A 56,114-nucleotide genomic window follows, 5' to 3' on the forward strand; every position below is an offset into this window, starting at 1 on the left:
ACCCCCGGTATCGACCACGCCGTTCACGATCCGGTGATAGCGCGGCAGCGCGACCTGCGGCAGGCCGAGGAACGTCATGAGACCCGATACCGAGCAGTCGCAGCAGTTCTTGTTCCGGCCGGGGACCGTGCTGCCACCGGCGTTGATCCGCGACCCGTAGGGATCGTCCCGGGATGGGAAGGTCCGCGGATCGGCGTACTTCACGAAGTTGCCGTCGGCGTCGCGCATGGCGTCCTCGAACTGCTGCTGCAGCGCCGGATCCTCCAGCGGCGCGAGCCATCCCGGCCCGTACATCCGGGTGTCGTTTCCGTTGGCCAGTCGCGGGCCCGGCCAGGGCCGGTCGTACACCGGCTTGGGCATGACCGCCTGTTGCGAGTCCGGGATCTGCGGAGCCGCCGGCTCCCCGGGCTGCGCGACCGGACCGGCCGTGGGCGGGGCGGGTTGTGCCGACCCGTCCAGTTGCGGCCGCTTCGCGGACCCCGCGGCGGGCTGCGGTTCCGGCAGCGGGCGTTTCGTTCCGGTGGCTTCGGTCGTCCCGGGTTCCGGGTCGCTCACCGTCGAAGCGGCGGGATCGGTCATCCGGACATCGGGGTCCGAATCGTCGGGCGGGGCTCCGACGGCGATCTCCGATTCGGGAGGCTGCGCTTGGGTGTGCACCGAGAGGTCCGGTTGCGGGGTGAGTTCCACCGGCTCCGTGGCAGGCGCGGGTGCTCGGCCCCCTGCGCGGTCCAGCAGGCGGCGCAGCCGTTCTCGGAGGCGCACCGGGGTGCCGGCGGGGTCGGACAGTGGCTCGAACCGAGTGTTTCCGGAGTTCCCTCGATCGCCGGACGCGGGTCCCGGAGCGGAGCCACCCGTCTCCGGAGCGGCCGGTGCCGGGACCGGGGCGGGTGTGGATGTATCGACGGTCCGGCCGGGCGGAATCGGGATGAAACCGAATCCGGCCGTGCTCCGGACCAGGTTCTCCGGTGGGGCGTCCCAGGTTTCACCGGTCACCGCGTTCCACCACACCGGCCCCGCCGCACTCGGGGGATAGACGATCACGGTGGGTTGCATGATGGTCACCGGCCGGTTCTGCGGGTCCCGTAGCACGTTGCCGGTGGCCGGATCCCGCTGCGGGACGACGCTGAACACCAGCGCCGCGGATCCCGGACCCAGATGGTGGATCCAGTTGTGCAGATGGGCGTACTGCTGCGCGACCGGTTGCGTGCGATCGAAATAGTTCGGCCGGCTCCGCAGCCACTGTGCCGCGCGCTCGTGCCCCGCCCGCTCGTCCTTGCCGTCGAATCCGTTGGGACCCAGGTCGGGATGCCGGGGTGCGGCGACCTGGGGGTTCCCGAGAAAGGTCGCGAGCGCCGACAGGGCGGCGTCGATCTTGTTCGAGGCCCGGCCGGGTAGCGCCGGACCGCCCGCGTTGATCATCCGCGCATACGGATTGCCCGGTGTGGGGTAGGTCCGCGGATCGGCGCCGGCCACGAATCCGCCGGAACCGTCGCGCAGGGCGTCCTCCAGCACCTTCTGCAGTCCCGGATGTTCGACGGGATCGAGATGGCCGGGACCGAAGGTGCGGCCCCGGGCGGGATCGGTGAGCCGCGCCGGGAGATCGGGATGAGTATGAACCGGCTGGACGACCGGCCCCGGCGGCGGCGCGGGGTGCGGAACGGGAACCGGCGGTGCGGGGGCGGCGGTCTCGTCGGCGATCTCGCGGCCCGGCGGGATCGGGATGAAATCGACCTTGCTCGTCACCGCCACCAGTTCCGGCGGCGGCCCGTCGGTCATCCTGCCGGATTGCGGATCCCACCACACCGGACCGGCCGCGCCGCGCGGGAAGACGATCACCGTGGCGTGGGCGTAGGTCTTCGGCTTGCCGTCCTCGAGCACCGGCGCACCGGTCGCCGGATCGATCACCGGCCATTCGTTGTTGACGAACGCCGCCGACCCCTCGCCCAGATGGGCGATCCATTCGTGCATGGCCGTGAACTGCTCCGGGATCGACCGGCGGCCGTCCCGGTAGCTGTCCGGATAGGTCCGCAGCATATGGAAAACCCGGTTGAGAGCCTTCTTCTCGTTACCGACGGTATCGACGACACCGTTCACGATGTCCGGATAGCGCGGCGCGGCGATCTCGGGGCGGCCGAGGAAGGTCGCCAGCCCCGATATCGCGCAATCGAGGCAATTGTTGCCGCGCCCCAGCGCCCCGGGGCCTCGGATATTGACCAGCCGACCGTACGGAGTGCCACCCGCCGGATGGGTTCGCGGATCGGCGTACCGGAGAAAGGTTCCGTCCTCGCCCCGCAGCGCGTCCTCGAGGGCCCGCTGCGATTCCGGATTGTCGACGGGGGCGAGCAGTTCCGGACCGAAGACCCGGGTCTTGGACGGGTTGGTCAGGAGCATGGGTGGCTCCGGGCGCCGCCGCACCGGTGGATCGGGGCTGGTGGTCTGTGGCGCGGCGGGGTCGGCGGGCTGTATCGGCTGCCCGGTCTCGGGCTGCGCCCGCGGGCCGGGTTGCCGGATCGGCGGCGGACCCTGCGGACCGGCGGTCAGCGGCACCGGTACCGGCAGCACGGGTTGCCGCGCCGACGCCCGGTGCGGGTCCGCGGTGGGTTCCCCCGAGCGCGGCTTCTTCGGCGGTGGCTCCGGATCCGTATCCGGCTCGGTCCCCGGATACGGCCGTTTCGGCCGGCTCGCGCCCTCGTCGACCTCGGTGGCCGGTTGCTGCCCGCCCTGATGCGCGGGCGGGGTCCGCGGCGCCGGCGAGCTCTGGCTCTGGGCCGGTGAACTCTGCTGGTGCGCGGGGGAACTCTGCGCCTGCGCGGGCGCGCCCTGATGCTGGGCGGGCTGATTGGCGGGGGCCGGCGACTGCGGCGCGGGTACCGGCGACGCGGGATTCACGGGTCCCGGCGGCGGCGAAGGCATCCCCGGATCGACCAGCGGAAGCGGTCCGGGGACGAAGTTCGCCGAGATCTGGGTATCGGCGAGCCAACTCGGTGTCCCGTCCCACGAATCCCATTCCCCGGCGTATTCGGGCCCGGCCAGGCCCGCCCAGTCGAAATCGTCTCGCCATTCGAACGATTCGGTGGCTCCCGGTTCCACCGCTGTCCCCGGTTCGGGAGTCGCCCGCAGTGCCGCCGAACTCGATTGCGCGGCCGGTGTGTCCGACCTCCCGGGCTGCGGCTGACCGGTCTGCTGAGCCGGCGTCGTGGACTGTCCGGGCGGTGGCGGCGGTCCGGTCTGCGTGGATCCGGCGACCGGCGTGGATACCGGCGGCGGGGGCGTCCCGATCGGTTGCGGGGCGACCGGTCCGTCGCCGAACCGGTTCTCCGCCACTCTGTTCTCGGTATCCGACCGGCCGGTGAGTGGATCCTGCGTATGGGAGGTGAGCAGATCGGACCGCTGCCCGTTCTCCTCCGTCTCCGAGCGCGCCGGGTCGCCGCGCCGCTCTCCGTGGTCGTCGGAGGTCGATGTCTCGGTGTGCTCGGACGACCGCTCCCCAGGGTGGCCTTCCCGCCCGCCTTCGGAGACCCGTCGATCGTCGGTTACGTCGTTGTCGTGGTTCGACTCGGTGTCACCGCGATCGCCGTCCGGCCGTCCGGCCTTCTCGCCGTCCTCCGACGGAGTTCCGGATCTGCTGTCGTTCTCGGAGGGCTCCCCGACCTTGCCACCGTCTTCGGCGGAATCGCCGACCTTGCCGCCGCCCTCGGACGAATGCCCGATTTTCCCGCCGTTCTCCGAGACCTCACCGATCTTCCCGCCGTTGTCCGACGATCCTCCGAGGTTCCCGCCCTGCTTCGACTCCGTGTTCCCGAAGTCGCCGGTGTTCCCGGTGAACGCACCGGCGGGCTGCTGCTGCCCGCCGGGAATACTCTGCGGTCCGGTGGGCGATCCGAAGGCCTGCTTCGGAGTGAACTCGCCGCTCGGGATCGTGCGCGGACCGCCCGGGTGTGCCCGCCCGGATTCGTCGCCGCGCCCGCCGGTCTCCGGGCCGGATCGGAATCCGTCGCCGCCCCCGGGGGATTTCTCGTCCTGCCCGGACGTGCCCGGGATCTGCTCGCCCGAGACGGAACCGTCGCCGCCCCGGGATTCGCCGAAGGCCGGATCGCTGCGCCCGAACACATCACCGGCGCCGCCGGCCCACCCACTGCCGTTGCCCATCGGACCGAATCCGAACGTCGACGGATCGGCCGCGCCGACGATCCCGCCCTGGATGAATCCGCCCGCGACCCCGATCCCGGTGAGCGTGTCCTCCAGACTCTGCCCGGAGATCGCCGAGACGAACAAGCTGCCGAATATCCCCGCGACCCCGTCCGAGGTGGCGCCGACGAACGTGTTCTGCCCGGCCCGTCCCCAGATACTGCCGAGCTGCCCGCCGAAGACGTTGGCGAAGCCGTTGTTCAGTCCCTTGGCGAGCCCGCTGCCGATCGGCTCCGCGAAACCACCGGCCCCGACCCCGTAACCCCATTCCTCCCAGTTGAATTCGTCGCGTTTGCCGTCCGCGATCTGGCCGGCCTGGATGGCCCCGTTGATCAGGCCCTCCTCGGCCGCGCCCTGCAGCACCTCCTGGCCGAACTGTCCCCAGCCCTTGGCCGTGGGCGCCACCGGCTTACCGGCCAGCAGACTCTTCCAGAAACTGCGTTTCACCACGGGCGCGCCCAGTTTCGAGGCCGCCGCGGAGATCGCGCGCTGTACGGCGGTGGTCACCGCCGCCAGTGTCGCCCGGGTGGTGCCGACGGCCGCGGCCTCCACGGCCGGGGCGGTCGGCGGGAACAGCCAGGCGAGCGCGATCTCGATGGCCAGCCAGCACAGGGTGATGATGATGGTGAGCTTCTGGGCCTGGAGTTCGGTGCCGATATCGAAGGTCGCGTCCGCGGTGCCCAGCATGGAATTGCCGAGTGCCTCCAGCGACGATTCGCCGCCGCGCAGGGCGTCGTACTGGGCGCCGATCTCCGCGCGCGCGGCTCCGGCCGGATAGGCGGCCATGGTCGCCGCCTTGGCCTCGTCGATGGCGGCCAGCAGAGCGAGCAGTTCGCCGGCAGACTCTTTCCAGACCGTGGAAACTTCCCACGCCTTGTCCTCGTCACCGTCGGGCCACTCCGCACCGGCGATCCAGCCCAGCCAGCGCAGGTCCTCCGGGAGGTAGAGGCTCATGGATCAACCGACATAGAACGTGTACACCCGTGCGGCCACCTCCACTTCGCACCGAATCGCACCGGATGCGGAACTCACCACGTGCCACACCGGACTGCGTCTCGCAGGATTACATCGCACGCGATTGAACTCGCCATGGCCCGCAAGCGAATTCGCGGGAACCCGGAGGCGCCGCAACGACGCGACGCCGGAACCCGGGCTACCGGGTTCCGGCGTCGGATGGCCGTGCGCGGGTCAGTCGGAGGTCGCCGCCCCGCCGCTGCGTTCGCGCACCTCGGTGATGATGGCCGAGAAATCCCGGCCCCCCGAGGTCTCGTTGAATTCCCGGTAGATCTCGGCCGCCAGCTCACCGATCCGGCCCTGGACCCCGTTGGCACGCAGCGCCTCCACGGCCAGGCCGAGATCCTTGTTCATCAACGCGGTGGCGAACCCCGGTTTGTAGTCGTTGTTCGCCGGACTGGTCGGCACCGGCCCCGGGACCGGGCAGTAGGTGGTGAGCGCCCAGCTCTGCCCGGACGCCGTGGACACGACGTCGAAGAAGGACTGATGGCTCAGCCCCAGCTTCTCCCCCAGCACCAGCGCTTCCGAGAGCCCGATCATGGAGATGCCCAGCAGCATGTTGTTACAGATCTTGGCGGCCTGCCCGACGCCCGCGGCGCCGCAGTGCACGACCTTGGCGCCCATCACCTCGAGCACCGGCCGCGCCTCGGCGAAATCGGCGTCCGCGCCGCCGACCATGAAGGTCAGCGTGCCCGCCGCGGCTCCGGCCACACCGCCGGAGACCGGGGCGTCCAGCGCCCGGTGCCCGGCCGCGTGGGCCGCCTCGGCCGCGGCCTGCGCATCGGCCACATCGATGGTCGAGCAGTCCACGAACAGGGTGCCCGGCCCGGCGGCGGGCAGCAGTTCGGCATAGACGTCGCGCACCAGTTTGCCGTTGGTGAGCATGGTGATCACGATGTCGCGGCCGGTGGCGGCCGCGACCCCGGTGTCCACCAGCGCGACGCCGTCGGCGCGGGCCTGCTCCCGAGCGGCCTCGGAGGGGTCGAAGGCGTGGACGTCGTATCCGGCCTTCACCAGATTCGCCGCCATCGGCCCGCCCATATGGCCGAGCCCGAGGAACCCGATCGTCTTCGTCACTTGCTCTCCTCCGGGGTGATCAGATTCAGTTCACGGTCCCCCAATTCGGCGAAGTACGCGTCGACCTGCGCCGCGCTCACCTCCGTCAGGGCCGCCGGATTCCACTGCGGGTTCCGGTCCTTGTCCACGACCTGGGCGCGGATACCCTCGACCAGATCATGCGAGGCCAGCGAGGCGATCGAGACCCGGTACTCCTCGTTCAGCACCGCCTCGAGGCTCCCGGCCCCGCGCGCGGACCGCAGCGACCGCAGCGTGACCTGCAGCGCCACCGGCGATTTGCCCAGCACATCGGTGGCGGCCGCGGCGGCCTCCGGAGCGCTGTGGGCCTGCAGGCGGGTGACGATCTCCTCGACCGTATCGGCGCCGTAGCAGGCGTCGATCCAGTCCCGCCGGCCGAGCAGCGCCGATTCCGGCGCCTCGGCGGCGTATTTGGCGATGGCGATATCGGCGGCTTCGCTCTGCAGCGTGGTCAGCAGCGCCGGGATCTGGTCGGCGGGCACGAAATAATCCGCGAACCCGGTGGCGATCGCGTCTCCGGCCTTCATCCGCGCCGTGGTGAGCGCGATATGGGTACCCAGCTCGCCGGGTGCCCGCGACAGCAGGTAGGTGCCGCCGACATCGGGGATGAACCCGATCCCGACCTCCGGCATCCCGATGGTCGACCGTTCGGTGACGATGCGATGGCTGCCGTGCGCCGACAGCCCGACCCCGCCGCCCATCACGATCCCGTCCATCACCGCGACATACGGTTTCGGATAGCGGCCGATGAGCGCGTTGAGAATGTACTCGTCGCGCCAGAACTTCCCGGTCGCCGAATCCGCGGCCGCGCCGATATGCCCCGCGGCCCGCTGTTCCTTGGCGTCGTGGTGGATGGCGACGATATCGCCGCCCGCGCACAACCCGCGCTCCCCCGCACCGGTGATGGCGACGGTGCGCACCGACTCGTCGGTGGCCCAGGCCCGCAGCTGCTCGGTGATGGCCAGCGCCATCGAGTGGTTGAGCGCGTTGATGGCCTTGGGCCGGTTCAGGGTGATGAGTCCGAGTCCGTCACGCTGTTCGATCAGGACTTCGGGTTCGTCGCTCATAGATTTCCTTTCGCGCGCGGGTCCGGGCGCTGTCCGCTCATGAGGCGCCCGCCACCGAGGCCGTCATCGACCGGGCCACGACCATCCGCATGATCTCGTTGGTGCCCTCCAGGATCTGGTGCACCCGCAGATCCCGGACGATCTTCTCCAGACCGTATTCGGCCAGGTAACCGTAACCGCCGTGCAGTTGCAGCGCGGCGTTGGCGACCTCGAACCCGGCATCGGTGGCGAAGCGTTTCGCCATCGCGCACAGTTCGACCTTGTCCGGCGCGTCCGCGTCCAGGGCGGCCGCGGCCCGCCACAGCAGCGTCCGGGAAGCCTCCAGCTTGGTCCGCATATCGGCCAGTTCGAACTGCAGCGCCTGGTTGTTCAGCAGCGGCGCGCCGAACGCGCTGCGCTGGGCCAGATAGGGCACGGTCTTCTCCAGCGCCGCCTGCGCCCCGCCCACCGAACAGGCCGCGATATTCAGGCGGCCGCCGTTGAGCCCGTTCATGGCGATCCGGAAACCGTCGCCCTCGGCGCCGAGCCGGTTGGCGACCGGGACGCGGGCGTCGGTGAGGATCACCTGCCGGGTGGGCTGGGCGTTCCAGCCCATCTTCTTCTCGTTCGGGCCCACCTCGAGACCGGGCGTATCCGCCGGGATGACCAGCGTCGAGATACCCCGGGCCCCGGTGTCCTGGGTGCGGACCATCATCACGTACAGGTCGTTGCTGCCCGCACCCGAGATGAACTGCTTGGACCCGTTCACGAGGTAGTCGTCACCGTCGCGCACCGCCCGGGTGGTGATGGCGGCGGCATCGGAGCCCACACCGGGTTCGGTGAGGGCATAGCTTGCCAGCAGATCCATCGCGGTGAGCCCGGGCAGCCACTTCCGCCGCTGGTCGTCGTCGCCGTAGGCGTCGATCATCCAGGTCGCCATATTGTGGATGGAGATATAGGCCGCCACGGCGGGGCATCCGGTGGCGAGCTGCTCGAAGATCCGCACCGCGTCCAACCGGCGCAGCCCGGATCCACCGAACTCCTCGTCCACGTAGATACCGCCGAGCCCGACCGCACCCGACTTCCGCAGCACGTCGACCGGGAAATGTTTCTCCTGGTCCCATTCCACGGCGTGCGGCGCGAGATATTCGTCGGCGAACTCCCGGGCGGTATCGCGGATGGCCCGCTCATCGTCGTCGAGAGTGAACATCGTCATTCCATCGTGGGGATGACGAAGCTGTTGCTCTCCTTCAGCCCCGCCGGCCAGCGCTGGGTGACCGTTTTGGTCTTGGTGTAGAAGCGGATCGAATCCGGGCCGTGCTGGTTCAGATCGCCGAACCCGGACCGCTTCCAGCCACCGAAGGTGTAGTAGGCGATCGGCACCGGAATCGGGACATTGATGCCGACCATGCCGACCTGCACCCGGGCCGCGAAATCGCGGGCGGTATCGCCGTCGCGGGTGAAGATGGCGACACCGTTGCCGTATTCGTGGTCGTTGGCCAGCGCGAGCGCTTCCTCGTAATCGCCCGCGCGGACCACGCTGAGCACCGGCCCGAAGATCTCGTCGGTGTAGATCGACATCTCCTTGCCGACCCGGTCGAACAGGGTCGCGCCGACGAAGTAACCGTTCTCGGCGCCGTCCACGGTGACGCCGCGACCGTCGACGACCAGTTCGGCGCCCTCGTCGATGCCCTGCTGGATGTACTTCTTCACCCGGTCCACACCGTCGAGACCGACCAGCGGCCCGTAGTCGGCGCCGGGATCGTCGGATTTGCCGACATTGAGCTTGTGCACCCGTTCGGTGAGCTTTTCCACCAGCCGGTTCGCGGTGTCCTCACCCACCGGCACCGCGACCGAGATCGCCATGCAGCGCTCGCCCGCCGAGCCGTAGCCGGCGCCGATCAACTGGTCGGCGACATCGTCGAGGTCGGCATCGGGCAGGACGATGGCGTGGTTCTTGGCGCCGCCGAAGCACTGGGCGCGCTTACCGTTGGCGGTGGCGGTCTCGTAGATGTACTGCGCGATCGGGGTGGAGCCGACGAACCCGACGGCCTTGATCCGCGGATCGTGCAGGATCGTGTCGACGGCTTCCTTGTCGCCGTTGACCACGTTGAACACGCCCTCGGGCAGTCCGGCCTCGAGGAACAGCTCGGCCAGCCGCAGCGGCACCGACGGATCGCGTTCGGAGGGCTTGAGCACGAAGGCGTTACCGGTGGCCAGCGCCGGGCCGGCCTTCCACAGCGGGATCATGGCCGGGAAGTTGAACGGCGTGATCCCGGCGACCACGCCCAGGGGCTGGCGCATCGAGTACACGTCGATCCCGGTGCCCGCGCTCTCGGTGTACTCGCCCTTCATCAGGTGCGGGACGCCGACCGCGAATTCGATGACCTCGAGACCGCGCTGGATATCGCCCTTGGCGTCGGCGATGGTCTTACCGTGTTCGCTGGACAGCAGCGCGGCAAGCGAATCCATCTCGTCGTTGACCAGGGTCAGGAACTTCATCAGGATCCGGGCGCGCCGCTGCGGATTGGTCGCGGCCCAGCCCGGCTGCGCGGCTTCGGCATTCGCGATGACGGCCTCGACCTCGGATTTGCTCGCCAGCGGCACCTTCGCCTGCACCTCGCCGCGGTTCGGGTCGAAGACATCTCCGAACCGGCCCGAAGTGCCGGGGACGTGCTTTCCGCCGATGAAATGTGTGAGTTCTCGAGCCATGCGATTCCTGCCTCGTGTCGGGGGTGGCGGGCGCGGCGCTGCGGCCGTCCGTCACACGAAGATCATTCTTGCGGGCTTCCAATAGTTGGACGTCCAAGCAAAACGATACACCCGGCCCCATCCACAGACCAGAGTTACCCGAAACAGGGGCACGAACTGCGAAAATACCCCGCCGGGCGGCGACTATCCGGCATTCTTCGCCGAGCGCGTCAGCAGATAGCTGCCGATCCCCAGGATCACCGCGCCGATCACCAGGATCGCCCCGGACGCCCCCTCCGATTCCCCGGTCCAATCCCCGACCGCCTCCACCGCGGCCAGAGTCAGAGCCCCGGCGCCGCCCAGTACGAGCACCCAGGACCGATCGCTCGCGTACACGGCGAAACACACCGCCGCCACCACCGCGGTCAGCACGTACGCCGCGCGCGTCGAATCGATCGCCTGCACGGTCTGCGCGCCCGCGACCGCCAGCACGACACCCGCCAGGTACCCGGCCCATACCTCCAGCACCAGACGCGCCCGGGTGAGCCCGAGCCAGACCAGTCCCAGCGCCAGGACGCCCAGGCCCACCCAGTCGTCGTCGATCTCCAGCACCTCGTCGAGCACGCCGACGACCAGGGAGACACCGAAACCGGCACACAGCAGCAGACCCAGCAGCGAGGGCAGCGCCGCGTATCCGGCGACCGCCGCGACCAGCCCCGCCCCGGCGGCGAATACCCAGGCGGTATCTCCCCCGCCGTCGTCGTAGGCCGACCCCGCCGCCGCGGCGACAGCGGCCACGGCGAGCGCGAACAGCACCATCGCCAGCCGCAACCGGGCGGTATGACCCGTCCCCGGCCCCCGCCGCCACGCCGCGCGGAAGAGCATCGACCGGCCACCGGCCGTCGCGACACCGGCCACCGTCAGGCCGAACGCGACCAGCAGGAACAAGATCACCCGGCCGAGCCGGGCCATATCGTCCCAGGACTCCACCAGGATCAGCACCAGCCCGCTGAGCAGCAGACCCGCTCCGGCATAGGCGGCGATCTCGGCCAGCAGCCGGGCCGGGGTCGGGCGCGGGGGCGGCTTCGCCAAGGCGGTCACCACCGCGGTCAGCTGGGTCTCGTCCAGGACGCCCCGGTCCACCAGATCGCGTAGCGCGGGCGGTGTGCGGTCCGGATCCGGGACCGTCGCGTCGCCGGTCTCCGGTGTTTCCGGTCCGGGCCGCGTGGTCACGTCCTCCGGCGCCGGCCGCACCGGTTCGACCCGTCCGGGATCCGAATCGGTCCCCGGTTCCCTGTGCGACGCTCCGGGCGCCGAATCCTCCTCGGCCACAGCACCCAGTATGCAGCCCCGGGCCCGGACTCACCGGCGCCATGATCGAACCCGCTCCCCCGGGTGCGCCCACGCGCTAGGCTCGGCCCAGCAACCGACGGCGATCGCGGGAGGTGCCTGCAGCGGATGGATATCGGCGAAATCCGGATCATCGACGCACACATCCACCAATGGGATCCGTTCACCAACCCGCGCGACTTCAGCCGCACCGCGAAACTGATGCGCGCGCTGCCGATCCCGCTCGGCCTGGCCGTCCGGCTGGCCCCGCGCCGGGACCGGGAGTTCGTGGGCGAACCCTCGGCCTATCTCGCGCCCTATCTCCCCGCCGACTATCGCGCCGACGCGGCCGGCCTGCCCGTCGAATCGGTCGTGCACATCGAGGTGGAATGGACCGGGCCCAAGGTCGAGGAGACCCGCTGGGTCACCGCCCTGCCCTTCGGGGTGGATACGCCCGCGCTGGCCGCGGTGAGCGCGAGCGGTTTCCCGGCCACCCCGGGATTCCCGGAACTGCTGGACGCCCACCGCAGCGCGTCGCCACTGGTGCGCGGTATCCGCAGTATGGTCGCCCACCACCCGGACACCGGTATCCGCAGTTTCACCGCCACGCCCGGGGTGTTGCGGACCGCGGCGTTCCTGGACGGTTTCGCCGCACTGGTGGAACGCGATCTGCTCTTCGAGGCCTGGGTGTACTCGCATCAGCTCCCCGACCTCGTCGCGCTGGCCCGGCGCTATCCGGAGGCCACGATCGTGCTGAACCATCTGGGCACCCCGGCCGGGATCTTCGGGAAGGTCGGCAAACACACCGGCCTCGACGCCGGCGAACGCCGCACGATCCTCGAGCGCTGGCGTGACGATATCGCCGATCTGGCCGAGCTCCCGAAGGTGGTGGCCAAGGTCAGCGGGCTGATGATGCCGATCCTGGGGCATCCGGTGCCCCCGCCGGGAAACCCCACGCCGGTACCCGAACTCACCGAGCGGGTCGCGCCGCTGCTGTCGCACGCGCTGGACTTCTTCGGCGCCGACCGGCTCATCTGGGGATCGAACTTCCCGGTCGACCGGCCCATCACCTCGATCACGGGCAGCGCCCGGACCGTCGCCGCGGTCCTGTCCGAGCGCCTCGGCGATACCGGTTTCCTGCTGCCGGTCTTCCGCGACAATGCCCGGCGGGTCTACGGCCTGGAATGATCGCGGGACTACCGTCCCGTCATCTCCGAGTACATGACCACCAGCGCGCGCCCGCCGGCCGCCGCCTCCGTCTCGTCCGCGCACAGCATCCGCAGGGCGCGGCGCAAGAGCGCGGGATCCAGATCGTCGGGCGCGGGCTGTGTTTCCGGTGTCGGCAGTGCCGGGAGTTCGAGCGCTTCGCCGTAGGGATCCGAGGGTTCGCCGGGATCCGGTGCGGAGGCCTCGATACCGCGGATCAGCGCGTCGATACCCAGACCCCGCAGCGTCAGCAGATCACGGGGATGCTCGTCGAGCCGTTCGGCGAGCAGGCAGGCGACGGCCACCGCGTGCTTACACGGCCACCCCGGATCGGGGCAGGTGCACCCGAAATCGATATCGGCGGCGGTTTCCGGGATCAGGTGCGGCGCGAGTTCGCGGGGCAGGTCACCGGAGACGACGCGGGCCAGCATGCCCGGGGCCGAGCGGATCAGTTCGATCAGCAGTTCCACCTCGTCGGGCCGTAACCGGCGGATATCGCAGGTGGTGGTGAACGGGCGCGGCTGGCTGCCCTGCACCTCGGCGCGCACCGCACCGGGTTCGATCGTGTAACTCACCACCTGCCCGGCCCGGGCGTAGGTGCGGCCCCGCGATATCCGGCCGGGCTCGGCGAGCTTCTCCACCGCGTCGAGCAGACTCCGGCCCCAGAAGGTCCGGGCGAATCCGCCGCGGCGGCTCCGCGCGGACACCCCACCGGAAACCGGCCGGCGCTTGCCGAATTCACTGAAATCCGTCATTCGCCCACCGCCTCGGATCCCAGCGTGAACAGTTGCGCGAGTTCGGCGTCACCGAGTTCGGTGATCCAGTTCTCACCCACACCCACCGCGAGATCGGCGAGTTCCCGCTTCCCGGTGATCATCTCGTCGATACGTTCCTCGATGGTGTCGACGCAGACGAGTTTGCGCACCTGGACCGCGCGGCGCTGCCCGATCCGGAAGGCGCGATCGGTGGCCTGGTTCTCCACCGCCGGATTCCACCAGCGGTCCAGATGCACCACATGATTCGCGGCGGTGAGATTCAGCCCGGTGCCACCGGCCTTCAGCGACAGCAGCATGATCGGCGGTCCGTGCTCGTCCTGGAACCGGGCCACCATCGCGTCCCGGCGGGCCTTGGCGACCCCGCCGTGCAGGAACGGGATCTCGCCCCCGAAGCGTTCGGCCAGATACGGCGCGACCAGATCACCGAATTCGCGGAACTGCGTGAACAGCAGCGCCTTCTCCCCCTCGGCGAGCACCGCGTCGAGCACATCCTCGACCAGCGCGAGTTTGCCCGACCGGTGCGCGCCGCGGCGCAGCACCGACGACGAATCGCCGAGGAAATGCGCCGGATGGTTGCAGACCTGCTTCAACCGGGTGAGCGCACCCAGGACCGCGCCCTTGCGGGCCATACCCTTGGCATCCCGCAGTTTCTCCAGCATGTCCTCCACCACGGCCTGGTAGAGGGCGGCCTGTTCCACGGTGAGATTGGCCCGCACCGTCATCTCGAGCTTCTCCGGCAGATCACTGATGACCGCCGGATCGGTTTTCACCCGGCGCAGCAGGAACGGCGAGGTCACCGTGCGCAGCCGGGTCACCGCGTTCTGGTCGTTCTCGCGTTCGATCGGGACGGCGAACCGGGCGCGGAAGGTCTGCGGACTGCCCAGCAGTTTCGGCACGGCGAAGTCGAGGATCGAGCGCAACTCCTCGAGCCTGTTCTCCACCGGAGTGCCGGTGAGGGCCAGCCGGTGCCGCGCCGGCAACGCCCGCGCGGCCCGCGCCTGCCGGGTGGCGGCGTTCTTGATGTGCTGCGCCTCGTCCAGCACCACCCGCTCCCAGCGCTGCCGCGACAGATCGCCGATATCACGGACGAGCAGCGCATACGTGGTGACCACCAGATCCGATACGGCGACCGCGGCGTCCAGGTCACGGCCCTGCGCCCGCCCGGTGCCGTGATGCACCAGCACCCGCAGATCGGGGGCGAACCGTTCCGCCTCACGCTGCCAGTTGCCCACCACCGACATCGGGCAGACCAGCAGGGTGGGTCCGGGGGTGGTGTCGCGCTCCCGCTCGTGCAGGAGCAGGGCCAGTACCTGCACCGTTTTACCCAGACCCATATCGTCGGCGAGCACCGCGCCGCAGCCGAGCCGGCTCATGGTCGCCAGCCAGCTCACACCGCGTTCCTGGTAGGGACGCAACTGCGCTTTCAGCCGGCTCGGCGGTGCCACCGGTTCCGGTTCGATCTCGGGATCGAACAGCGCGGCGGGCCAGCCGGTGGCGGTGACCTCGGTCAGCGGAACCCGCCCGACCGGGTTGGCGGCGATCTCGCCGATCAGATCGGCCAGCGTGATCCGGGCGTCCTCGGTGTGCATGGCGACGAATTTCGCGGCCGCGGCGAGCACGGTGTGATCGGCCTGGACCCATTCACCGCGTAACCGCACCAGATCGGACTGGGCGGTGATCAGCCGCTGCATCTCCGGCTGCGTCAGCACCGTATCGCCGAGGGCCAGCTCCCAGCGGTAGGACACCAGACCGTCCAATCCGACGGTGCTCTCGCCGGCGGCCACCGCGGCGTCCCCGACCCGCAGCCGCAGGCTCGGCTCGGTGATGTTCCAGGCCCGGGGCAGCAGCAGCGCGATCCCCTCGGCCGACAATGCCTGCGCGCCGTGCGCCACCAGATCGGCCACCACCTCGGTCGGCAGGAGCAGATCGAGACTGTGCGGGTCGCCGGGCACATCCCGCAGCCGCGGATAGGCCCGCTGCGCCCGGCCCAGCCATTCCAGCCCCAACCGCATCTCCTCGGCGGTGCCGGGCACCGGTACCGGGCGCGGCGCCGTCCCGTCGGCGCGCAGGCAGACCTCCAGCCGCCACAGCACCGATCCGCCGTCGGGGTCGGCCGCTTCCGCGTCCGGTTCCCGCAGCCGCAGCACCATCTCGGTGTCCTCCCCCGACCGGGTGTCGTGCCACTGTCGCAGCACCTCGGCGACCTGGTGACTACCCGATTCGACCGGCACATCGGTGGCCAGCGCGTGGATCAGCGGATGCGGATGCGATCGCGAGGCGAGCAGTTCGCGCACCATCGGATCGGTGAGTTCGCGTACCAGGTCGTCGACGACGGCCCCCGGTTCGCCCGCCACGCGCAACGCCGGCGGCAGCAGCGCGACGAGTTCGGCGAGCCAGGCCCGCTGTCCGGCGCCCCCGGCCGGTTCCCAGCGCGCCCACCATTCGCCGTCGTCGCGGCGCAGCGACGGCACCACCAGGCCCGCCCGCACCCAGCGTTCCAGACCCTGCGCGATATGCCCCAGAAACCGCAGGTCGCCGGCGACGGCCTCGGCGGGCAGCCGCTGCCGCAACGCCGCGGCCGCGGCGGCCGGCGCGAGCGCGTGCGCCCGCACGGTCTCCCGCCGTGACCCCGCCTCGTCCACGATCAGCACCTCGGCCCGGTGCCGGAACCGGGATTCGGACAGTACGGATCCGAGCAGACCGGGGACGGCGCCGCCGTCCCCGGTGCCCGGCGCACGCCACAGCAGCAGCCCGGAACCGGGCGACCACAGTCCGTGCAACATATCCCCATCAAATCAGCCCACCCCGACACCTCGCGACGGCCCCGGCCGGTGCGCTCTCCGGCGGGCACGCGGCGCACCCGGGCGGTACCTGGATTTATCCACAGGGACGGCACATACTGGGGATATCCGCTGGTCACTGCAGATATACGCGCCCGTCGAGGCCGTAGCGCCTCGCCGGCGGAGGATGCTGCGCCCGGCGGTCGATCCGCGACGCCCGGCGCATCCCGGCCCGGGCACACAGATCCACTCACCCAGCGGCGCCATCGAACAGCGGAGGACAGCAGCATGACGATTCTGCTCCAGGTACTCGAGCAGAGCTACACCCCGACCACACCGTGGGAGCGGCGCAAGTTCACCTTCGTGGACGCCGGCAAGATCGTCGGCATGCGGCTGGACGGCCAGTGCGGGGTGTGGCTCGATCTCTCCCGCCCCGGTGAATCCCAGCGGCTGGCCCGCACCGCGCATCCCGAGGAAGCGATCAATTTCCTGCTCACCACGTTCGCCAAGATCGCCGAATGCACCGACAGCGGCGGCTCGTGGGTGATCGGCCACGACGGGCTGCACGTCGACTCGCTGGCCGCCACCCGCTTCCCGCCGCGCAGCAGCGGGGTCGCCAACGACGAACTGCTGGCCAGAGCCTGGCTGTGAATCGCGGCCGGGGTCCCGGGACCTCCACGGCCGCCCGGGATCTCGCCGGTTGTCGGAGGGTTCCGGTATACCGGCAGAGGTGATGACACGGGGGATCATTCACGCGGTTACCGCGATTCTGTCCACACTGGCCCTGCTCGCCGCTCTCGGTGCCTGCGCCGCGCTTCCCGGGCCCGCACCGGCGCCGGGCAGTCCGGGGCGCGACCGGCTCGAACAGTTGCTCGCCACCGTCCGGGTCGTACCCGAACGCCCGCATCCCGGCGGCTACGACCGCGACTGCGGGGCCGGGCAGGGCTGCGTTTTCGGGCCCGCCTGGTCCGACGATCACGACGGCCCCGGCGGCCGGGACGGCTGCGATACCCGCAACAATGTGCTGGCCCGCCAGCTCACCGGAGTCGGCTACCGGCCCGGTTCCGGGCGCTGCGTCGTACAGTCCGGCACACTGGCCGACCCCTATACCGGCACGCGGGTCGTCTTCACCCGGGAACAGGCCCGGCAGCTTCCGGTCGACCACATCTATCCGCTGGCCGCCGCCTGGGACCTCGGCGCGTCGGCCTGGCCGGCGGCGCGGCGCATCCGCTTCGCCAACGATATCGACTACAACCTGCAGGTCACCGACCGTGCGACCAATACCGCCAAAAGCGACAGCACGCCCGCGCAGTGGCTGCCACCGTCCCGGCCCGGGCACTGCTACTACGCCGGCCGGTACCTGATGGTGGCGCTGCGGTACGCGCTACCGGTGACCGCCGCCGATCACGCGGTTCTGCGTGAGATCGCCACCGGTTGCGGATAGGGGCGCGGTCAGGCGCCGGTGGCCACCGGCCGTTTCGGATCGTGCGCCCACTGCGACCACGAACCCGGATACAGCGCCGCCTGTACCCCGGCCACGGCGAGCGCGGCGATGGCGTGCGCGGCGGTCACCCCCGAGCCGCAATACACCGCGACCGGTTCCGCGCCCAGGCCGCCGAACCGCTCACGCAGCAGTTCGGCGGGCAGGAAGCAACCGTCCTCGCCGAGGTTCTCGCTGGTCGGCGCACTGATCGCGCCGGGGATATGCCCCGCGCGCGGGTCGACCGGCTCCTGATCGCCGCGGTACCGCTCGGCGGCGCGGGCATCCAGCAGCACCCCGTGCCAGCGGGCGGCCGCGTCGGCGTCGATCACGGGCAGCCGGCCCGGTTCGAGTTCGATATCGCCGGGCTCCGGATCGGGCTCCACCCCGGTGGCCAGTTCGCCGCCGCCGCGCAGCCAGGCGGGCAGTCCGCCGTCGAGAATCCGCACATCGGCGATCCCGGCCCAGCGCAGCAGCCACCAGGCCCGCGCCGCCGACATACCGCCGAGTTCGTCGTAGACGACCACCGGATCGCCCGCGCACAACCCCCAGCTGCGCGCGCATTTCTGTAATTGCGACGGGTCGGGCAGCGGATGCCGGCCGTGCGCCGGCGAGGGCAGGGCCGCCAGTTCGGTGTCGAGGTCGACGAACACCGCGCCGGGGATATGCCCGTTCTGATAGTGCTGGGGCCCCTCGGGGTCGCCCAGCTGCCAGCGCACATCCAGCAGGCGCAGGTTCTCGTCCGTCGATTCCCGGAGTTCGTCCGCCGAGATCAGTACCGCGTTCAACGCAGCTCCTCGTCCAAACGTCTGGATCAGATTTTCGTCACCGTACGCGGAGGCGGGCTGTGAAGTCCACGCGGACACGGGTATCGGCGCCGACGACGGTCCTGATCAGATGCGGGCGAGCAGGGTCAGCGGATCCTCGAGCAGACCGGCCACGGCCGCCAGGAAACGCGCCGCGAGTTCCCCGTCGATCATCCGGTGGTCGAAACTCAGGGTGAGCGTGATGACCGAACGGATGGCCGTCTCGTCGCGGAAAACCCACGGTCGCCGGGTCACCGCGCCGAGGCACAGGATCGCCGCCTCACCCGGATTGACCAGCGGAGTTCCGGAATCCACACCGAAGACCCCGACATTGGACAGGGTGAACGTCCCGCCACGCAGATCCGTCAGACCGGCGCGCCCGTCCCGGGCGGTCTGCGCCAGCCAGCCGATCTCCCGGCACAGCTCCCGCAGGCTCAGGGTCTGCGCGTCCTTGATATTGGGCACCAGCAGGCCGCGGCCGGTGGCGACCGCGATACCCAGGTTGACGTAGTACTTGGTGACGATCTCGGAATTCGCCTCGTCCCAGAACGCGTTGATACCCGGGAATTCACCGAGCGCCGCCAGCACCGATTTCGCGACCAGGGCCAGCGGTGTGAGGGTGAGCCCGTCGAACGCCTTGGTGGCACGCAGATGTTCCAGCAGTTCCAGCGAGGCGGTGATATCGACGGTGACCGAGGTCGAGGCCTGCGGGATCATCCGGGCACTGGCCACCATCGCCTCGGCCGTACGCTTGCGGATCCCGCTGATCGGTACCCGCTCCTCGCGCGCCGGCCGGGCGGCGGCGCCCGTCTCGGCCGTGCGGGGTTCGCCGCCGTCCTCGGCGCGGGGGCGCCGATCCGGTTCGGAAACCGGCACCGCCCCCCGCACGTCCGCGACCGTCACGGCGCCCTGCGGTCCCGAACCCGCCACGTACCAGAGGTCGATGCCCAGCTCCCGGGCCAGTTTCCGGGCCCCGGGCGTGGCCGCGACCCGCTCACCCCCGTTCTCGGTGGTCCGCGGTGCGCCACCGAGATCCCCCCGGCCGGAACCGGCCGCATCCGCCGCGGGCGCTCGCCGCGGTTCCTCCGAGCGTTCCGGCGCCGCACCGATCACCCCGGCCTCGTAGGACGCCGCCGGCTCCCCCACCACCGCGCCCCCGGCACTTCCCTCGGTCACGTTCTCCCCCAGTGGTTTCCGGCCTCGCCGCCGGCTCGTCTGCTGCTCCTCGGACGGCCCGTACCCCACCAGTACCGAGGTTTTGCCGTTGCCCTGCGCCGCGGCGGTCCGGATTCGCAGCAGCGGCGCTCCGACCTCGACGGTGGCGCCCGGTTCGGCGAGCAGTTCCACCACGGTGCCCGCGAACGGCGACGGCAGCGCGACCACCGCCTTGGCGGTCTCCACCTCCGCGATCGTCTGGTTCAGCGCGACCTCGTCGCCCACCGCGACCGTCCAGCTCTGCAATTCGGCATCGGTGAGTCCTTCGCCGAGGTCGGGGAGCCGGAACTCCAGGACCTCGCCGGACCCTGCGGTACGGGCGTCGTCGTCCACGGTGGGCACCTCCGGCTGGCTCACGGGTGGCGGGCCACCCCAGGCTGACGGGTGGCGGGGTCACCTCAGGCCGCGAGCGAGAGGTCGACCGCCGCCAGAATTCGGTCCGGGTCGGGCAGATGATGCTTCTCGAGCTTAGCCGGAGGGTAGGGAATATCGAACCCGCCGACCCGCCGTACCGGGGCCTCGAGGCGGTAGAAGCAGCGCTCGGTGATCCGGGCCGCGATCTCCGCGCCGATGCCCCCGGTCACCGGCGCTTCGTGGACCACCACCAGGCGCCCGGTGCGGTCCACCGATTCGGCGATCGTGTCGATATCGAGGGGCGCCAGGCTGCGCAGGTCGATGACCTCCAGCGAAAGCCCCTCTTCGGCACCGATTTTCGCGGCGGTCAGCGCGGTCGCGACGGTTCCGCCGTAGGCGACCAGCGTGGCGTCGGTTCCGGTGACGCACACCCGGGCCCGGTCCAGCGGGAGTTCGGCCCCGGCGGTGGGGTCGAATTCGGCCTTGTCCCAGTACCGGCGTTTGGGCTCGAAGAAGATCACCGGATCGTCGAGGGCGACGGCCTGGCGGATCATCGTGTAGGCGTCGGCGGGGTTGCTCGGCGAGACCACCCGCAGCCCGGCGGTATGCGCGAAATACGCCTCGGGCGATTCGGAATGGTGTTCCACCGAACCGATCCCACCGCCGTAGGGGATGCGGATGGTCAGCGGCGCCCGCACCCGCCCGCGGGTCCGGTAGTGGATCTTCGCGACCTGGGCGACGATCTGGTCGAACGCCGGATAGACGAACCCGTCGAACTGGATCTCACACACCGGCCGGTAGCCGCGCAGCGCCATCCCGAACGCCGTGCCGATGATGCCGGATTCGGCCAGCGGCGTATCGATGACCCGGCGGTCGCCGAAGTCCTTCTGCAGCGCGTCGGTCACCCGGAAGACGCCGCCGAGGCGGCCGATGTCCTCGCCCATCAGCACCACCTTGGGATCGTCCTCCAGGGCGGTACGCAACCCGGCGTTGAGCGCCGCGGCGAATGTGGTGATCATGAGCGGACTCCTTCCCCGTGCGACAGGGACGCGGCCGGATCGTCGGCCAGATAGGCGGCGTACTCGTCGCGTTGCGCGTCGAGCAGCGGATGCGGCGCCGAGTAGACGTGTTCGAACAGCGCCGACGGATCGGGGTCGGGCATGGTGAGGATCTCGGTGCGCATCCGCGCGGCCTCGGTATCGGCGCGTTCGTCGAGCCGCCGCTGCGCCGCGTCGTCGAACAGGTCCTCGCGTTCCAGCAACCGGCGTATACGCAGGATGGGATCGCGCCGGGCCCATTCCTCGGTTTCGGCGGCCGTCCGGTACCGGGTCGGGTCGTCGGCGGTGGTGTGCGGCCCCATCCGGTAGGTGATGGCCTCGACGAAGAAGGGCCCGCCCCCGGTGCGGGCGCGCTCGGCCGCCTGCCGGGTGACGGCGAGGACCGCCAGGACATCGTTACCGTCCACCCGGACCGCGGGAATACCGTGACCGATCGCCCGGTGCGCTATCGGGGTCGCGCTCTGCAGGCCGACGGGTTCGCTGATCGCCCAGTGGTTGTTCTGGCAGAAGAACACCACCGGCGCGCTCCACGACGCCGCGAAGGTCAGCGCTTCGGCGATATCGCCCTGACTGGTGGCACCGTCGCCGAAGTACACGACGGTCGCGATCTCCGCGCCGTCGAGCTGGGCCGCGTAGGCGTAGCCGGTGGCATGCAGCCCCTGGGCGCCCACCACGATCGCCGGATTCGTCATATTGACCGCCGCCGGATCCCAGGACGAATGCGCGACGCCGCGCCACATCGCCGCCGCGTCGCTGGGCAGCACCCCGCGGCAGTAGGCGACCGCGGTTTCGCGGTAGCTGCAGAACACGTAGTCGTCGGGCCGCAACGCGCGCGCGGACCCGACCTGGGCGGCCTCCTGCCCCTGGAACGGCGCCCACAACCCCAGCTGCCCCTGCCGGGCCAGGGCTACGGCCTCGAGATCGATCCGCCGGGTGACCACCAGGTCGGCGTAGAGCTCCCACAGTTCGTCCGGCCCGATATCGGCGACGAGCGCCCGATATTCGGGGTTGTGCACCCGAGCGCCGTCGGGCTGGATCAACTGCACCGGATACTCGGTTGTGCCGGGCATCGGCCTCGCCTCCTCACGCGGGTCACGCGCTGATGTGGCCTGTAACACAAGCATCCACCTTCATGCGATCTGCGCAAGTCTCGATCCGGAAACTGAGCAGAATGCCCGGTTTCGGGCCCTCACTGACTGCCATACTGCGTCATATGACCAATCGTGAGCCCGTCGAGCCGACACTGGACGCGACCGACGCCAGATTGCTGCTGGAACTCACCGCCAACCCCCGCGCCACCGGCGTGGAACTCGCCGCGCGCCTCGGCCTCTCGCGCAACACCGTCCAGGCGCGGCTGGCCCGCTGGGAGACCTCCGGGATACTGGCCGGGTTCGAGCGACGGGTACCCCCACGCGCCCTCGGCTACCGGCTGTCGGCCTTCGTCGCGGTGGTGGTCGATCAGCATCGGCTCGACGCGGTGGTCGCGGAACTGGCCGAGATCGCCGAGGTCACCGAGGTGTGCGGGATGACCGGACCCACCGATCTGACCGTCCGGGTGGTAGCCCGCGACGCCGACGATCTCTACCGCATCACCGGCCAGATCCTGAAGATCCCCGGAGTGGTCCGGACGAATATGGCGCTGGTGATGCAGGAGCTCGTCGGCCCCCGGACCGCACCCCTGCTGGAGCGGCTGGCCGACCCGGAACGCCTCCGACCGGGCACCGATTAGCGACACAATGACAATGATGTCCCATTGAAGGCTATGGTTCCCGCATGCAGAACTCAGGGACAGCCTCGGACACCTTCTCCGGCCGCACGGCGATCGTCACCGGCGGCGGCTCCGGTATCGGCGCCGCCCTCGCCCGCCGGCTCGCCGACCACGGCGCGAAGGTCGTCGTCGCCGACCTCCACCCCGCCACCGCCGAACAGGTGGCCGCGGAGATCGGCGCGTCCGCGGTCGCCGCCGCCGGCGATGCCGCCGACCCGGAGGTGATCCGGCATCTGATCGATACCGCGGAGTCGTCGTTCGGGCCCGTCGACTTCTACTTCGCCAATGCCGGTATCGGCGGCGGGGCGGGACTCGACAGCACCGACGCCCAGTGGACGGCCGCCCTGGAGATCAACACCCTCGCCCATATCCGCGCCGCCCGGCTCCTGGTCCCCCGCTGGCTGGAACGCGGCAGCGGCTATTTCGTGAGCACCGCCTCGGCCGCCGGTCTGCTCACCCAACTCGGCTCCGCCCCGTACTCCGTCTCCAAGCACGCGGCCGTCGGCTTCGCCGAATGGCTGTCGATCACCTACGGCGACCAGGGAATCGGTGTCAGCTGTATCTGCCCCATGGGCGTGGATACGGCCCTGCTGCGCGACGGAATGATCCCGGAGAACAACGCCGAGGCGGGCCGCCTCGCCATCAAGGCGGTCAAGTCCGCCGGCACCGTACTCTCCCCCGAAGAGGTTGCCGACACCGTCCTGAGAGGGGTCGCCGCCCGCGAATTCCTCATCCTCCCCCACCCCGAAGTCCTCACGATGTACCGCAACAAAGGCTCGGACTACGATCGCTGGATCCGCGGCATGCGCCGATTCCAAGCAGCTCTCGAAAACCCCGGCAGCTGATACCGGAGAAGCGAACTCGCGAACCCGAGCAGACCTGGTGACCCACTCATACGGCAGAGCCGCCTACGCTGTCGCGGGCTGTGTGTGCTCCTGGATCACCGAACCCAGCCAGGAAGTGATCGTGGGCATCAGGGCTGTGAGGGCTTTGGCGAGGGGCTCACGATGCGCGATCGCCACGGGTTGTGTCATCATCGGCCGATGAGTTTGGGGGATGCCTTCGGGCTGTCGAATACGCCGGATTTCCTGCCGAGTTACCATGGCACAGAAGGGGATACCCGGTATCCATCGCCGCGAGATCTGCGCGGCCTGTTCGCCGCCTTGATCGACTTCGTCCTGCAGTTCGGCTCGTTCTTCGGGGGGCTCGCCGTAGTGCTCATTCTGGCCGTGAAGTTCCAGGTCCCGCCGGGTCTCAGTTCGCTGGCGATACTGATACCCTTCGTCGTCATCGTGGGGAACCGGATTCTGCTGCCGAAACTGGTGCATGCGAGCATCGGCCAGTTGATCTTCGGACTGGTGGAGATTCGCGGTCGCGACGGCGGGTGGCCCGGTTGGCGCGATCTGCTGTCAGGTCGCGGGAACAGCCGGGACGGTACGCCCAATCTCGTCACCGTGCGTCGCTGCGATATCCGCCGGGCTTGAGCCTGCGAACCGGTGCTGTACGCGCGCTAGGTTCCCGAGTCCTCGGGGACCAGGGTTCGGGCGGCGCTACGGATGACCTCGGGGATCTCGACCGGCTTGCGGGTCTGCTCGTCCACGTAGACGTGCACGAAATTGCCGGTCGCGGCGAGTTCCAGATCCACACCCGCCTCCCGGAAGATCGCCAGGTCGTAGGTGATGCTGGACCGGCCGAGCCGGGCGATCCGCAAACCCACCTGCAACTTGTCGGGGAAACTCAGCGAGGCGTGGAAGCGGCATGAGGTCTCCGCGACGATCCCGATCGCGGGAAGGTCGCGGATATCGGTGCCGGTCGCGTCGATGAGCCAGGCGTTGACCGCGGTATCGAAATACGCGTAATAGGTCACGTTGTTCACGTGCCCGTAGTGGTCGTTGTCGGCCCACCGGGTGGGCACCGGCCAGAGCACCGGATACTGCTGCGTCACCCGGCCGACGATACCGGGGTCAACCGGCCGAGGGCACCGCGGCGGGCACGGCGCCGAGCCGGTGGTCGCGCGGGCTCACCCCGAATTGCCGTTTGAACGCCGTGCTCAGCGCGAACGCGCTGCCGTAACCGACCCGGCGGGCGATGGCCTCCACGGTGTCGTCGGTGCCCTGCAGCAGATCGGCGGCCAGATCCAGCCGCCACTCGGTGAGAAAGGCCATCGGCGATTCCCCGACCAATTCGGTGAACCGCCGCGCCAGCGCGGCCCGCGAGGCACCCGCCTCACGGGCCAGATCGGCCACGGTCCAGGCGTGGGCCGGGTTGTGCTGCAATAGCCGCAGCGCCTTACCGACCAGCGGATCGCCGTAGGCGTGGTACCAGGGCGGGGCCTCGTCACCGGAGAACCACGTCCGCAGGGTCGCGATGAGCAGCAGGTCCAGCAGCCGGTCCAAGACCACGCTCTGAGCGGGCAGATCCTTGGCGGTCTCGTCGGCCAGCAGGCCCAGCAGTCGTTCGTCGGACCGGCCGCGCGGCACCACCAGCAGTTCCGGCAGCGCCCGCAGCAGCCGCCGGCTCACCGCGCCGACCTGCTCGTAGGCGCCGGTGATCATCACCGTTTCGCCGTCGGGATCGTTTCCCCATTCCCGCACTCCGAGACTCATGGTCTCGCACAGGACTTCGCCGGTGACCGTCGTGGTGACCTGACCCGGGTTGATGAGGATCTGCGGTTCGGATCCGGGATCGTCGGCGACGGTGTAGGGGCGCGGGCCCCGGAACACTCCGACGTCACCGGCCTCGATCCGGCGCCGCTCACCGGCTTCGGTGCACACCCACGCCCAGCCGCGGATCATGGCCACCAGGGTGAGCGGTGATTCGTCCTGGATCCGCAGCGACCAGGGCGGGCTGAGCAGCGAGCGCAGCAGGAACGCACCCCGCGCCCGTGGGCCCTCGAGCAGGGCCGCCAATGCATCCACCCCGCCAACGATAGCCGCGCCCGGCCCGCCGGGAACAGTCGTGACCAGGGTCTACAGATACATTCCGCCATCGGCGTCCGGCGCCCGCACAGCGATCGCCGCGGCGCCGTCTCGCAGCGCGACCAGTTCGGCGAGGGTGACGCACCCGCCCGGGACCACCCCGGGTGTATCGCCCAGCCAGGCCCGCGCCTCGGCCCCGGTCAGCTTCCCGACCTCCACCTGCGCCAGGCAGCGGCCCGGCCGTGTGACCGCCGGATGCAACCGGGCGAGATCCTCGTTGGTGCTGATCGCGACCAGTACATCGCGTCCCTGCCCGAGCATGCCGTCGGTGAGATTGAGCAGCCGCGAAAGCCCCTGCCCGGACGTGGATTTCGCCTCACCGTGGATCAGTTCGTCGCAGTCCTCCAGGATGAGCATCCGCCAGCGATCGGACTCCTCGTCCTCCCCTTCGGCGCCCATGGCCGCGCGCATCAGATAGCCGGGCTTACCGAACAGCACCTCGGGGTCGAGCACACAGTCGGCCTGGCACCACGCCGACCACGACCGCGCCAGCGACCGCAGTGCGGTGGTCTTACCGGTGCCGGGCGGGCCGTGCAGCAGCAGCAACCGGCCGCGAATATCGTCCGGGCGCAGGGCCATCAGCCGATCGAACGCACCGGCCACGGACCGGCTGTAGTTGCCGCGGATCTCGGGCCACTCCGGCGTGGACACCGGCATGACGCGCCGGTTCGGCCCGTGCTCGCCGTAATGCCAGAAACCCATCTTCACCGTGGTCCGCTCGTCGCCCGGTGGTTCCTCGGCCTCGTGGACCGCTTCGGTGAGCACCCGCTGCGCGAGTTCGTCGCTGGTCGCGACGACCTCGACCGTCGCCGTCTTATCGGTCCAGCGATCGGCCCGCAGGGTCCAGCCGTCTCCCAGGACGAGGAACGAGCTCGAATCGGATTCCGTGATCGACCGGGAGATCCGCGACCCCGCCGGCCGCAGCGGCGCCTCGGGACGCACCCGATCCAGTTGTTTCTTCCGGTAGTGCGGCTGCACGCCCCGGCCGAACAGCGTGTGCAGCAGCATATCGAGCACATCGCGGGGGTTGGAATAGGAGTCGAGAATCGCCGACCACGGCAGCGCGTCGGCGGGATCGGTAGCGGTGCTGTCGAATTCGATCAGGCGTAATGGTTCGTTGCGGTCCGGCATCGCCGACCATGATCGACCCGGCGGCACCACGCGGTCCAGCGAATTTCCGGTCCCGGCGAGCGCGCCGTCGTCCGGCGCCGGCTCGGCGGGCACAGGAGAAGGCCCCGGCGCCGGCTCGGATCGACCGAGCCCGCACCGGGGCCGACAGCGGTAATACCGACAGCGGTAGTACCTACAGCGCCTTCAGTTCCTCGGTGACCGCACCGACCGATTTCTTCGCGTCGCCGAACAGCATCGACGTGTGGTCGGCGTAGAAGAGCGGATTGTCGATACCGGCGAACCCGCTGTTCATCGAACGCTTCAGCACGATCACCGATTTCGCCTGATCGACATTGAGGACCGGCATCCCGTAGATCGGGCTGGCGGAGTCCTCGCGCGCGGCGGGGTTGGTGACATCGTTGGCGCCGATGACCAGGGCGACATCCGTGCGATTGAACTCGCCGTTGATATCGTCCATTTCCTTCATGGCGTCGTAGGAGACCTCGGCCTCGGCCAGCAGCACGTTCATATGACCGGGCATACGTCCCGCCACCGGATGGATGGCGTATTTGACCTCCACCCCCTTGGCTTCCAGCAGACCCGCCATCTCCTTGACCGCGTGCTGGGCCTGGGCGACCGCCATGCCGTAGCCGGGCACCACGATGACCTGGTTCGCGTAGGCCATCTGGATCGCGGCATCCGCGGCGGAGGTCGCCTTGGCCTGTTTCCCGGCATCGGCGCCACCGGCGGCCGCCGTACCGCCGCCGCCACCGAAACCACCGGCGACGATGGCGGGGATGGAGCGGTTCATGGCCTTGGCCATCAGGTTGGTGAGGATGGTGCCCGACGCGCCGACGATCATGCCGGCCACGATCATGGCGGTGTTGTTCAGCGCCAGACCGGCGGCCGCGGCCGAGAGGCCGGTGAGGGCGTTGAGCAGCGAGATCACCACGGGCATATCGGCGCCGCCGATGGGCAGCACCACCATGAGGCCCAGGACACCGGCCGCCAGCAGCAGCCCGACCATCCACCACTGCGAGACACCGCCGTCGGAGGCGCCCAGGCCGATGACGATCGCGGCGGCGACGGCGACCACCGCCAGCAGCAGGTTCACCGGCTGCTGGATCTTGCCGAGCCCGATCGGGCGACCCGGCAGGATTTCCTGCAGTTTGCCGAACGCGATCAGCGAACCCCAGAAGGAGATCGAGCCGATGATCGCCGCGAACAGCGATCCGACGATGATGTGCACGGTCGGCTCTTCGCCGTGGTGGAACACCGAGAACCCGGTGGTGTCGATGAACTCGGCCCACGCGATCAACGCGACCGTGCCACCGCCGACACCGTTGAACGCGGCCACCAGCTGCGGCATCGCGGTCATCTTGGTGTAGCGCGCGGGCGGCACGCCCAGCGCGACACCGACCACCAGACCGGCGACGATCAGGATCCAGTTGTTGGAATCGCGCACCGCGATCAGTGTCGCGATCACGGCGATCGCCATACCGGCGGCGGCGATCCAGTTACCGCGGACCGCGGTCTTCGGGCCGGTCAGGCCCATCAGGCCGTAGATGAAGAGCGCGAAGGACAGGATGTAGAGGATATCGACCAGATTGTCCATGGGTCACTTACCTGCCTTCTCGGCACCCGCGGCGGGCTTCTTGCCTTTGAACATGCCGAGCATGCGGTCGGTCACCACGAAACCACCGATGACGTTCAAAGTTCCGAACACCACGGCCACGAACAGGATGAGCTGCACCCCGAGGGAGGGATCCTCCACCCGGCCCAGGGTCACCAGCGCGCCCAGCACGACGATGCCGTGGATGGCGTTGGTCCCCGACATGAGCGGGGTGTGCAGGGTGTTGGGGACCTTGGAGATCACCGCAAAACCCACGAATCCGGACAGCACCAGAATCGCGATATTCGCCAAGAGCTCGCTGTACATCATTCGGCCTTCGTTGTCGGTTCGGCGTCACGGGTGACGCAGGAATCGGCCAGCACCTGATCGGAGAAGTCCGGGGTCAGCTGCCCGTCGGTGACCATCAGTTCCAGCAGCGCGGCGATGTTCTTGGAGTACAGCTCGCTGGCGTGCTCGGGCATGGTGGCCGGCAGGTTCAGCGGCGAGCAGATCGTCACCTCGTGCTTGACCACGGTTTCGCCCGGTTCGGTGAGTTCGCAGTTGCCGCCGGTCTCCCCGGCCAGGTCGACGATGACGCTGCCCGGTTTCATCCCCTCGACCGCGGCCGCCGTCACCAGCCGCGGCGCCGGGCGTCCGGGCACCAGCGCGGTCGTGATGACCACATCGAACCCGGTGATCGCGTCCTCGAGCGCCTGCTGCTGTTTCGCCTTCTCCTCATCGGTGAGTTCGCGGGCGTACCCGCCCTCACCGGCGGCGTCGATACCGAGATCGAGCCACTGGGCGCCGACCGAACGCACCTGGTCGGCGACCTCGGGGCGCACGTCGTAGCCAGTGGTGCGACCGCCGAGCCGTTTGGCGGTGGCCAGCGCCTGCAGGCCCGCCACGCCGACACCCAGCACCAGGACGGTCGCCGGTTTCACGGTGCCCGCGGCGGTGGTCAGCATGGGGAAGAAGCGGGTGGATTCCGAGGCCGCGAGCAGAACCGCCTTGTAACCGGCGACATTGGCCTGGGAGGACAGCGCGTCCATCACCTGGGCCCGGGAGATCCGCGGGATCGCCTCCACAGCGAAGGCCTGCACCCCCGCCTTCTTCAGAGCGTCGATCTGGTTATCGCTGTTACGCGGCGCGAGGAACCCGATGAGGGTCTGCCCCGAGGACAGTTTGCCCACTTCGGAATCGCTGGGCGGCGCGACCTTGACGACCACATCGGCCGACCAGGGGTCGCCGATGGTGGCGCCGGCCTCGGTGTAGGCGGTATCGGGAATGAGCGCGCCCAGCCCGGCACCGGTTTCGACCACGACTTCCACGCCCTGTTTCACCAGGGTCGGAATGATCTTCGGAACCAGGGCAACCCGGCGCTCGCCCGCGCCGGTTTCGCGTACGACACCGACACGCGCCCCGCGCGGCGACGAATCGCCTACGGTCTGCGTTGTCTCCACTTGTCTGTTTTCCCTCTCCTACTGTGCTCAGCCCGCCGATCACGGCGCCGGGCGGCAGCGTTCGTGAACGCGGCCGCCCAAAATCCTGGCAACCGTACATCGGCCGAAGTGAGATTAGCTGAGATGCCCGTCACATCCGGCTCCGGGCCGGGGTAGTTTTCACAAAGGTAAATACTGTTCACAGGACATATCGAGCCGTACCGGCCGCTTGGCTTGAAAAGTTTGCGAATCCGGATGCCCGGTCCGGGGCCCGGGTGCCGCCTTACGCCGTAGAGTCCCGGGTGTGAGTGACTGCGTTTTCTGCCGGATCGTGGCCGGAACAGCGCCTGCGCACCGGGTCTACGAGGACGATATCGCCTGCGCGTTCCTCGATATCCGGCCGATCACCCGCGGGCACACCCTGGTGATCCCCAAGCGACATGCCACCGATCTGTCCGAACTGGACGCCGAAACCGGAGCCGACCTGTTCCGGGTGGGTCATCGGATCGCCCGGGCGGTACAGGGGCCCGAATTCGGCGCGGACGGCGCGAATTTGCTGATCAACGATGGTAAGGCCGCGTTCCAGACGGTGGGCCACGTCCATCTGCACGTGCTCCCGCGCCACCACGGCGACAAGTTCCGCTTCGCGACCGGACTGCTGCTGCGCCGGTCGCACGGGCCCGATCAGGTCGCCGCGGCCCTGCGCACGGCCCTGGCGAGCGATAACCAACAGCCCACGGAAGGCCCCTGATGACCGGACTACCCGACCGCGAAACCCTGACCGCGCTGCTGACCGAGCAGTTCGACGCGCTCGCCGGATTGGTCGGCGATCTCCCCGAACAGCAGTGGCGGACACCGTCCCCGCTGCCGGGGTGGACCGTCTTCGATGTGCTGGCCCATGTGATCGGCACCGAATCGATGCTGCTCGGCGAGAAACCGCCGGCGCGCGATCCGCGGGAGCCGGACGTCGATGTCGCCACACTGCCGCATGTCCGCAACGAGATCGGGAAATTCAACGAGATCTGGCTGCAGCGGCTGCGCCCGCTACCGGGCGCGCGATTGTTCGACCTTTTCCGCGAGGTGACGGCACGTCGCCACGCCGCGCTGATCGCGATGGACGAGGCGGCCTGGCTGGCGCCCGGACCGTCACCGGTGGGCGAGGTGCCCTATGCCCGGTTCATGCGGGTCCGGCTGTTCGACTGCTGGATGCACGAACTCGATATCGCCGACGCACTCGGCGTCGCGGTCGACGAGGGCGGCCCGCGCGGTGATGCCGCTTTCGCGGAATTCGCGCAGTCGCTTCCGCGCGTGGTCGCCAAGCGGGGTAAAGCGCCGGCCGGGTCGCTGATCACTGTCGAGGTGACCGGGCCGCTCGCCCGGACACTGCATATCGAGGTCGCCGAACGGGCCGGCTATGTCCCGGAACCCACCGCCGATCCGACTGTGACGATCACCCTCGATTCGGGCCTGCTGGTGCGGCTGGGCGGAGGCCGGGTGGATCCCGGGAAGGCACTGGACCGGGTGTCCTTCGAGGGCGACGGCGAACTGGGCCGCCGGATCGTCGAGAACCTCGCCTTCACCATCTGAGATGCGACTGTTCCTGGCCTCCTACCGGTTCGGCGCGCATTACGCCGAGTTCGCCGCCCTGACCCGCGGGCCGGGGCCGATCGCGGTGATCGCGAATGCCTGCGACTCGTGGCCGCAGGCGCGCGACGCGGCGCTGACCAGCGAGATGGTGCCCTTGCGGAAGCAGGGATACCTGCCCGAGGAGGTGGACCTGCGCGAGTACGCCGGGCGTCCGGCGGAATTGGAGGCGACACTGCGGCGCTTCCCGGCGGTCTGGGTGCGCGGCGGGAACACCTTCGTGCTGCGGGCCCAGTTCGCGCGCAGCGGCGCCGACCGGATCATCCCGGAACTGCTCGCCGCCGATACCTTCGCCTACGCCGGGTACAGCGCCGGCGCCTGCGTTCTGGGCCCGCACCTGCGCGGCCTGGAGACCTCCGACGATCCGGCCGAGGTCCGGCCGGTCTGCGGAATCGAGCCGCTCTGGGAGGGCCTGGGCCTGGTCGACCGGATGATCGTCCCGCATATCGATTCGCTCACCGATCCGGACGGCGCGGGTAACGCCCTCGCCGCCCGGCTGCGGGCCGCGCACACCCCGCACTGGGCACTCACCGACGCCGATGTGCTCATCCGCGCCGACGGCGAACTGCGGCTGCGCACCGGCTGATCCTCCCCGCACCGGCCGCCCGGCACCCGCGATCAGCGGCGCCGGAACACCACCCAGCGCATGGCCGAGTACATGTACACGGCCTCACAGGCGCCCGCCGCCAGTCGCGACACGTGATACTGCACGCCCAGCGCCGCCAGTCCCGCGCCGACGCCCAGGATGAAGGCCAGGTAGTTGATCACGACCACCACGGTGTACACCACGGCCTGCCGCCCGGCCGGAGCGTGGGAGCGGAAGTTGAGGGTCCGGTTCAGATAGAACGCCAGCGCGAACGCGCAGATGTATCCCACCGAAACCGACAACCAGCCCGGCAGCCCGAGTCCGCTGCGCATCCCGGTGAGGATGAGGAGATCGACGCCGAACGTGAAGCTGTTGATGAGGGCGAAACCGAGGAAGGTCGGCGGCACCGTCCGGTCCAGCCCCCAGGGCAACCTGGCGACCACGGCTTCGCACCAGCGGGCGAATCGGCTGGCCCAGGTCTCGGGGTCGGTCGCCAGTCCCTGCACGCGGCCAGCCTCGCAGGGCCAGGTGACCGGCAGGTGAGCAGCCGGGAAACGGCGGGGCACCTGCGCTTTCCGCGTACCCGGGGAGCCGTGCGCCGAGGATCGTGGCCCGGCGCCCCCCCCGGGCCGGGCGTCACCCCACGTTTTGCCATTGGAGCAAATTTCCTTGCCAATAGTTCGCGCTGTGCGGATAGTCGTCGGCAAGGAGGTGGTCAGGGTGACCGAGGAACTGGAGAACTCGTACGACGTGGTGGTGGCCGGCGGTGGGGCGGCCGGCCTGAACGGCGCGCTGATGCTGGCGCGCTCGCGGCGGTCGGTGGTGGTGATCGACGCCGGACAGCCGCGCAACGCACCCGCCGAGGGGGTGCACGGGTTACTGGCCCGCGACGGTATGCCGCCCGCGGAGCTGGTGGCACTGGGCCGGGACGAGGTCCGGCGATACGGCGGGCAGGTGGTGTCCGGGGAGATCACCGAGGCGGTGCGCGACGACGACGGGTTCACGATCGGCCTCGCCGACGGCCGCCGCGTGCGGGCCCGGCGCCTGCTGGTGACCACCGGACTCACCGATGAGCTCCCGGATATCCCCGGCCTGCGTGAACACTGGGGTCACGATGTCGTGCACTGCCCGTACTGCCACGGCTGGGAGGTCCGCGACCGGGCCATCGGCGTGCTGAACACGGGTCCGATGTCACAGCACCAGGTCCAGCTGTTCCGCCAGCTCAGCGACGATATCGTCTTCTTCGTCCACGACGGCCCCGAACCCACCGCCGACGAGGCGGCGCGACTGATCGCCCGCGGGATCCGCGTGGTGCGCGAGAAGGTCACCGCAGTCGAGCACGGCGACACCGGAATCACCGGACTGCGCCTCGCCGACGGAACGGTCGTCGCCCGCGACGTGGTCGCCGTCGGCACCCGGATGGTCGCCCGGGCGGGTTTCCTGGACACCCTGGGCCTGACCGCGGTCGAACACCCGGCCGGAGTCGGGCGTCATATCTCCGCCGACGCCACCGGCCGCACCGATGTGCCCGGGGTCTGGGTCGCGGGCAATGTCACCGAGCTGACCGCGCAGGTCGGCGCGGCGGCCGCGGCGGGCGCCATGGCAGGGGCGGTCATCAACGCCGACCTCGTCGAGGAAGAGGTCCACGCGGCGGTCGCGGCCACGGCCGCGGATCTCGGGTAGTCCGCTACCGGAACGACCGGCGCACGGAGCAGCACTCGGCCCGCCGGTCGCTCCGGAACGGCTAGCGTGAGGACGTGGACCTGCGTGAACTGATCGACCGACTGCCCGAGGGCACGGTACTCACCGATCCGGACCTGCTCGCCGGATACCGGCACGACTGGGCCAAGGATCCGGCTGCCGGGACCCCGGCGGCGGTGGTCCGGGCGACCGGCACCGCCGATATCAGCGCCGCCCTGCGCTGGGCGAACGATCACCGCGTACCGGTGGTGCCGCGCGGCGCCGGGTCCGGGCTCTCGGGCGGATCGACGGCCGTGGACGGCGGGATCGTGCTGAGCACCGAACGGATGCGCGAGATCAGCGTCGACCCCGTCACCCGGACCGCCGTCGTCCAGCCCGGCCTGCTGAACGCCGAGGTCAAACGGGCGGTCGCCGAGCACGGGCTGTGGTACCCGCCGGACCCCTCGTCCTTCGAGATCTGTTCCATCGGCGGGAACGCCGCCACCAACGCCGGCGGTCTGTGCTGCGTGAAGTACGGCGTGACCACCGACTACGTACTCGGGATGGAGGTGGTGCTGGCCGACGGGACCGTGGTGCGGCTGGGTGGGCCCCGCCTCAAGGATTCGGCCGGGCTGTCGCTGACCAAGATGTTCGTCGGCAGCGAGGGCACACTCGGTGTGATCACCGAACTCACCCTGCGCCTGCTGCCCGCACAGCCCGCGCAGAGCACCGTCGTCGCCACCTTCGCGACCCTGACCGCCGCGACCGAGGCGATTCTCGCGATCACCGGGGCGCTGCGTCCGGCGATGCTCGAGTTCATGGATTCCGTGGCGATCAACGCCGTCGAAGACGAACTGCGGATGGGCCTGGACCGTGCGGCGGCCGCCCTGCTCGTCGCGCGTTCCGACGCCCCCGGCGAACACGCCGCCCACGAGGCGGAGATCATGCTGGACGCCTGCCGGGCGGCGGGCGCCACCGAGGCCTTCCACACCGCCGATACGGAAGAGGGCGAGGCGTTCACCGCCGCGCGGCGCTTCGCGATTCCGGCGGTGGAGAAAATCGGCCCGCTGCTGCTCGAGGATGTCGGCGTCCCGCTCCCCCGCCTCGGCGAACTGGTCACCGGTATCGCCGAGATCGCCGATCGCAACGAGGTGACCGTATCGGTGATCGCGCACGCCGGCGACGGCAACACCCACCCCCTGATCGTCTACAACCCCGACGACGCCGGCCAGACCGCCCGCGCCCATCGCGCGTTCGGCGAGATCATGGATCTGGCCATCGCCATGGGCGGCACCATCACCGGCGAGCACGGGGTGGGCCGCCTGAAGAAAGCGTGGCTACCGGATCAGCTGGGCCCCGAGGTGATGGACCTGACCCGCCGGATCAAGGACGCCCTCGACCCGCACGGCATCCTCAACCCGGGCGCGATCCTCTGATTCCGGAACAAACCCCGCCCCCGGCGGGGTTCCACACACTGTGACCACCGAACTCCGCCACAACGCCGCCGACACCCGCTTCGAGATCTTTCTCGACGGCACCCTCGCCGGATACGCCGACTACGCGGAAACCGAGAGCCCGAAGGTCCGCAACTTCCAGCACACCATCACCTTCCCCGAGTTCCGGGGCCGCGGGGTGGCCGCTCAGGTGGTGAAGTACGCCCTCGACGAAAGCCGCGACGCCGGCTTCGCGGTCCTGGCCACCTGCTGGTACGTCGACGAGTTCATCGGCCGCAACCCCGAGTACGCGAGCCTGGTCCACCGCTGACCGTCCCGCACGGGCCCGGCCCTCACCACCGGTCGTGCGCGGTACCCGCGCAGTACACTGCGCAGAGCGGGACAGTGCCCGCCCGACGGTATCCGGGAGGAGCGTCATGACGGCCGAGACGATGACCCCGGCATGGATGCACCAGCAGATCACCGTGACGGAATACGACTCCTGGTCCGAGGAGCAGTGTGCGGGGATCGAAATCGTGGACGGAATGGTCGTCGTGAGCCCGAGTGCGTCCAAGCGGCACAATCGACCGGCTCGCATCGTGGCGAACGCGCTCGACGCCGCCGCGGGACCGGACTGGAACGCCGACACGGACTTCGATGTCCGGCTGCGGGACGTACCACTGAACAACCGGCGCCCGGATGTCGTGGTGTATCGAGCGGACACGATCGATATCACACCGACCCGCCCAGAACACGTACTTCTGGTCGCGGAAGTCGTCTCACCGGGCTCGGAGACAACCGACCGGATCGTCAAGGTGGAGCAGTACGCCAAGGCCGGTATCACGTTCTACTGGCGAATCGAGCAGACGGCGACCGGAGTTCCGCTGATCTACACCTACATCCTCGACCCCGCGACCGGGTCGTACCGGACCGGAGCGATGTTCACGGGGATCGTCGAGGTAACCGCCCCGTTTCCGGTGACGATCGATCTCGGCCGGATCTGACCCGATTCGGCCGGGATGCGGCGGCGGCCCGCGGTCGCACCGGGAACCCGGTACCGACCGCGGGCGCCCGGATCAGTTCGCGGTCTCGTCCAGGACCCACTGACCGTAGGCCGGATTGATCCCGGCCACCGGCACCGCGACCACCTGCGGCACCTCGTCGGGGTGTTCGGTGTTGGCACGTTCGACGATGGCGTCCACGAGCGAGGCGCGGGTGTGCAGTACCACCACCGCTTCCGAGGCGTCCTCCACCTCGCCCTCCCACCGGTAGATGGACCGGACATCGGGCAGGATATTGCCGCAGGCCGCCAGCCGGTCGGCGACGAGACGGCGGGTGAACTCGGCCAGCCACTCCTCGTCGGGTCCGCTGACGGTCACGTCCACAAGATCGGTTTCGCTCACGGCGTCCATGATCCACGACCGCACCCGGATCGGGCGACTGTCAGCGGCTTCGGGTGGTGAACGGACCCGCGACCGCACGGCTGGCGAGGACCGAACCCTCCGCACCGACCTCGGATTCGATCGCCGCACTGGTCGCGGTCGCCGAGGGCTCGTACAGCGAGTCCAGGTTGCCGTCCAGCCACCGCGCGGCGCCCAGCGACCCGGCTCCCGTCAGCGCGGCGATGTGGACGATCACGCGGCCCTGATCCTCACGGCGGCCGAGAAACGCGATATCCACGCGGTTCCCGGAATCGCTGGCGGAATTCAGCCGCCGGCCGGACTCCTTCTCGACGACATACCAGGTGCCGTCGACGTTCTCGAACCCCAGGGCGTCGTCGGTGTCGATCAGATGCTGTGCCACCGGCGCCGATTCGGGCCCGCAGATCACCACCGCGTCACCGCCCGGGACCTCCGCGTCGTCGGGTTCGATCGCGAACCGCGAGGAGGTGAGCGATAACCGGGTCAGCGTGGCTTCGATGAGTTCCAGGGCCGCTTCGTCGCTCGGGTCCGGCGCCGCGGCACCGTCGCTGTCCGCGTTCCCGCGAGGAATACCGACGGCGACCGGTCCGACGCCGAAGAACGCGCGCTCGGCGGGCGGCGCGCCCGATTTGATCTGACTGATGCGCCCCTTGGTGACTCCGAGTAACTCCGCGATCTCGGTGTAGCTCAACCCGTTCCGGTGCGCCTCTTCGATCGCTTCCTTGCGCAGGCGCGCGAGTTCGGTGGCCCGCTGCTGATAGCGCGTGATCAATTCGGTGGCCCGCTGGGCCCGGCGTACCGGATCGGGGTCGGAACGGACCTGCTCGAATTCATCTGCGCCACCCATGCCGTGAGTTTAGTGGCCGCCTTGACGAGAGCGGCGGACCGCCGTAGCATGCTGTTTACCCCCCATAAACAGCTTCACCCACTCCGCCCCTGCAGTTTAGCAGGGGTAAATCTCGGCAGGACCGCCGTTCGCGTTCCCGCGACCGGCTCGACGAATCCATGAACATACGAGGTCACCCGATGCACCATGATCGTCCCCGCTTGCCCACCCGAAGCCCGGTCAACCGCGCGATGGCCGCCACCCTGCGGCTGCTGGACCCGCCCGAATACACCGATCCGGCAATCCTCGAACGCGTCGCCTCCGGGCTGCGCGCGCTATCCGACCAGCCCCCGGGTGCCACCTCGCGTCTCCCGGGCCACCCCGGAATTCCGCCCCGGACCGCCGGGCCCGGCCCCGGTCGCCGCTGAGCGCGGGGAGCACCGATGCCACTCGGAAAGCCACCCTGCCACTGCCGCAACGAACCCTGGATCCATACCGGCATGCTGCGCGCGGCATCCGGCCCCGGCCGCTACCGCTGCCCCGAAACCCTGCACTGCCTGCACGGCATCACCCTCGCCGGTGGCCGGATCGCGGAGCACTGGCGCAATGTTCCCGGCGAATGCCCCTGGGCCGGAATGAAAGTCACCGGCAGCGCCGTCTGCGGATGCGGGCAGGGGCCGTGGATCACCCTGCGGCAACTTCGGATCGTCATCCGCAAGAACCTCACCGGACCGGTCTCCGCGATCGCCTGCCCGGGCCTGTGCCCCGGACCCGATATTGCCGTTCTGGACGATCTGATCCTCGACCACCCCCGCGACAGCCGCACCCGGTGCCCCTGGTCGGGCGCCCGCATCGTTCCTATCGGCACACCCCCGCCCCTGTTCGGCAGACCCGATCCCCCGCCCGGCCCCACCGGCGCACCGGTCCGGTGAGCCCACCGGGCCGACCGTCGCGGAACCGGGTGGATCCGGGCTCGGAAACCCTGTCCGGTTCCGCGGTTCCGTGGCAGGGTGGAGTCCGCTACGTCCCGGCACCGCACCGCCAGGAAGCTCGCGCGGTCGCCCGGGACACCGCATCGGGCGACCGTACCGGGTCGCGGAATTCGGGGGACGAGAAAATATGTGGACCGACAAGGCGGCCAACGCCGTTGCCGCGGGCGCCATGCGAATCGCGGCGTTCGCGGGCCCGCGCGCGATGCGGGTACTCGCACGATTCAACCGGCGGGTCACCAATCCCATCCAGCGACTCTGGGCGCCCCGGCTCCCCTTCATGGCGGTGATCGAACACACCGGCCGCATATCGGGCGCCGACTACCGCACCCCGGTGATGGCCTTCGTCGCCCACGGCGAGATCTCGGTCGTCCTCAACTACGGCCCGGATTCCGACTGGGTGCGCAATATCCGGGCCGCGGGCGGCGCCGGTGTCATCCACCGGGGTGCCCGTTACCGGCTCACCGAACCGCGGGTACTTCCCGGCGAGCAGGTCACCCTGCCGCCCCCGTTCCCCCGCGCGGAAGGCTCTCCCGCGCACAGCGTCCTGGTCGCGACCCTGCGCCTCGAATCATGATCGTTATCGACGCGAACGACGACCCGGCCACCCACGCGGGCGCGGAAGCGGTTTCGGAGTGGCGCCTGCTGACCCAGCCGCGAATCGATGAATTCGCCGACGCCAGCGACGATCACAACCCCCTGCACGTGGACCCCGGCTTCGCCCGGGACACCCCGTACGGCTCCACCATCGGCCACGGCTACTACTTCATGGCCGCCGCGCCGAGCCTGCTCGACACACTGTGGCGGCTCACCGGATTCACCTTCGCGGTGGCCTACGGCGTCGACCGGATCCGGTTTCCGGGCGCGCTCCCCGTGGACACACGATTCCGGTTGCGGCTGAAGATCGTCGCGGTCGATGCGATCGACAACGGAATCCAGGTCCGCACCACCCTCACCTTCGAGGGAGAGGGCCTCGACCGGCCGGTATGTGTCGCGGAATCGCTGTACCGCGCCTACCGATAGCGGAAGACCGGCACCGAGTCGGCGGCTGTCGCGCGCCGGTCACCCGCCCGTCAGGGTCGCCCGATGCGCGCGGTTCACGGCCATGAGCCGGTCGAGGGCGTCGCGGGTGTGGATCAGTTCGTCGATATGCGCGGACAGCCGGTCGCGTTCCAGTTCCATCCGCGCCATCGCCGCGTCGGAGGTCTCCTCGCTCGGCGATTCGACACAGGGCAGCAATTCGGCGACCGTGCGGCTGGAAAGCCCCGCGGCATACATCCGCTGGATGAACTCGACCCGATCGACCTGCTCGGGCGTGTAATGCCGCTGCCCGCTGGGACTGCGGGTGCTGCCGAGCAGCCCCTGCTCCTCGTAGTAGCGCAGCGACCGGACGCTGACCCCGGTCCGGGCCGCCAACTCCCCGATTCGCATCCCGATCTCCTTCGTGACCCGCGCCACAGCGCTTGCCTCTGACATGGACGTCAGGTTTTACGGTAGCCGACGAACCCACCGGACCACCGAGGAGTCCCCGATGACCACCCTTTTCGACAGCTACCGGCTCGGCGATCTGATCCTGCCCAACCGCACCGTGATGGCCCCGATGACCCGGGTCCGCGCCGCCGCCGGCGGTCTCGCGACACCCGAGATGGCGACCTACTACGCCCAGCGGGCCACCGCCGGGCTGATCGTGACCGAGGGCGTCCAGCCGAACGCGGTCGGCCAGTCCAATCCGGGAACGCCCGGCCTGTACACCGACGCACAGGCCGGGTCCTGGCGTCCCGTGACCGCGGCGGTGCACGCCAACGGCGGCCGGGTCTTCGCGCAGATCATGCACGGCGGACGGGTCTCCCACCCCGATACCACCGGAATGCAGCCCGTCGGCCCCTCGGCGGTACCCGCGGTGGGCGACGTCTTCGCCCCTTCCGGCCGCATCCCCGCACCGCTGCCCCGGGCCCTCGGCACCGCCGAGATCCCCGGCCAGGCCGAATCGTATGCCGAGGCGGCACGGCGCGCGATGGACGCCGGTTTCGACGGTGTGGAACTGCACGGCGCCAACGGCTATCTCATCTCACAGTTCCTGTCCTCGAACGCGAATCTGCGCACCGACCGCTACGGCGGTTCGATCGCCAACCGCATCCGGTTCGCCGTCGAAGCGGTCGCGGCGACGGTCGCCGCGATCGGCGGCGCCCGAACAGGTATCCGCCTCTCGCCGGGCGGCGGGTTCTGGGGAGTCGAGGAAATCGACACCCCCGAGCTGTATGCCGCGCTCCTGCACGAACTGGCCCGGCTCGATCTCGCCTACATCCACCTGGAGGCCACCACCGACGACGCGGTCCTGCTGGATCTGCGCCGTGCCTGGCCGGGAACCCTGATCATGAACCCCGTCCATCCCTCCGGCCCCACCCCCGCCGGACCCTCCGACGCCGACCGCTGGCTCGCCGCCGGCGCCGATCTCATCAGCTTCGGCCGCGCCTTCCTCGCCAACCCCGATCTGGTGGAACGACTCCGCAACGCCCTCCCCCTCGCGGCCGCCGACCAGGAAACCTATTTCCAGGGCGGCGCCACCGGCTACCTCACCTACCCGGCATACCGGTACACAGCCTGACCCGATGCCACCGGGAGATCCGGGGCAACGCCGACAGGCTCGATTCGCCGTATGCCGCGATCGCTCAGACGGTGATGTCGAACCCCAGATCGACATCGCACGCCGCCTGTCCGCCCCGGATCCCCCAGCTCTCGGTCGGCAGATCCCGCACGACGATGGTCACATGATCGCGCGGAACACCGAACGCGCCCAGCCGATCCACGACCTCGCGATAGAGCCGCCGTTTCGCCGCCACCGTACGACCGGCGAAACAGTCGACGGTCACGAGCGTGTAGTACTCCGGTGACGCGAGCGTCGGCGGTACGGCGAAACGCTCCGGCTCGTGAACCACCAACCGGACATGCTTGTCCGCCGGCGGAATCTCGAACGCCGCGACCAAGGAATCGTGAACGGCGTCGATAATCGCCGTCGTGGTGGCGCGGTCGTATTCTCTGCGAACTTCGACAAGGGTGCTGGGCATAGGGATATCGATACAGCCCGCGGCTTCTCGGGACTACTCATATTCATGACACGACGCCCGTTCGGCTTCCCCAAGCCACTCCCGAACGTGCCGGTCCAATAGTCGCCTGTCCGGATCGCTGCCCGAGACGAGTTGGTCAGTATTCGAGCTCGGCCCAGTCGATGGTGATCGGGAACGGGAATTCGATCCGCACCCCGCGTTCGTCGGCGGGAGTCCATTCGCCGGCCATGAGGTAGTTGGACCGGTGCAGCGGACGCACCCCGGGCGGCAGTTCGGCGTGACCCGTCTCCAGCGCGTATGCCCGCACCACAGCGATCGCACTGGTGTTGCGCGCCAGGGTCACCTCCCAATACCAGGGGATTCCCGCGCCCGCGTAGCGGCTCTTCTTGGCTTCCATATCCGACTGCGTGTTCGACGGGGAGAGCACTTCTCCGACAAGGAGTGTGTCGGGTGCCCTGACATCCTGATACGGGGATTCCAGACAACGGTGCACCAGGAAATCCGGAGTGAGGAAATCGGACTTACCGTTGCTGCCGAGAAAGACGTCGGTTTCCACGTTGACCCGCCAGCACGTCTCCGGGTTCTCCGAGACAGATCTACGCGCGCAACGTTCGATTGCGTTGCGCATGCGCACGGTGAACATCTGATGCTCGGCCGGCCCGCGGCGCACCCACACCACACGACCGTTCCACAGCTCGATCTGCTGGGCGATATCCTCCGGCAGTTGTTCGAGTTCTTCCCAGGTCATGAACTCGGGAAGGTCGGGTTCCTCGATCCGCGACACCGGCATGCGGCCATGATATGCCGACGACCCAGGCCACCGCCCGCACATCGGTACGCGGCCCTCATACCGTGAGGGCGGCCGGCAGAGATTTGTCGGAGTCGGCATCGCCCGGCAGGTGCTCACCGAGCCTGCCCGGTGGTCCCGTTACCTGGGCGCCGCCGGGCGTTACCAGGTTGGAAGTAGAAACGCCCACCCTTGTACACCGCTGTGTTCGGCGCATCGTCGTCATCCGGGTCGCCGGAGTCCGCCGGATCCGGCAGTTCGGCCCGCTCCTCGACGACGATCTGCGCCCGGGCCGCACCGGGGTCGAACATCTCCTGAAACGGCCCGGCGAACGACCCCCCGATTCCATGATGTTTCGCCCGAACAGCCGCCCACCCGAACAACACCAACGGGCCGATGGTGACGATCAGCAATAACAGGTCCCCGCCCACAACCACGAGCGTACCGACGAAATCGTTCGTTCCCCGCTATCCGGCCGTCGGCGGGAAGTGTCGGCCGAGCCGGCAACACACGCACGAACTGGCGATATCGCCCGGCGACGCGTTTCGATCCGGCCACACGGTCACATCGTTGTGTTCGAGATCGCGGGGCCAGTTCAGGCCGGGTGCTTCAACCCACATCTGCTCGCACTCCGGGTGCAGGAGAACCTCGAAGGTCAGCTCCTGCGGATGCTCGTACTCAACCGTCATGGTGTCGCCCGGCTCGAGGTCGATGACGTCCCCCAACGGTTCCACCTGCCAGGATCGAGCTCGTTCGTCATGATTGGTCACCTTGTAGCGGACCATCGGCGTAGCCCCAGGTGGGATCGGTCGCTCATGCCGGCATGATCGCACGGAGCCGATTACGTCCGAACCGCCACGGCGTACCGTGTCCGGCCGGAAGGTGGCACGCGGCCGAAGGTTGCGCCGATTGCGACCGAATTACCGCCGCTATCACGATGCGGGCGTGGTGATCTCTTCCATCAGCATGCGCAGTGTGAGTGAATGCTTCTCCGGTGGCAGTGCGTCGAGCGCTTCCCTGGCGTAAGCGACTCCACCGTCACGGTCACCGGCCCGAACCAGCATCAGCCCCCGATGAAGCTCGAGGTGCGTCGCGAATCTGGGAAGTGTCGGTGGTAGCAGCCGTCGGCCTTCGTCCTGAGCGATGATGGCATCCGATTCGTCACCGAGCCGGGCTCGCAGCAAAGAGCGGAACACTCCCAGACGCCAATAAGGGACCGCGTAGTCGGATGCCTCATCGTCTTCCGACCCCGCGCGGTCGAACACCCGGCGGCCTTCGGTGTCCAGCGCCCGTGCCGCGTCTATATCCCCTGCGATGGCGGACGCATGCGCCTTTCCGTAGATCGCATTCAACCTGCCGAGCGACGGCCGGTCGTCGATGGCCAGAGCCTGATCGGCGAACATCGTCGCGATCGGCAACGAGGCACCCTCATACCCGAGGGCGATAGCGGCACGGCCTCGCACCCACACCCGAGTACTCGCGTCCCCGGAACGATCCGCCGACTGGGCCGCCATCCGATACCAGGCCACCGCCTTGTCGCCGTCCGACCCGGGAAACGTCTTGGCATACAACGTCATCAGCCGTGACACATGGGCCCACATCTGCGAGCTGTCACATTGCTGCTGAATCACCGCGAGGTCGACGGCCAGCCGCTTCTGAATCTCGGCGGCTCCCAGAGTCATGTAGTCGGCACCATAGGTGACCAGGGTGTCCGCCCATTCCTCGGCCGATGGCCCGGCACCCCTGAGCCTCGCGGAGAACCCTTCCGCGAGCAGGTCGGATGCGACGCCCGGCGCGACCGTCGTCGCGGCGAGTGCGGATAGAAACCGTCTGCGGTTCACGTCGGACTCCATAACTGCCAGCGGCACATCGAGTACAGCGGCCAGGTGCCGCAGCCAGTACGGGGAAGGCACCGACCTACACGACTCCCAGCGCCGCGAAATGTATTCGCGGCTGATCGGTGTACCCGAGTGCTCGGCCAATTCGTCGGCCAGACGCCCCTGGGACCATCCCCGAGCCTGACGCAGGTCGCGGATGAGCTCGCCCGTGTGCATCCCACCATCGTCCTGTATGGACGGTGATCACAGCCGAATCCGGTTCGCCTCGTGGCGGGTGTGGTCACAAACGCCTACCGGCCACCGAGCTACGGCCGGGACAGGGCAACGGTGAATGCGATGAGACCCAGAACCAGCGCTATCAACACGAGATCTGCGCCCGTCACCGCTGATTCCCCAGGTCGGGAAGTTCCCACCGATAGCCGCGGGGGTATACGCACACGGGGGTGATGAGCACGGCGAGATCGGTGACAATGTGCCGCACCGGATCCGCGTGCTCGAAACCGGGAACTACAACCGCATCCGCCTCGTGCTCGTACACGTGCTGCATGATGATCAGTGCCGAAACCAGCGGCCCGGTATCGAGCACAATAGTGTGCACCACCCGGTAGCCGTGGCGCGCTGCGAGGTCGTGTACGTCGGCCCCGCGGCCGGCGACATCGCGTCGAATCAGTCCGATGGCCTTCGGCAATTTCCGGACGGAGTCGCGTCTCATATCGCTGTCATGGGGGCGAAAGGCGCTCGTGCCAGGCATAGCGGAATCTGCGCGGCGCCGAGATCCCGTTCTGTGGCTGGGCTGGCCGCTGAATGGCCGAGAACGGTGAGGAGGTTTCACCCCCGAAGGGTCGCGCCGCGCGGGCAATCGAGGCCAACAACCGACTGCTGTACAACAGCCGGTTGTATCGATTCAGGCCAACAACGCGACCGCTCGTCGCAGCGTCGCGACACCGGCTGCCTGTACCGGGTACTCGGCAACGACGCTCTCCACACGCTCCGTAGTGAACGGCTGCCATTCGAGGATGCGCCCCTCGGCATTGCTGCTCGGTTCGGCGCCGAAGAAGGCGTCGAAAACCGGACCATCGATAACGACAGCGGTCAGCAGGTCGGTCGCGAAGCTGAGCGGGTCGACGCCGAGGCCGAGGCAGTACGCCGCGATTGCCCCGTCCTGCCGGGCCTGGTCGAACCGTGTCGCGAACTCCCAGGTTTCGTAGTCGATCGGCGCTGTCTCGCTGCCGTGGTCTTCGTCCACACCACCCAACTCTTCGGCGAACTCGCGAATCATGTTGCGCCACAGTGAAAAATCGTTTGCCAGGTTCCACTCCGCATATCCGGACGGCTGAAAGATGCCGACCGGGACCACTTGATACAGCCCACCGGCGTGCCCGACCTTCTCGGGGTCACGCCAGTGCAGCAGAAACGATTGGGCACCGGTGTCCGTATCTCGGCGAACAGTGAGCGTACTGATGGCCAGATTGACCGGTCGTTGCGTCGGATCACAAGGGTCGGCGATCGCTTCCCGGATTCCTGCGAGACCGCGATGGCCTTGCTGGGCCATCGCGAACTCATGTGCCGCCGCCTCACCGACATTGATGCTGTCGAAGTACGACCCGAGAGCGAACCGCATCGAGGGTGCTTCCGCCGTGAGATCTGCACCGACAAGGCGGTAGGTCGGGCGATCCTCGAACACCGTGGGCGCAACGAGATCGCCGACAGCCTCGGCGTAGCTCGCGTATGCCACACCCGTTGCACGCACCGGCAGCGCAGGGCTCGACACCGGGAGGCGACCCACGGCTTCCGATTCCGGCGTCGGTTCCAGTGCCGCCCCCACCTCGTCCAGTCGAATCGGCGTGGTAGGTATCCACTCCTCCCGTGCGAGGAGGGCCGAACCGGCGACGCGGCGCAGGGTGGGATAGGTCTGTGCGGCGGCGGCGTCGAGAGCGGACCGATGCTCACGGACGTAGCTCCGCGTCTCTATCCACCCGCGTTCACTGGGCGTAAGCATGCCTGAACTGCCGCTCATCCCGTTCTCCTGACCTTCGATCTCAGCCGAGCAGACTGTGCCGATGCTCCCATGCGAGCGCCAGACAAGCGGCGCCCGGCGCGGCGAGTGGTTCGGTCTCCAGCAGCCGGTCTATCACCGATGCGGTAAACGGGATGCCGTCGGTTGCCGAGCCCTCGCCGACTGCGACGACTTCACCTTCCTCGTTGAACCGCACAGTCGCACCGAAGACGTCGGCGAAGAGGTCGTCGTCGATGACAACCGCGGTCAAGATCGTGGCCGCCAAAGTCAGGGCGTCCAGCCCCAAACCCAGCACGAACGCGCTCAACTTACCGCGCTCTCGGGCTTCGCTCAGCCGCCGGTAGAGCGGCCACCGCGCATAGTCGATCGGTGAGCTGCGACTGCCGTCGTGCTCGGGCCGGCCGAGCAACTCCTCCGAGAACTCGCGGACGATGTTGCGCCACAGCGAGAAATCGTTGTTCCGGTCCAACAGAGCTACGCCGGACGGTTGAAATTCGCCGGCAGGAATCACGTCGTAGACTCCCGCCGCGGTGGCAACGCGCGAAGGATCGCGCCAGTGCAGGAGAAACGACGGCTCGGCAGGGTATCGGCGCAGGCGAAGGGTCAGCGTTGTGATCGCTGGGACTATCGCACGGCGGGCCGGATCGAAGGGATCGCCGACCAGCTCACGAAACGGCACCTTCCCGAGAAGATCGGAGACGACTGGTCCGGGACGGTCCATCGTGGCCGCGGCCAATTCGTGCGCGAGTGCTTCGGACACGTCGAGCTTGTCGAAGTACGCGGCCAACCCGAAGTCCAAGGTCCGGGTAGTCATCGAGCCACCGAGATAGCGATAGCTGGGCCGCGACTCGAACAACTGCGGTGGATCGAGGTGTTTGACCGCCGATGAATAGGTCTCGAAAGCCGCGCTGGGGGTCCGCAGTGGCCGGACCGGCAATGTTTCGGGTTCCGCACCCGTGACTTCGACCGCCTGCGGGCGTTCGTCCAACCGCAACCGTAAGGACTGCAACTCCGAGGGCCGGTCAGGCAACCAGCCCTCGCCTGTGATGAGAGTCGTTCTGGGTACCCGGTTCTCGACAGCATGCCACTGCGCCGCCAGGTTCCCCAGGTCGGCGCGATGCCAGTTGAGGAAATGGCGCTCGACGCGCCACCGCCCCCTGCTCGACGAGACGGCCGCGTTCGTCTCGTGCAGCGCCGAACCACCATGGCTGCGCCCGGCCAGACCGAGTTCTTCGGCCGGTATGCCGAGCACGCGCACGAATTCCTGACGCTGGTCCAGCGTAGTTTTCCGGACGCCGGTCTCCACCTGGCTGAGGAACTGCTGGGTGATGCCCAATGCCTCGGCGACAGCCGCCTGATTCAGGCCCCGCGCCAGCCGGTATTCACGGACCAGGATCCCCACCTGCCGACCGGGTCCCACCCCTTCGCTGTGCCGCAACCACGGTGTCATCCGTCCCCTCCACAGTTGGTTTCGTTTTCAGCAGACTACGACTCGGCACGAGCCTGCAAAACGGATTCGAATCGACTGAGAGGGGCGAAATCGAGCCGACCGGGAGTCGCCCCGGAAACGCAGGTGGTTCCGGGGGCGGAATGAACTGATAAGTGACCGCTGACGGACCGGCGGCGGCCCGGGTGTGAATCCCGGGCCGCCGAACGAGCGTCGCGCTCCGGGGAATTACCCCTTGAGCAGGGCGCGGGACATGACGACCCGCTGGATCTGGTTGGTGCCCTCGTAGATCTGGGTGATCTTGGCGTCGCGCATCATCCGTTCCACCGGGAAATCGGTGGTGTAGCCGGCGCCGCCGAAGAGCTGCACCGCGTTCGTGGTGACCTCCATGGCCACATCGGAGGCGAAGCATTTGGCGGCGGCGGAGATGAAGCCGAGGTTCTTCTCACCGCGTTCGGCGCGGGCGGCGGAGGTGTAGACCATCAGCCGGGCGGCTTCGATCTTCATCGCCATATCGGCCAGCATGAACTGGGTGTTCTGGAAATCGGCGATCGCGGTGCCGAACTGCTTGCGGTCCTTGGTGTAGGCGATGGCCGCGTCCAGTGCGCCCTGGGCCAGGCCGACGGCCTGCGCGCCGATGGTGGGGCGGGTGTGGTCGAGGGTCTGCAGGGCGGTTTTGAAGCCGGTGCCGGGGGCGCCGACGATGCGGTCGCCGGGGACCTTGCAGTTCTCGAAGTACAGCTCGGCGGTCGGGGAACCCTTGATGCCGAGTTTGTGCTCGAGCGGGCCGACCACGAAACCCTCATCGTCCTTGTGGACCAGGAACGCGGAAATACCGTTGGCGCCCTTATCGGGATCGGTGACGGCCATGACGGTGTACCAGGAGGACTTGCCGCCGTTGGTGATCCAGCATTTGGAGCCGTTGATGATCCAGTCGTCGCCTTCCTGGCGGGCGCGGGTGCGCATACTGCCCGCATCGGATCCGGCTTCGCGCTCGGACAGCGCGTAGGAGGCCATCTCGCCGTTGACGATATCGGCGAGCACTTTCTGCTTGAGCTCCTCGGAGCCGTTGAGGATCATGCCCATGGTGCCGAGCTTGTTCACCGCGGGGATCAGCGAGGACGACCCGCAGACCCGCGCGACCTCTTCGATGACGATGCAGGTGGCCACCGAATCGGCGCCCTGGCCGCCGTAGGCCTCGGGAACGTGCACGGCGTTGAAGCCGGCGGCATTGAGTGCCGTGAGGGCTTCCTCCGGGAAGCGCGCGTGCTCGTCCACGTCCTTGGCGTGCGGGGCTATTTCCTTCTCGCACAGACCGCGGATGGCCGAACGCAGCTCGTCGTGGAAATCCTCCAGCTTGAACAGTCCGAAATCCGGGTTTCCCGCCATTGGGCTCACTCCTGTTGCCTCCGTGCCGGCCGTCGGCACTCAGTGTCAGATTTCTCGCCACTATACCGCCCGGAACTTGATCACCTGGTGGCAGTACGTGGCACTCGGTGTCAATCCGCGGTGGTCTCCGCCAAACTACCGAGCCGCTGGCTCAGGAGTTCGGCGACATGCCGGGCGGGCAGGTCGCGCCGGAAAACCGCCAGCACCAGTTCGTCGTCGCCCGCGGGGCGGCGATCGCCGCTCGGGATCGCGTTCAGTTCGGCACGGAGATCGGCGGGGCCCGCGGCGGAATCCCCGCGCACCATCCGCCGCAGCAGATAGTTGTGGGTGGCGGTCACCGCGGCGGTGAACTGGACCCGGGCCAGATCCGGGGAATCGGGCTGCCGTTCGCGCAGGAAGTCGGTGAACAGGCGCTCGTAGCGGAACACCGTGACGATCTCCCGGTCCCGCAGCGCCGGCACCCGCCGCACCACGTGATAGCGGCGCTCGGCGATATCGCGCCAGCGGGTGAACCGTTCGAAAACCTGGACCGCGGCCTCGCGGACGGCGTCCCACGGGTCCAGCGGTGACTGCTGCAGATACTCCTGCGCCGCCACCAGCTGCGCCTCATGATCGGCGAAGATGACATCTTCCTTGGACCGGAACTGCCGGAAGAACGTGCGCCGCGAGATCCCGGCCGCCTCGGCGATCTCGTCGACCGAGGTCGCCTCGTACCCCTGATCGGCGAACAATCGCAACGCCTCGTCGACCACTCCGAGCCGGAACCGGACCAGCTCGGCGCCGCCCACCCGGCGGACGGTTTCCTCGTTGTCCATACCGATACCGTATCGAGCGACGTCCCGGGCGCGGTATCGCGCGCGGCGTCCAGATCGGCCCACCAGGCGCCGGCGCAGCGCTCAGCCCATCAGGCGCCGACGCAGCGCCGCGTCCTTCTCCAGCACCATCGTCTCCAGCCCGGCCTGGAACTGCTCCATCCGCTGCCGCAGGGCGGGATCGTGGGCGCCCAGGATCCGGGCCGCGAGCAGCCCCGCGTTGCGGGCCCCGCCGATGGAGACCGTGGCCACCGGGACACCCGCGGGCATCTGCACGATCGAGAGCAGCGAATCCATCCCGTCCAGGTATTTCAGCGGCACCGGGACACCGATCACCGGCAACGGCGTCGCCGAGGCGACCATCCCCGGCAGATGGGCGGCGCCGCCGGCCCCGGCGATGAGCACTCGCAGGCCGCGGCCCGCCGCGTCGCGGGCGTAGTCGAGCATGCGCTGCGGGGTGCGGTGCGCCGACACCACGCCGACCTCGAACCGGATCCCGAATTCGGCCAGCGCCTCCGCCGCCGCCTCCATGGTGGGCCAGTCGGAATCGCTGCCCATGATCAGCCCGACCGCGGGGGAATTCTCGATACTGCCCGTCACCACGTCACTCATGCGGATCCCATCCGTCGGTCCATACCGCGTGCGACATCCAGTGCGCCGCGCGCTCGGCTCGTTCCCGCACCTGCGCCACGTCGTCACCGAGCACGTTCACATGCCCGATCTTGCGGTCGGGCCGCTCGCCCTTCCCGTACAGGTGCACCTTGGCGTCCGGCATCCGGGCGAACAGATGATGCAGCCGCTCGTCCATCGACATGGCGGGCGCCTCGGGCGCACCGAGGATATTCGCCATCACCGTCACCGGCGCCAACGGGCTCGTATCGCCGAGGGGATAGTCCAGCACCGCGCGCAGATGCTGTTCGAACTGTCCGGTGCGCGCGCCGTCCATACCCCAGTGCCCGGAGTTGTGCGGGCGCATCGCCAGTTCGTTGATCAGGATCTCGCCGTCGTGGGTCTCGAACAGTTCGACCGCCATCGCCCCGACCACACCGAGATCCTCGGCCAGCCGCAGCGCCAGTTCCTCGGCCCGGCCGGCCAGATCCTCCGAGAGCCCGGGCGCGGGAGCGATCACCACGGCGCACTGACCGTTGCGCTGCACGGTCTCCACCACCGGCCAGGTCGCGGCCTGCCCGTACGGGGAGCGAGCCACCATGGCCGACAATTCACGTTTCAGCGGTACGCGGACCTCGGCGAGCAATTCCACCCCGGCGCCGAGTTGGCCGGCGGCGATCTTCGCCGCGCCCTCGGCGTCATCGGGCATCCACACCCCGCGGCCGTCGTACCCGCCGCGGATCGCCTTGAGCACGATCGGCCAGCCGTGCTCGTCACCGAAGCGCACCGCGTCGGCCTCGGATTCGATCATCGCGAAAGCCGGTACGGGCAGTCCGCGCGCCGACAGTTCCCGGCGCATGGCGAGCTTGTCCTGGGCGAACCGCAACGCGCCCGGCGGTGGGAGCACATTGACCCCCTCGGCGACCAGGGCCTCCAGATGCTCGGTGGGCACATGCTCGTGGTCGAAGGTCAGGGCGTGGGATCCGGTGGCGGCCCGGCGCAGCGCGGCCAGATCGGTATGACTGCCGAGCACCACATCGGGACCGACCTGCGCGGCCGGATCGTCGGGGCGTTCGGCGAGCACCCGGAGCCGCTGGCCCAGCGCGATGGCCGCCTGATGCGTCATCCGCGCCAGCTGGCCGCCGCCGACCATGGTGACGGTGGGCATCGCCGAGGGATCGAAGCTACGAGCGTTCACGTCGGACAATACTGTCACGTCCTGCGGGAACGGTGCCTAGCGGTATGCTCGCGAACTGTGTCATTCGTCGACGGCGTGGTGCGCGTCCTCCCGCAGCCCCTTCAGGAGATCGCCTTCCGGCAGCGCGAGCTCATCAAGTTCGCGATCGTCGGGGCGACCACGTTCGTCATCGACAGCGGAATCTTCTATGTCCTGAAGTGGACGGTCCTGGAGGAGAAGCCGATCACCGCGAAGATCATCGCGGGTGTGATCGCGGTGATCGCCTCCTACATCCTCAACCGGGAATGGTCGTTCAAGAACCGGGGCGGGCGCGAACGCCACCACGAGGCGCTGCTGTTCTTCGCGGTCAGCGGGATCGGCGTGGTGCTCAGCATGCTGCCGCTCTACGTCTCCCGGTACGCGTTCCAGCTGCACCAGCCAACGGTCAGCTTCATGGTGGAGAACATCGCCGACTTCGTCAGCGCCTACCTCATCGGCAATCTCCTGCAGATGGCGTTCCGGTTCTGGGCGATGCGCCGCTGGGTCTTCCCCGACGAGGTCGACCAGATGATCGAGGACCTGGAAGAGTTCGTGGAGGAAGAACACCACCGGCGTCTCGGGCGCTGAGCGACCCCGTCATCCCGGGCACCGAGCGCCGGGCGGGCGTCCCGCGCTAGCGCGGCTCCCCCGCCCTCCGGTTCTCCATTCGCCCCGCCAGCGGCTTTCCCAGGAACACCGCGAACAAAGCGGGACGCCGGCGCTGCAACTCCAACCGGCCGCCGTCGGCCTCGATCAGCGCCCGCGCCAGTGCCAGCCCCACACCGGTCGATCCGGCTCCCGAGAAACCCCGGTCGAAGATATGCGGGGCCAGATCGTCGCTGACCCCCTCACCCTCGTCGGCGACCTGGACACACACCAGCGGTTCGCGATCCCGCCCCGGCCGCACGGTCCGCACCGATACGGTGCAGGGGCCGCCGCCGTGCATGAGCGCGTTGTCCACCAGCACCGTGACCGCTTCGCGCAGCCGGGAGCCGGTGATCGGCGCCCGCAGCGATTCGTCACCGGTGAGGGTGAGGGTGCGGCCCGCCTCGTAGAACGGGTGCGTCCACTCGGTGACGATGCCGCGCAACTCGTCCATCACCGGCACCGGATCGCGGTCGGCCGCGTCCTCGTCGCGCGAGGCCCGGACCAGATCGTCGATGGCCTCGGTCAACCGGTCGACCTGAGCCATCGCCTCATCCGCCTCGTGCACCACCTCGGGATCGGTATGCGCGGACAGTTCGTCCAGCCGTAGCCGGACCGCCGTCAACCGGCTGCGCAGCTGATGGGAGACATCGGCCACCAGTGCGTGCTCCCGTTGCAGCCGGCCGGCGATCTCGACGGTCGCCGAATCCAGCACATCGGAGACCCGGTCCAGTTCGGCGATACCGTGCCGGCGCGGATCGGGCCGGAAATCGCCCATGGCGAGCCGGGCCGCGCGGGCGGCCACATCGCGGATCGGGTCGGCGACCCGGCGCGCGGTGACGATCGCGACCGTGATGGCCGCCCCCAGGGAGAGCGCCACGGCGAGGGCCACACCGGCCACCGCCTGCCGCTGCCGGGCCTTCATCGGGGTGGCGGGCACCTCCAGCCGCAGTGACCCGTCGGTGCCCATCGACAGCGATTCCACCAGTGGATCGACGACGGTGGCGGCGCCCACCTCGACCTTGGCGGCATTGTCTCCGGGCGCGGGATAGACGACGGTCAGCCGGCCGCCCTCCGGGACCAGCGGCTGCACGGTGCGCAGATCGAGCCCGCCGCGAACCACCCCGTTATCGCTCTCCTGCACGATGACCTCGGTGGAGATGAGCTCCAACCGGCTGCGCAGATCGTTGCGGGTGATGTCCTCCACCCACAGCCACGCGGTATAGGTGAGCGGCACACCGAGTATCACGGTGGTCAGCATCAGTACGGTCAGCATCGACCGCAGGATCCGCCGCCGCACGTCAGTCGGTGTTCAATCGGAATCCGACTCCGCGTACCGTGACGATCCGCCGCTCGGCCATCGGGCCCTCGTCCCCGATCTTGCGGCGCAGCCACGACATATGCATATCCAGGGTCTTGGAACCGCGTAACTCCGCGTCACCCCATACCTCCCGCAGGATCGTCTCCCGCGCCACCACCTGCCCGGCGCGGTCGATCAGCACCTTCAGCAGCTCGTACTCCTTGTTGGCCAGTCCCACTTCCACCCCGTTGACCAGCACCCGCCGCGCCGCCGGCTCGAGCCGGATCCCGCCGACCTCCACCGCGTCGTCGCCGATCCCGCTGCGCCGCAGCAGGGCTCGGACCCGGGCCAGCAGTTCCGCCAGCCGGAAGGGTTTGCCCACGTAGTCGTCGGCGCCCGCGTCGAGACCGACCACGAAATCCACCTCGTCGGTGCGGGCGGTGAGCATCAGGACCGCCATCTCCGCGCCGCGGGCACGGACCTGCCGGCAGACCTCGAGACCGTCCATCCCGGGCAGCCCGAGGTCCAGGATCAGCAGGTCGTGGTGTCCTTCGAGCGCACGATCGAGTACCGCGGGACCGAAGCTCTCCACGGTCACCGAGTAGCCCTCACGGCCCAGCGCCCGTGAGAGCGGGGCCGCGATGGCCTCATCGTCTTCGCCCAGCAGTACGGCGGTCATGCGACCACATTACGGTCCGCCGGCGCGGTACCCGCGTCGTCGCGACCCGAGCACGGCCGGGAGATGCGGTGTCAGTAGCCGCCGTAACGCGGCGAGGCCTCGAAAACCTGGTGGTAGAGCATCGCGTGCACCTGTTCGACATCCGGGATATCGGCGTATTCGAGGGGTTCCTCCGACGACGAGCCGATGATGAGCGCCCCGGTGCCGAACATCCGGTCGACCAGCCCGTGCTGGAACTGCACGCTCGAGATACGGCTCATCGGGATATCGATACCGCTGTGGGTGAGCACGCCCTCGCGGACCAGTACCCGGCGGTCGGTGACGATGAAATGGGTCGATTTCCAGCTCACGATCGGTGAGACGCAGCGCCACGCGAGGATGAGCAGCCAGACGACCAGAATCGCCAGCAGCAGGGCCGTACGCATGGTCTCCTCGGTGGTGCGCCAGACGAGGCCGCCGAGGAAACCGGCCAGCGCGGTCGCGACGATCAGCGTGACGATGGGCCAGAAGAGCATCTTCCAATGCGGATGGGTATGCAGGATCAACTCTTCGTCGGGCGCCAGCGCATCCTCCGGATAACCCATGGGCGCACATTACCCCCAAGAGATGCCACAATGCCCGAGGCGACCATGCGGCACCCGCGCGATTCCGCGGAGCCCGTGGCCGGTATCCCACGCCCGCGGCGGCGAACCGGGGCCGCTCCACAGCCGGACCGCACCGCTCGAAACGCCCCGCCGCCCGCACTCGCTCGACCGAAGTTCAGCGCAAGCCCTGTACGCCCGCTGCCCCGGCGCATCCCGCGCCGCCGAGTGGGACGCCCGCGACGATCGGAGAAGTGCGTGACCAGAGATCTGACCCAGCTCGAACTGCTCCTCGAACTGCGGCCCGTGGCCGAGAAATCCCTGGACCGGCATCTGTCGATGGTCGAGGACTGGCATCCGCACGATTACGTCCCCTGGGACGAGGGCCGGAATTTCGCCGCCCTCGGCGGGCAGGATTGGGAGCCCGCGCAATCCGGGCTCGGCGAAGTGGCCGAGGCGGCGCTGGTCACCGGCCTGCTCACCGAGGACAACCTGCCCGCCCACCACCGGATGATCTCCGAGAGTTTCTCCGAGGACGGTGTCTGGGGCGCCTGGGTGGGTCGCTGGACCGCCGAGGAGAACCGGCATGCCATCGTCATCCGCGACTATCTGGTGGTCACCCGCGGTGTCGACCCGGTGGCACTGGACCGGGCCCGGATGGTGCACATGTGCAACGGCCTGGATTCGCCGCCGGAATGGTCCGGCCTGCTGGAATGCGCCGCGTTCATGACATTCCAGGAACCGGCCACCCGGGTATTGCATCGCAATACCGGCGAGATCTGCGGCGACCCGGTGGCCGACCGGATGCTGCAGCGTGTCGCCGCCGACGAGAACCTGCACCTGGTCTTCTACCGGACCCTGTGCGGCGCCGCCCTGGAACTGGCCCCCGATCAAGCGATCCGGGCGATCACCCGGGTTCTGTCCATCTTCGGTATGCCGGGCGCGGACCTGCCGGACCACGGGCGCGACGCGGCGCTGCTGGCCGAACACGGCGTCTACGACCCGCGCCGGCACCTCGACGAGGTGGTCGATCCGGTCCTCACCCGGTGGAACGTCTTCGAACGCGACGATTTCGGCCCGGCGGGCGAGCGGCAGCGCGACGAACTGGCGGCGCTGCGGGCGCGGCTGGCCGCCGACGCGGTCCGTTTCGAGGAACAGCGCGAGCGGTCGCCGGGCCGTGCCGCGGGCCGCCGGGAGCAGATCAC

The 56,114-nt window shown here is 69.1% G+C and carries 58 protein-coding genes (2 of these 58 cut by a window edge); 20 read left to right on the plus strand and 38 right to left on the minus strand.

Annotated elements, in window-relative coordinates:
• From ACZ6SF_RS20105 to ACZ6SF_RS20130, 6 genes are all read right to left on the minus strand, one after another.
• Positions 1-5,142, minus strand: partial view of a toxin glutamine deamidase domain-containing protein gene (locus ACZ6SF_RS20105; RefSeq protein WP_466063688.1) — the 5' portion only. The gene continues 4,743 nt to the left of window position 1, outside the view; the window shows 5,142 of its 9,885 coding nt (coding positions 1-5,142); the start codon lies at positions 5,140-5,142; its stop codon lies beyond the left edge, outside the window.
• Between the two features lie 234 nt (positions 5,143-5,376).
• Positions 5,377-6,279: a 3-hydroxyisobutyrate dehydrogenase gene (gene mmsB, locus ACZ6SF_RS20110; RefSeq protein ID WP_466063689.1), complete on the minus strand. Its 903-nt coding sequence runs from the start codon at positions 6,277-6,279 to the stop codon at positions 5,377-5,379.
• A complete protein-coding gene (locus ACZ6SF_RS20115; RefSeq protein ID WP_466063690.1) occupies positions 6,276-7,364 on the minus strand; it encodes an enoyl-CoA hydratase/isomerase family protein in 1,089 nt (362 codons plus the stop codon). The genes mmsB and ACZ6SF_RS20115 overlap by 4 nt, the downstream gene beginning before the upstream one ends.
• Before the next feature lie 37 nt (positions 7,365-7,401).
• Entirely contained in the window at positions 7,402-8,553 is a 1,152-nt protein-coding gene (locus tag ACZ6SF_RS20120) for an acyl-CoA dehydrogenase family protein (protein WP_466063691.1), read from the minus strand.
• A 2-nt stretch (positions 8,554-8,555) separates the two neighbouring features.
• Entirely contained in the window at positions 8,556-10,055 is a 1,500-nt protein-coding gene (locus ACZ6SF_RS20125; protein WP_466063692.1) for a CoA-acylating methylmalonate-semialdehyde dehydrogenase, read from the minus strand.
• Between the two features lie 183 nt (positions 10,056-10,238).
• On the minus strand, positions 10,239-11,366 hold the full coding sequence (locus tag ACZ6SF_RS20130; protein ID WP_466063693.1) for a DUF2157 domain-containing protein: 1,128 nt from the start codon (positions 11,364-11,366) through the stop codon (positions 10,239-10,241).
• Between the two features lie 126 nt (positions 11,367-11,492).
• Here ACZ6SF_RS20130 and ACZ6SF_RS20135 point away from each other — a divergent pair, with 126 nt between their 5' ends.
• A complete protein-coding gene (locus ACZ6SF_RS20135) occupies positions 11,493-12,551 on the plus strand; it encodes an amidohydrolase family protein (protein ID WP_466063694.1) in 1,059 nt (352 codons plus the stop codon).
• A gap of 8 nt (positions 12,552-12,559) precedes the next feature.
• Here the strand turns inward: ACZ6SF_RS20135 and ACZ6SF_RS20140 are convergent, their stop codons facing one another.
• Positions 12,560-13,324, minus strand: a complete 765-nt coding sequence (locus ACZ6SF_RS20140; protein WP_466063695.1) for an SWIM zinc finger family protein — start codon at positions 13,322-13,324, stop codon at positions 12,560-12,562.
• Complete coding sequence (locus ACZ6SF_RS20145; protein WP_466063696.1) at positions 13,321-16,128, minus strand: DEAD/DEAH box helicase; 2,808 nt, start codon at positions 16,126-16,128, stop codon at positions 13,321-13,323. Before ACZ6SF_RS20145 ends, ACZ6SF_RS20140 begins: the two co-directional genes overlap by 4 nt.
• A 285-nt stretch (positions 16,129-16,413) precedes the next feature.
• On the opposite strand from ACZ6SF_RS20145, the gene ACZ6SF_RS20150 reads away from it, so the two are divergent.
• Positions 16,414-16,776: a hypothetical protein gene (locus ACZ6SF_RS20150; RefSeq protein WP_466063697.1), complete on the plus strand. Its 363-nt coding sequence runs from the start codon at positions 16,414-16,416 to the stop codon at positions 16,774-16,776.
• An 82-nt stretch (positions 16,777-16,858) separates the two neighbouring features.
• Positions 16,859-17,569: an HNH endonuclease family protein gene (locus tag ACZ6SF_RS20155; RefSeq protein WP_466064073.1), complete on the plus strand. Its 711-nt coding sequence runs from the start codon at positions 16,859-16,861 to the stop codon at positions 17,567-17,569.
• An 8-nt stretch (positions 17,570-17,577) separates the two neighbouring features.
• Here ACZ6SF_RS20155 and ACZ6SF_RS20160 read toward each other — a convergent pair whose 3' ends face one another.
• From ACZ6SF_RS20160 to pdhA, 4 genes are all read right to left on the minus strand, one after another.
• Positions 17,578-18,393 (minus strand): sulfurtransferase, encoded by an 816-nt coding sequence (locus ACZ6SF_RS20160; protein ID WP_466063698.1) that lies wholly within the window; start codon positions 18,391-18,393, stop codon positions 17,578-17,580.
• 105 nt (positions 18,394-18,498) lie between these two features.
• Positions 18,499-19,920 (minus strand): dihydrolipoamide acetyltransferase family protein, encoded by a 1,422-nt coding sequence (locus ACZ6SF_RS20165; RefSeq protein ID WP_466064074.1) that lies wholly within the window; start codon positions 19,918-19,920, stop codon positions 18,499-18,501.
• 104 nt (positions 19,921-20,024) lie between these two features.
• Complete coding sequence (locus tag ACZ6SF_RS20170; protein WP_466063699.1) at positions 20,025-20,999, minus strand: alpha-ketoacid dehydrogenase subunit beta; 975 nt, start codon at positions 20,997-20,999, stop codon at positions 20,025-20,027.
• A complete protein-coding gene (gene pdhA / locus ACZ6SF_RS20175; RefSeq protein WP_466063700.1) occupies positions 20,996-22,108 on the minus strand; it encodes a pyruvate dehydrogenase (acetyl-transferring) E1 component subunit alpha in 1,113 nt (370 codons plus the stop codon). The genes ACZ6SF_RS20170 and pdhA overlap by 4 nt, the downstream gene beginning before the upstream one ends.
• 143 nt (positions 22,109-22,251) lie before the next feature.
• On the opposite strand from pdhA, the gene ACZ6SF_RS20180 reads away from it, so the two are divergent.
• Both ACZ6SF_RS20180 and ACZ6SF_RS20185 read left to right on the plus strand, forming a co-directional pair.
• Positions 22,252-22,767 carry an Lrp/AsnC family transcriptional regulator gene (locus tag ACZ6SF_RS20180; protein ID WP_466063701.1) on the plus strand — a complete coding sequence of 172 codons (516 nt, stop codon included), beginning with the start codon at positions 22,252-22,254 and terminating at the stop codon, positions 22,765-22,767.
• A gap of 44 nt (positions 22,768-22,811) precedes the next feature.
• Complete coding sequence (locus tag ACZ6SF_RS20185; protein ID WP_466063702.1) at positions 22,812-23,651, plus strand: SDR family oxidoreductase; 840 nt, start codon at positions 22,812-22,814, stop codon at positions 23,649-23,651.
• Between the two features lie 63 nt (positions 23,652-23,714).
• Here ACZ6SF_RS20185 and ACZ6SF_RS20190 read toward each other — a convergent pair whose 3' ends face one another.
• Positions 23,715-23,843 carry a hypothetical protein gene (locus ACZ6SF_RS20190; protein ID WP_466063703.1) on the minus strand — a complete coding sequence of 43 codons (129 nt, stop codon included), beginning with the start codon at positions 23,841-23,843 and terminating at the stop codon, positions 23,715-23,717.
• A 6-nt stretch (positions 23,844-23,849) separates the two neighbouring features.
• Between ACZ6SF_RS20190 and ACZ6SF_RS20195 the strand changes: the two genes are divergently transcribed.
• Positions 23,850-24,290, plus strand: coding sequence for a hypothetical protein (locus tag ACZ6SF_RS20195; protein WP_466063704.1), 441 nt, complete (start codon positions 23,850-23,852; stop codon positions 24,288-24,290).
• Positions 24,291-24,316: 26 nt separating this feature from the next.
• Here ACZ6SF_RS20195 and ACZ6SF_RS20200 read toward each other — a convergent pair whose 3' ends face one another.
• The 6 genes from ACZ6SF_RS20200 to ACZ6SF_RS20225 all read right to left on the minus strand — a co-directional run bounded on the left by ACZ6SF_RS20200 (position 24,317) and on the right by ACZ6SF_RS20225 (position 29,966).
• The gene (locus ACZ6SF_RS20200; RefSeq protein ID WP_466063705.1) at positions 24,317-24,751 is read right to left on the minus strand and encodes an acyl-CoA thioesterase; all 435 of its coding nucleotides are present in this window, start codon (positions 24,749-24,751) and stop codon (positions 24,317-24,319) included.
• A 19-nt stretch (positions 24,752-24,770) separates the two neighbouring features.
• Positions 24,771-25,724 (minus strand): cupin domain-containing protein, encoded by a 954-nt coding sequence (locus ACZ6SF_RS20205; RefSeq protein ID WP_466063706.1) that lies wholly within the window; start codon positions 25,722-25,724, stop codon positions 24,771-24,773.
• A gap of 51 nt (positions 25,725-25,775) precedes the next feature.
• A complete protein-coding gene (locus tag ACZ6SF_RS20210) occupies positions 25,776-27,008 on the minus strand; it encodes a DUF5925 domain-containing protein (RefSeq protein ID WP_466063707.1) in 1,233 nt (410 codons plus the stop codon).
• Between the two features lie 79 nt (positions 27,009-27,087).
• Positions 27,088-28,509: an NAD(P)(+) transhydrogenase (Re/Si-specific) subunit beta gene (locus tag ACZ6SF_RS20215; protein WP_466063708.1), complete on the minus strand. Its 1,422-nt coding sequence runs from the start codon at positions 28,507-28,509 to the stop codon at positions 27,088-27,090.
• A 3-nt stretch (positions 28,510-28,512) separates the two neighbouring features.
• Positions 28,513-28,833, minus strand: a complete 321-nt coding sequence (locus ACZ6SF_RS20220; protein ID WP_466064075.1) for an NAD(P) transhydrogenase subunit alpha part 2 — start codon at positions 28,831-28,833, stop codon at positions 28,513-28,515.
• A complete protein-coding gene (locus ACZ6SF_RS20225) occupies positions 28,833-29,966 on the minus strand; it encodes a Re/Si-specific NAD(P)(+) transhydrogenase subunit alpha (protein ID WP_466063709.1) in 1,134 nt (377 codons plus the stop codon). Before ACZ6SF_RS20225 ends, ACZ6SF_RS20220 begins: the two co-directional genes overlap by 1 nt.
• Before the next feature lie 283 nt (positions 29,967-30,249).
• Here ACZ6SF_RS20225 and ACZ6SF_RS20230 point away from each other — a divergent pair, with 283 nt between their 5' ends.
• Genes ACZ6SF_RS20230 through ACZ6SF_RS20240 form a run of 3 tightly spaced genes read left to right on the plus strand, consistent with a single transcriptional unit; the run spans position 30,250 to position 32,175 of the window.
• Entirely contained in the window at positions 30,250-30,696 is a 447-nt protein-coding gene (locus ACZ6SF_RS20230) for an HIT family protein (protein ID WP_466063710.1), read from the plus strand.
• A complete protein-coding gene (locus ACZ6SF_RS20235; protein WP_466063711.1) occupies positions 30,696-31,532 on the plus strand; it encodes a maleylpyruvate isomerase family mycothiol-dependent enzyme in 837 nt (278 codons plus the stop codon). The genes ACZ6SF_RS20230 and ACZ6SF_RS20235 overlap by 1 nt, the downstream gene beginning before the upstream one ends.
• Before the next feature lies 1 nt (position 31,533).
• Positions 31,534-32,175: a Type 1 glutamine amidotransferase-like domain-containing protein gene (locus ACZ6SF_RS20240; RefSeq protein ID WP_466063712.1), complete on the plus strand. Its 642-nt coding sequence runs from the start codon at positions 31,534-31,536 to the stop codon at positions 32,173-32,175.
• Positions 32,176-32,207: 32 nt separating this feature from the next.
• Here ACZ6SF_RS20240 and ACZ6SF_RS20245 read toward each other — a convergent pair whose 3' ends face one another.
• Entirely contained in the window at positions 32,208-32,672 is a 465-nt protein-coding gene (locus ACZ6SF_RS20245) for a GtrA family protein (protein WP_466064076.1), read from the minus strand.
• A gap of 190 nt (positions 32,673-32,862) precedes the next feature.
• Between ACZ6SF_RS20245 and ACZ6SF_RS20250 the strand changes: the two genes are divergently transcribed.
• The 4 genes from ACZ6SF_RS20250 (at position 32,863) to ACZ6SF_RS20265 (ending at position 36,292) form a co-directional block, all read left to right on the plus strand.
• Positions 32,863-33,858: an NAD(P)/FAD-dependent oxidoreductase gene (locus ACZ6SF_RS20250; RefSeq protein ID WP_466063713.1), complete on the plus strand. Its 996-nt coding sequence runs from the start codon at positions 32,863-32,865 to the stop codon at positions 33,856-33,858.
• A 74-nt stretch (positions 33,859-33,932) separates the two neighbouring features.
• A complete protein-coding gene (locus ACZ6SF_RS20255; protein ID WP_466063714.1) occupies positions 33,933-35,291 on the plus strand; it encodes an FAD-binding oxidoreductase in 1,359 nt (452 codons plus the stop codon).
• Positions 35,292-35,331: 40 nt separating this feature from the next.
• Entirely contained in the window at positions 35,332-35,619 is a 288-nt protein-coding gene (locus ACZ6SF_RS20260) for a GNAT family N-acetyltransferase (RefSeq protein ID WP_466063715.1), read from the plus strand.
• A 106-nt stretch (positions 35,620-35,725) separates the two neighbouring features.
• Positions 35,726-36,292, plus strand: a complete 567-nt coding sequence (locus ACZ6SF_RS20265) for a Uma2 family endonuclease (protein ID WP_466063716.1) — start codon at positions 35,726-35,728, stop codon at positions 36,290-36,292.
• A gap of 72 nt (positions 36,293-36,364) precedes the next feature.
• Here ACZ6SF_RS20265 and cutA read toward each other — a convergent pair whose 3' ends face one another.
• The gene (cutA, locus tag ACZ6SF_RS20270) at positions 36,365-36,691 is read right to left on the minus strand and encodes a divalent-cation tolerance protein CutA (protein WP_466063717.1); all 327 of its coding nucleotides are present in this window, start codon (positions 36,689-36,691) and stop codon (positions 36,365-36,367) included.
• Positions 36,692-36,731: 40 nt separating this feature from the next.
• Positions 36,732-37,556, minus strand: coding sequence for a sigma factor-like helix-turn-helix DNA-binding protein (locus ACZ6SF_RS20275; RefSeq protein WP_466063718.1), 825 nt, complete (start codon positions 37,554-37,556; stop codon positions 36,732-36,734).
• A 200-nt stretch (positions 37,557-37,756) separates the two neighbouring features.
• On the opposite strand from ACZ6SF_RS20275, the gene ACZ6SF_RS20280 reads away from it, so the two are divergent.
• The 4 genes from ACZ6SF_RS20280 to ACZ6SF_RS20295 all read left to right on the plus strand — a co-directional run bounded on the left by ACZ6SF_RS20280 (position 37,757) and on the right by ACZ6SF_RS20295 (position 39,547).
• Positions 37,757-37,963: a hypothetical protein gene (locus tag ACZ6SF_RS20280; RefSeq protein WP_466063719.1), complete on the plus strand. Its 207-nt coding sequence runs from the start codon at positions 37,757-37,759 to the stop codon at positions 37,961-37,963.
• A 15-nt stretch (positions 37,964-37,978) separates the two neighbouring features.
• Complete coding sequence (locus tag ACZ6SF_RS20285; protein ID WP_466063720.1) at positions 37,979-38,467, plus strand: hypothetical protein; 489 nt, start codon at positions 37,979-37,981, stop codon at positions 38,465-38,467.
• Positions 38,468-38,654: 187 nt separating this feature from the next.
• A complete protein-coding gene (locus ACZ6SF_RS20290) occupies positions 38,655-39,101 on the plus strand; it encodes a nitroreductase family deazaflavin-dependent oxidoreductase (protein WP_466063721.1) in 447 nt (148 codons plus the stop codon).
• Positions 39,098-39,547 (plus strand): MaoC family dehydratase, encoded by a 450-nt coding sequence (locus ACZ6SF_RS20295; RefSeq protein ID WP_466063722.1) that lies wholly within the window; start codon positions 39,098-39,100, stop codon positions 39,545-39,547. Before ACZ6SF_RS20290 ends, ACZ6SF_RS20295 begins: the two co-directional genes overlap by 4 nt.
• 39 nt (positions 39,548-39,586) lie before the next feature.
• Here ACZ6SF_RS20295 and ACZ6SF_RS20300 read toward each other — a convergent pair whose 3' ends face one another.
• Complete coding sequence (locus ACZ6SF_RS20300) at positions 39,587-39,955, minus strand: MerR family transcriptional regulator (RefSeq protein WP_466063723.1); 369 nt, start codon at positions 39,953-39,955, stop codon at positions 39,587-39,589.
• A 100-nt stretch (positions 39,956-40,055) separates the two neighbouring features.
• Here ACZ6SF_RS20300 and ACZ6SF_RS20305 point away from each other — a divergent pair, with 100 nt between their 5' ends.
• Positions 40,056-41,129, plus strand: a complete 1,074-nt coding sequence (locus ACZ6SF_RS20305) for an alkene reductase (protein WP_466063724.1) — start codon at positions 40,056-40,058, stop codon at positions 41,127-41,129.
• A 64-nt stretch (positions 41,130-41,193) separates the two neighbouring features.
• Here ACZ6SF_RS20305 and ACZ6SF_RS20310 read toward each other — a convergent pair whose 3' ends face one another.
• The 12 genes from ACZ6SF_RS20310 to ACZ6SF_RS20365 form a co-directional block, all read right to left on the minus strand.
• Complete coding sequence (locus tag ACZ6SF_RS20310; protein ID WP_466063725.1) at positions 41,194-41,589, minus strand: tautomerase family protein; 396 nt, start codon at positions 41,587-41,589, stop codon at positions 41,194-41,196.
• Positions 41,590-41,725: 136 nt separating this feature from the next.
• Positions 41,726-42,379 (minus strand): Uma2 family endonuclease, encoded by a 654-nt coding sequence (locus ACZ6SF_RS20315; protein WP_466063726.1) that lies wholly within the window; start codon positions 42,377-42,379, stop codon positions 41,726-41,728.
• Positions 42,380-42,492: 113 nt separating this feature from the next.
• Positions 42,493-42,807 carry a hypothetical protein gene (locus ACZ6SF_RS20320; RefSeq protein WP_466063727.1) on the minus strand — a complete coding sequence of 105 codons (315 nt, stop codon included), beginning with the start codon at positions 42,805-42,807 and terminating at the stop codon, positions 42,493-42,495.
• A 36-nt stretch (positions 42,808-42,843) separates the two neighbouring features.
• Positions 42,844-43,161 carry a hypothetical protein gene (locus ACZ6SF_RS20325; RefSeq protein ID WP_466063728.1) on the minus strand — a complete coding sequence of 106 codons (318 nt, stop codon included), beginning with the start codon at positions 43,159-43,161 and terminating at the stop codon, positions 42,844-42,846.
• Between the two features lie 147 nt (positions 43,162-43,308).
• Positions 43,309-44,430: a helix-turn-helix domain-containing protein gene (locus ACZ6SF_RS20330; protein ID WP_466063729.1), complete on the minus strand. Its 1,122-nt coding sequence runs from the start codon at positions 44,428-44,430 to the stop codon at positions 43,309-43,311.
• Between the two features lie 163 nt (positions 44,431-44,593).
• Positions 44,594-44,926 (minus strand): hypothetical protein, encoded by a 333-nt coding sequence (locus ACZ6SF_RS20335; protein WP_466063730.1) that lies wholly within the window; start codon positions 44,924-44,926, stop codon positions 44,594-44,596.
• Between the two features lie 192 nt (positions 44,927-45,118).
• Entirely contained in the window at positions 45,119-46,231 is a 1,113-nt protein-coding gene (locus tag ACZ6SF_RS20340; RefSeq protein WP_466063731.1) for a hypothetical protein, read from the minus strand.
• A gap of 22 nt (positions 46,232-46,253) precedes the next feature.
• Positions 46,254-47,681, minus strand: a complete 1,428-nt coding sequence (locus tag ACZ6SF_RS20345) for a helix-turn-helix transcriptional regulator (RefSeq protein ID WP_466063732.1) — start codon at positions 47,679-47,681, stop codon at positions 46,254-46,256.
• A 225-nt stretch (positions 47,682-47,906) separates the two neighbouring features.
• Positions 47,907-49,067 (minus strand): acyl-CoA dehydrogenase, encoded by a 1,161-nt coding sequence (locus tag ACZ6SF_RS20350; RefSeq protein WP_466063733.1) that lies wholly within the window; start codon positions 49,065-49,067, stop codon positions 47,907-47,909.
• 110 nt (positions 49,068-49,177) lie between these two features.
• Positions 49,178-49,882 carry a TetR family transcriptional regulator gene (locus ACZ6SF_RS20355; RefSeq protein WP_466063734.1) on the minus strand — a complete coding sequence of 235 codons (705 nt, stop codon included), beginning with the start codon at positions 49,880-49,882 and terminating at the stop codon, positions 49,178-49,180.
• Positions 49,883-49,963: 81 nt separating this feature from the next.
• Positions 49,964-50,491 carry a 5-(carboxyamino)imidazole ribonucleotide mutase gene (gene purE, locus ACZ6SF_RS20360; RefSeq protein ID WP_466063735.1) on the minus strand — a complete coding sequence of 176 codons (528 nt, stop codon included), beginning with the start codon at positions 50,489-50,491 and terminating at the stop codon, positions 49,964-49,966.
• Positions 50,484-51,704 carry a 5-(carboxyamino)imidazole ribonucleotide synthase gene (locus tag ACZ6SF_RS20365; RefSeq protein WP_466063736.1) on the minus strand — a complete coding sequence of 407 codons (1,221 nt, stop codon included), beginning with the start codon at positions 51,702-51,704 and terminating at the stop codon, positions 50,484-50,486. Before ACZ6SF_RS20365 ends, purE begins: the two co-directional genes overlap by 8 nt.
• 39 nt (positions 51,705-51,743) lie before the next feature.
• On the opposite strand from ACZ6SF_RS20365, the gene ACZ6SF_RS20370 reads away from it, so the two are divergent.
• Positions 51,744-52,292, plus strand: a complete 549-nt coding sequence (locus ACZ6SF_RS20370) for a GtrA family protein (RefSeq protein ID WP_466063737.1) — start codon at positions 51,744-51,746, stop codon at positions 52,290-52,292.
• 46 nt (positions 52,293-52,338) lie between these two features.
• On the opposite strand, the gene ACZ6SF_RS20375 is transcribed toward ACZ6SF_RS20370, so the two are convergent.
• From ACZ6SF_RS20375 to ACZ6SF_RS20385, 3 genes are all read right to left on the minus strand, one after another.
• A complete protein-coding gene (locus ACZ6SF_RS20375; protein WP_466063738.1) occupies positions 52,339-53,649 on the minus strand; it encodes a sensor histidine kinase in 1,311 nt (436 codons plus the stop codon).
• A gap of 1 nt (position 53,650) precedes the next feature.
• Positions 53,651-54,328 (minus strand): response regulator transcription factor, encoded by a 678-nt coding sequence (locus ACZ6SF_RS20380; RefSeq protein WP_466063739.1) that lies wholly within the window; start codon positions 54,326-54,328, stop codon positions 53,651-53,653.
• Positions 54,329-54,399: 71 nt separating this feature from the next.
• Complete coding sequence (locus tag ACZ6SF_RS20385) at positions 54,400-54,912, minus strand: PH domain-containing protein (RefSeq protein ID WP_466063740.1); 513 nt, start codon at positions 54,910-54,912, stop codon at positions 54,400-54,402.
• A 255-nt stretch (positions 54,913-55,167) separates the two neighbouring features.
• Here ACZ6SF_RS20385 and ACZ6SF_RS20390 point away from each other — a divergent pair, with 255 nt between their 5' ends.
• On the plus strand, positions 55,168-56,114 hold the 5' portion of the coding sequence (locus ACZ6SF_RS20390) for an acyl-ACP desaturase (protein WP_466063741.1). 13 nt of this gene lie beyond the right edge of the window; the window shows 947 of its 960 coding nt (coding positions 1-947); it begins with the start codon at positions 55,168-55,170; its stop codon lies off the right edge, out of view.

The sequence above is a fragment of the Nocardia sp. NPDC049935 genome, assembly GCF_055586645.1.

Coding starts and splice junctions, on each gene's coding strand:
- ACZ6SF_RS20285 (WP_466063720.1), top strand. CDS start 37,979: ATGCCACTCGGAAAGCCACCCTGCCACTGCCGCAACGAACCCTGGATC.
- ACZ6SF_RS20385 (WP_466063740.1), bottom strand. CDS start 54,912: ATGGGTTATCCGGAGGATGCGCTGGCGCCCGACGAAGAGTTGATCCTG.
- ACZ6SF_RS20335 (WP_466063730.1), bottom strand. CDS start 44,926: ATGAGACGCGACTCCGTCCGGAAATTGCCGAAGGCCATCGGACTGATT.
- ACZ6SF_RS20120 (WP_466063691.1), bottom strand. CDS start 8,553: ATGTTCACTCTCGACGACGATGAGCGGGCCATCCGCGATACCGCCCGG.
- ACZ6SF_RS20275 (WP_466063718.1), bottom strand. CDS start 37,556: ATGGGTGGCGCAGATGAATTCGAGCAGGTCCGTTCCGACCCCGATCCG.
- ACZ6SF_RS20125 (WP_466063692.1), bottom strand. CDS start 10,055: ATGGCTCGAGAACTCACACATTTCATCGGCGGAAAGCACGTCCCCGGC.
- purE (WP_466063735.1), bottom strand. CDS start 50,491: ATGAGTGACGTGGTGACGGGCAGTATCGAGAATTCCCCCGCGGTCGGG.
- ACZ6SF_RS20180 (WP_466063701.1), top strand. CDS start 22,252: ATGACCAATCGTGAGCCCGTCGAGCCGACACTGGACGCGACCGACGCC.
- ACZ6SF_RS20145 (WP_466063696.1), bottom strand. CDS start 16,128: ATGTTGCACGGACTGTGGTCGCCCGGTTCCGGGCTGCTGCTGTGGCGT.
- ACZ6SF_RS20300 (WP_466063723.1), bottom strand. CDS start 39,955: ATGCGAATCGGGGAGTTGGCGGCCCGGACCGGGGTCAGCGTCCGGTCG.
- ACZ6SF_RS20355 (WP_466063734.1), bottom strand. CDS start 49,882: ATGGACAACGAGGAAACCGTCCGCCGGGTGGGCGGCGCCGAGCTGGTC.
- ACZ6SF_RS20330 (WP_466063729.1), bottom strand. CDS start 44,430: ATGCACACGGGCGAGCTCATCCGCGACCTGCGTCAGGCTCGGGGATGG.
- ACZ6SF_RS20265 (WP_466063716.1), top strand. CDS start 35,726: ATGACGGCCGAGACGATGACCCCGGCATGGATGCACCAGCAGATCACC.
- ACZ6SF_RS20350 (WP_466063733.1), bottom strand. CDS start 49,067: ATGGCGGGAAACCCGGATTTCGGACTGTTCAAGCTGGAGGATTTCCAC.
- ACZ6SF_RS20155 (WP_466064073.1), top strand. CDS start 16,859: ATGACACGGGGGATCATTCACGCGGTTACCGCGATTCTGTCCACACTG.
- ACZ6SF_RS20295 (WP_466063722.1), top strand. CDS start 39,098: ATGATCGTTATCGACGCGAACGACGACCCGGCCACCCACGCGGGCGCG.
- ACZ6SF_RS20115 (WP_466063690.1), bottom strand. CDS start 7,364: ATGAGCGACGAACCCGAAGTCCTGATCGAACAGCGTGACGGACTCGGA.
- ACZ6SF_RS20325 (WP_466063728.1), bottom strand. CDS start 43,161: ATGGTCCGCTACAAGGTGACCAATCATGACGAACGAGCTCGATCCTGG.
- ACZ6SF_RS20340 (WP_466063731.1), bottom strand. CDS start 46,231: ATGAGCGGCAGTTCAGGCATGCTTACGCCCAGTGAACGCGGGTGGATA.
- ACZ6SF_RS20315 (WP_466063726.1), bottom strand. CDS start 42,379: ATGCCGGTGTCGCGGATCGAGGAACCCGACCTTCCCGAGTTCATGACC.
- pdhA (WP_466063700.1), bottom strand. CDS start 22,108: ATGCCCGGCACAACCGAGTATCCGGTGCAGTTGATCCAGCCCGACGGC.
- ACZ6SF_RS20380 (WP_466063739.1), bottom strand. CDS start 54,328: ATGACCGCCGTACTGCTGGGCGAAGACGATGAGGCCATCGCGGCCCCG.
- ACZ6SF_RS20290 (WP_466063721.1), top strand. CDS start 38,655: ATGTGGACCGACAAGGCGGCCAACGCCGTTGCCGCGGGCGCCATGCGA.
- ACZ6SF_RS20220 (WP_466064075.1), bottom strand. CDS start 28,833: ATGTACAGCGAGCTCTTGGCGAATATCGCGATTCTGGTGCTGTCCGGA.
- ACZ6SF_RS20190 (WP_466063703.1), bottom strand. CDS start 23,843: ATGATGACACAACCCGTGGCGATCGCGCATCGTGAGCCCCTCGCCAAA.
- ACZ6SF_RS20345 (WP_466063732.1), bottom strand. CDS start 47,681: ATGACACCGTGGTTGCGGCACAGCGAAGGGGTGGGACCCGGTCGGCAG.
- ACZ6SF_RS20310 (WP_466063725.1), bottom strand. CDS start 41,589: ATGCCCAGCACCCTTGTCGAAGTTCGCAGAGAATACGACCGCGCCACC.
- ACZ6SF_RS20135 (WP_466063694.1), top strand. CDS start 11,493: ATGGATATCGGCGAAATCCGGATCATCGACGCACACATCCACCAATGG.
- ACZ6SF_RS20195 (WP_466063704.1), top strand. CDS start 23,850: ATGAGTTTGGGGGATGCCTTCGGGCTGTCGAATACGCCGGATTTCCTG.
- ACZ6SF_RS20150 (WP_466063697.1), top strand. CDS start 16,414: ATGACGATTCTGCTCCAGGTACTCGAGCAGAGCTACACCCCGACCACA.
- ACZ6SF_RS20170 (WP_466063699.1), bottom strand. CDS start 20,999: ATGATCACCACATTCGCCGCGGCGCTCAACGCCGGGTTGCGTACCGCC.
- ACZ6SF_RS20215 (WP_466063708.1), bottom strand. CDS start 28,509: ATGGACAATCTGGTCGATATCCTCTACATCCTGTCCTTCGCGCTCTTC.
- ACZ6SF_RS20240 (WP_466063712.1), top strand. CDS start 31,534: ATGCGACTGTTCCTGGCCTCCTACCGGTTCGGCGCGCATTACGCCGAG.
- ACZ6SF_RS20235 (WP_466063711.1), top strand. CDS start 30,696: ATGACCGGACTACCCGACCGCGAAACCCTGACCGCGCTGCTGACCGAG.
- ACZ6SF_RS20185 (WP_466063702.1), top strand. CDS start 22,812: ATGCAGAACTCAGGGACAGCCTCGGACACCTTCTCCGGCCGCACGGCG.
- ACZ6SF_RS20140 (WP_466063695.1), bottom strand. CDS start 13,324: ATGACGGATTTCAGTGAATTCGGCAAGCGCCGGCCGGTTTCCGGTGGG.
- ACZ6SF_RS20305 (WP_466063724.1), top strand. CDS start 40,056: ATGACCACCCTTTTCGACAGCTACCGGCTCGGCGATCTGATCCTGCCC.